Source organism: Methylobacterium sp. NEAU K (assembly GCF_030700285.1).
Classification (GTDB): domain Bacteria; phylum Pseudomonadota; class Alphaproteobacteria; order Rhizobiales; family Beijerinckiaceae; genus Methylobacterium.
On sequence record NZ_JAUYZJ010000020.1, the window covers coordinates 1 to 50373 of the forward strand.

A 50373-nucleotide genomic window follows, 5' to 3' on the forward strand; every position below is an offset into this window, starting at 1 on the left:
GTGATCCTCCCCCGATTTTGCGGACACGGGGGTTAGCTCGCGTTCCGCTCGGCCTGCTCGGGGGTGATGTAGCCGAGAGCCGAATGGATGCGCTGCCGATTGTAGGAGCCCTCGATGTAGGCGAACAGGTCGCGGCGAGCCTCGTCCCGGGTCGTCCATCGTCGCTGGTGAACGAGTTCGACCTTGAGGGTATGGAAGAAGCTTTCCATGGGAGCGTTGTCGTAACAGCAGCCCGTCCGGCTCATGGAAGGTGTCGCCTTCATGTCGGCGAGCTGTTTGCGATAGGCCTCGGCGGCGTATTGGCTGCCGCGATCCGAGTGACAGATGAGGCCGGCACCCGGTCTTTGTCGTTGGGCAGCCATCATCAGGGCGGCCGACGTCAGTTCGGTCCGCATGTGATCGCGCATGGACCAGCCGACGATCTTGCGGGTGGCGAGATCGAGCACGGCAGCCAGGTAGAGACAGCCCTCACCGGTGGGCAGGTAGGTGATATCGGCGAGCCAGACCGTGTTGGGAATCGCAGCCGAGAACTGCTGTTTGAGGAGGTTGGGCGCGATCGGCAGGTCGTGACGGCTGTCGGTCGTGCAGGGCCGGAACCGACGCCCAGCCAGAGCCCGGATGCCTTGACGGCGCATCAGGCGCTCCACCCGCCCGCGACTGGCCGTTCTGCCCTCCGCGCGCAAAGCCGCATGCACCCGGGGTGAGCCATAGCGCCTATGATGCCCGGTATGGATACGCCGGACGTCGTCGAGGAGCTGACGGTTCGACACCGACCGGGCGCTCTCGGGGCGTGACCGCCAGTCGTAATAGCCGCTGGGGGAGACTTCGAGCACGCGGCACATGAGACGCACCGGCCAGGTGCTCGCATGCTGCTCGATGAAGGCGAACGTCACTTGGGCATCTCCGCGAAGATGCCGATCGCTTTTTTTAGGACGTCGCGCTCCATGCGCGTCCGGTTGAGTTCACGCCGCAGACGAGCGATCTCGGCTGCTTGGTCGGAGGGGGAAGCCACCGGGCTCGCAGGCACGGCTCCCGGGGACCCTGCTGTCCGCGGTGGTGGGGAGCCTCCCATCAGTGCCGAGCGCCACTACCTCAGCATCGAGGGTTGGATCCCAAGTTCGGCCGCGATCTGCATCTGCGGCCGGCCGCTGCTTTCCAGCAGGGCCACCGCCTCGCGTTTGAACTCGGGCGTGAACTCGCGTCTCGTCTTGGCCATCAAACACCTTCCCCGCCCGTAACGAGCGTATCAGAGGCGTCCGTGAAACCGGGGGAGGATCAGGGGGGCTTGTCGCGGGCGATCGATCACAGAAAAGCCCGCCGCGGCTGGGCCGGGCGGGCTGATGTCCAATCTTGCGTCGCCGAGAGGATCACTCGTCGGCGGAAACTGGCGCCTCGTGGCAGAGACACGAGAATTCGACCAGACCGGCCAGAACCGCGACAGCAAAGACAGTTTCAACGTCCATGGATTGCTCCGGCCTTCAGGCTGAACCTAGAGGTGTAGACAGGTGGGGCGACAAGCCTGCTCCTCTCTCGATGTTCCAGCTCGGCCAGAGAAAAGCCCGCCGCGGCGAACCGGGCGGGCGAAGGCTACGGGCAACAGGACTGGCTGGCGGAGCTCCAGCAGCCGACACCGCCATGGTGTGAGCATGTGCCCTGGCGATGCTGGCTGAAGCTCCAGTCGCCATCACGACACCGGGCGGTCGCGTCCGGCGGCTTGGTGCAGCCGCCCCCTGGCTTGGGAGCCTCGCGCTCCGGAACGGGGATGATGCACCCGTCGCTGTTGCGATAATGAGGCCGGCCGCGGGCTTCATCATCGGTGAACACGGGACATGCGCCGCGAGCCGCAGCATCACCTAGCGGACCCAACAGCACCGCGCCAAACAGTGCGAGCTCGACCAGCCCGATCTTCATATCCATGCTCCGGACCGCATTCGCTCCGGCCAATACGCTACCGGTGTTTCCGGCCACCGGCCGATGTGCGGATTCCACAGCCTGAAACGAAAAAGCCCCGCGCGGCGGCTGCCGGCGGGGCTAAAGGTTCAGCGGTTGGATTGGATCGAAGCCGCCTTGAGCCCCCGATAGGCAGCGACCGCGGCAGAAATTGGCCCGCTGCGGGGCACGGCCGGGAAGGCTTGGGCTCGTGAGGCATGAGCGACGCTTTGAGGAAACAAAGTCCTCAGTGCCTAGCCATCAGTGATGCGGCCATGCATAGATCTCATGCATGTTGCCCCCAAAACGGAACCAATACACACCTGTGCCAGGTCTTTCGCCGTGCTCAGGGTAGGCCGCGGCAATGCCGGAGACGATAGACTGAGCTTCGCGGCAGTCACCGATGTCGTAGGCCAACAACTGCGGAGGCCGCCCCTCGCTATCGTCAATTTCTCGCACGAAGATGGAATAGGATGTCATTTCAGCTCCATCGCCGCTAGAATTATGTGTCCATACAAATTTCCCCCACGGCCTGTTGTTCAATGCTGTGAATATAAAGATTAATTGGCCCTAAATCGAGGAGGCAGCCCAATAACCATTACTCGATGCGGCGTCTGCAGTCGTGAACCGTTTGGATCCTGAAACGACGAAAGGCGCCTCGGCCGAAGCCAAAGCGTACAGAAAAGTTCGCGCCGGCTAACCGGACGGGCTCAAGGTTGGGTCTCGGGAGAAGGAGCCAGGATACTCCGCCGATCGTTCGTCGCTACAACATGAGGCAGATTCCGCCAGCGGGACACGAGAAGCCCCGCGCGGCGCGGGCCGTCGGGGCTGGGTATGTGTCCGCGGATGACGTCGATCGGTAGCTACTTGCCACCGCCACCGCCACCGCCTTGGGGCGCCGTGCGTTCTGGCTGGCTAGCGTTGCCCGCAGCCGAGGAACTGTTGGAGCGAGTGTCCGCCGGCTGCCCGGTTGGCGACCCAGTCACGGCGGCTGGAGCACCGGTTGATCCCGTTTGGGGCGTGACCACACCCGTCGAACTCGGCGGCGGTGCGGCAGGTGCAGTAGTCGGCGCCTGTGCGTAGGCTGTGCCGCCAAGAAGAGCGACGAGCGGCACGGCAGCCGCGAGAGTGCGATAGAGCATCAGAACCTCGGATCTCGATGACCGCCTCCAACGCGCGCGCTGGAATGAAAGTTCAGGTCGGACGATGCGTTCGGGCGGGTCCGGTCTGCCAGAAACGACGAAAGGCGCCCCGGCCGAAGCCAGGGCGCCCGGGACGTTGATCTTTAAGTCAACCGTGGCTGGTCAGTGCATCAGGCCGACCTTGGTGAGGACCACGACACCGAAGGCGCCGACGGCGCCGATGAGCGCTGTCCAGATCCGCTTGTCCATCGCCCCGATCCGCTCCGCCACAGCGTCGATCCGCTCGTGGATCGCCCGGTTGTCCTTGTCGATCTCGGAGCGCGGGACGAAGGTCGCGATCGCCTGCATGACGTTCGTGTGCCGCGCCTCTGCCGCCGTCTGCGCCGACTTGTTGGCCTCGACGAGCGAGGTCTGGCGCTCCTCGATGCGCGCCAGCGCGATCAGGATCCGCATCTCGGGGTTGGTGTCGGCGCCGTCGTGACCGGGAGGCATGGCAAAAGCGGTCCTTGGGTTTCGGGCGCGGGAGAGCAGGCCTTCACCCAGGCCGGGCGTGACGGGCGGCGGCACGCGCGCGGCGACACCCTCCGCGATCAGATCGAGACCCTTGCGCGACACCGCGGGCCGACGGACGCGGCGTGACTTCTCGTCGGACATCAGGCCTCGCAGGGAGACCCTCCCCAGCAGGGGGAGGGCGAGGTGCCGCTGCTACGCGGCGAGCTTCTCGGGCGCAGGGGCCTTCTTCGGAGCCGCCGCGGCGTTCGCGACCTTCTCCAGCGCCGGCACGAGGCTGTTCTCGCGCGTGGCGTCCTCGGGCAGGTGCAGTTCGGCCCAGATCCACCTCGCGACGCCCTCGGGGCCACCGGCAGCCTTCAGCGCGTAGGCTGCGAGCGCATTCACGTCGGCCTTCCGCATCAGATGATCGACGCCGGCCGCCACGACCTGGGGCACGCCATCGACGTGAACGACCTTGCCTTTCATGGCACCCGCGACGGCGTTCATGCCGGCGTTGCGCGCCTCGTCGAGTTCGCCCTTCACGAGCGAGTTGGTGACGACGAGGCCGGCGAGATCGCCCCAGCGCTTCTTGACGTAGAGCGGGATCGCCACGACCGCGATGGCCTCGACGATGTTGAGGGCGACCCCGACGCACTGGATGACCAGGTCGCCGTAAGGGATCGAGAACGAGCCGTCCGCCGCGAGCGCTGGCGTGGCGATGAGAGCGGCCAGCGCCGCGAGCAGGAAGCGGTTCACGATCGTCTCCGGAAAAGGAAGAGGTGCGCCGGAGGACCTGCCGGCGCGGCAGGGAAGGCGTCAGGCCTTCGGCGCAGCGGCCGGAGCGGCCGTCACGGTGGCGTGCGCCGCAATGGCGGTGAAGCCGGCCGAAGCCGCGCCCTCGAGGGCGGTCAGAGCGGCGGAGATCTCACGCTCGGCAGCGGGAGCCTCGACGGCGAGGACGGCGAGCAGGGTCTGTGCGCCCTTTGTGAGGGCGTTGAACTCGGTGAGCGCAGCCTCAGCGGCCGGGAGGGCCTTCGTGAGGGCGGCGAAGGTGATCGCGAGAGCGGACATCAGGATTCCTGTCGATGGGAGCCGGATCGCCCGCCGGCACGGGATTGAGGGCCGCCCCGATCTCAGCGGATGCGGCATGGAAGACGTCGGCGCACCCGTTCAGGGCAGCGAGGCAGGCGAGCGCCAGCGCTGCGCGGGTGTGCGCGTTCACGGGGTCAGTGATGGGCGGCGCGGATCGCGGCGAGCGCGCGCTGCCCGTAGGTCAGCCGGTCACCCATGCTGACGATGCCGGCGCCCTCGTACATCTTCTCGAAGGCGACCACGGCCGCGTTGAGGGTCAGGACCTGCTTCAGGCGACGCAGCGTGCTGGCGTAGGTCGTCGTCAGCTCGTGGACCATGAAGCCGTAGGAGGCCTCGTCCGAATACGGCTGGAGGTGCTTGGCACGGCACCAGGCCTCGAATGCGACGCGGCGGGCGCCGGTCCACATCGGGAGGCCTTCGCCACCGCGACCACCGCCGACGGGGTGGATCTCCTGGAAGAAGTGCCAGCCGCCGGACTCGTGCCCGAGGTTGCCGTAGATGCCCGCGGCCTGGAAATCCTTCAGGCCGAGGTCGTGCATCAGCCGCGGTCCGTAGACCGCGACCTTCGAGGTGAACAGATCCATGGTGGTCTCCGGAGGGTCAGCGGACGATGGCGACGCGCGCGCTCACGACACCGCGGTGCTCGATGCCGAGCTCACGGGCAGCGCCGAGCGAGAGGTCGATGAGGCGGTGCAGCCGGGGATGCGGTCCGCGGTCGTTGATCGGGACGACGACGCTGCGGCCGGTGGTGAGGTCGGTGACCCGCACGCGCACCGGCTGGCAGTGGCCGGACTCGCGGTTGCGGCGCCGACACAGCGGCAGCGTCCAATGCGCGGCCCCGAACTCGAGCGGATCGAAGGCGTATCCGTCGGCGCGCACCCGGCCCGACTCGTAGCCGTAGAAGCTCGCTTTGCCGGTCCAGTCGGCCAGGGCCGGGGCGCACGGGGCCGATCCCGCGAGCGCAACGCACGCGAGGGCGGCCCGCGCCGAGAGGCGCAGGGTCATCAGAACCTCTTGAGAGGGGAGCTTAGGAGGGGAGCTTGGCTCCCCGAGGATCAGGCAGCGGCCGCGACCTGGGCGGGCGGCGCGACGGCCGCGACGGCATCCGCGATCAGCTTGGCCACGTCCGCGTCGGACATGGCGATACCCTGCTGAGCGAGACCGGCGATGGCGACTTGGATCAGCGGATCGGACTTCTGAACCGAGACGGCCAGATCCCATTCCTCCTGCATGTCGGCGTTGGAAGCGATCATCTCCCGCACGGTCGGCCAAAGGTTGCGCTGATCAAATGCGCGCTTCAGCCCGAGCTTCGTGCATGAGGTCGGCGGCGGCGGGGTCGGGGCCACCGGTGCTGAGAAGGTGAGGCTCACCGGGTCGAAGGTCATCTCCTCGAACAGGCCGAGCGGATTGGCTTCGGTCGGATCGACGCCGCTGATCTCGATCAGCCGCTGCCCGGACGGAAACAGCATCGAGGGATCACGACCCACCGCCTTGACCGACTCAACGCCGGTGGCCGGGTTCTTCAGCGTCGTGGCGAGCACGGACCCGGCCGCGAACGATCGAGCGCCGCCGCGGTAGGTGTACCAATCCACGCCGGACGCATCGCTGCGCAGGAACTTGATACTGTTCCCGAGCGCAGCGGCCCATTGCGGCATGGGGTTCGGCGTGTAGGGCGACCATGTGCCGTGTTCTTTCAACGTGTAGGTCATCGTCTATCCCTCACGATGCCGCGCCCACGGTGACCCATCCCTGATTTGGGATGTACACCTGCAGGTTCCGGTAGCGATATGCGAACGGAGCGGCGCCGTATTGTCCGTCTGCAGTATAGAACGCCCAACTCCAGTAATCGCACGACATCGCTTGGCCGCCGAACGGACTTGTAAAGCCACCTTGGCCAGGCGCCTGAATACAACTTATCGAGCCGGCATAGACCCACCGCATCCCCTGAACGCAATTGTTGGCATAGGCTGCGGCGCGGCTTTCGATCCGGGCGTAGATGGCGCTGAGATCCACCTGCGGCAGATCGGACGAGACCAAGTCGAGCACGCGAACGCGCGTGACCTTCGTGTCCGTGCTCGCAGCCATGTCCGCGAGCACGAGGACCGGCGTTCCAGCGACCAGATCGCCATCAGCCAGAGCAGCCCCGCTTCGGCGCAAGATCGGCCCACAGTCGAAGCCGTCGACCTTGAGGTGCGGGACATTGGTGGCTGAGCCCGAGAGCGCCGTCCCGAATAAGAGCCGCAGCAGAAACGGCTTGGTGATCGCCGCCGGCACGCCGTTGATGCCGGTGGTGATGTCGATCAGCCCCTCGTTCGTCGAGACCGAGTAGACGTTGCTCGCCCCGAGTGTCGCGACGAGCTCGCCGAGGTCATCGTCGCGTGCGAGCGCCTCGGTCTCCATGAGACCGCGGATCGCGCCGAGCACCGTGTTGGCCGGGCGACCCGGGCGGAGATCCGCGTTCGGGTCCGATGAGCCGTTGTTGGCCGCAAACTCCGACCAATGGTGGGGTCCACTCATCGGGCGATCCTCGCGACAGGCGCACGGCTTCGGGGCGCGCAGGCATCGCCAGCGCGGCGCTGTTCTCGGCAGAGGGGCATGGAAGGCGTCCAGAAACGCGAAAGGCCCGCGCGATGGCGGGCCTCTCAGGGTCGGGCGCATAGCGCTCGCGACGGTGGCTGTTTCCGACGGTTCGCCCGTCGGGTCAAGAGTGTGGCTCTGGCGCAATCGACGGAAGCTTGGCCGCTCGCATAGGCTGAATCGATCTGGGAGGAAGCAAAGTGCAGAAGGCTTCGGCGCTCGTTTTTGATGACGAGGTTGTGAGTGCGGCGATGGTGGCGTGGCTGCCTCGCCTGGCGCCATTGGTCGAAGCGATGTCCAGGCGTATTGATGCTCGCACGATCGAGCTCACAGCCGCGGCTTTCATAGTAGCGCGCAGCTTTCCTCGCCGCAGCCTAGATAGTCGGGCTTCAGATTTCCTGCCCGTAGTAGCCCTCCTCAGCGATACAGTGGACGGCCTGACGGACACGAATTTGGTCGAGCGGGTGGATGCACTCGCCGACGCCATCTCGGCGACACCTGGCCTTGTACGGCAACGGGGGGAGCGCCCTGTCCGCCCGATCAGCGCCGCTTCGAAGCTCGTATGGACAGCGAGGCCATCAATCGGGATCATCTTTGACGCGCGCGCCCGGAACTGCCTCATGTTCGCCGGACTGCTGCAGCGGTCGGGGGGCTACGGTGCTTACGTCCAGGCGGTGCGCAGCGAGATGCCCAAGCACACTGAAACTATCGCTCGGCTCGCAAAACATGCCGGGCCGCAGCTCGCCGATGCACCTTGGCTACCGGGCAAAATCTTCGATTTCTGCCTTTATGCTCATGCGGGCGAGATCGCTGCGTAATGCCCCGCTGGGTTCAGATCGCGCTTATCGCGACTATTCCGATCAGCGCTCTCATCGTGGCCTCGGCCAACCGATGGGAGGCGCTCCATTTCGAGAAAAGCGAAAGCCTTAACTGGGATAGCTTCTACCTGCTGGACCGCTGGACCGGGCATCTTCAGGCGTGCACCGTGGTGCCGCGTCAGTCGGAGCAACAACCCGCACGTGCCTCCTGCCAGAGTCTGAACTGATGCCGACCCGCACACAGGTCATCCTCTGCTGGGCCCTCTTCGCGATCGCTATGGGGCTGATGTCGGCGCTCGCGCATGCCATCATCCCGCCTGCGATTGGCGCCCTGCAGAGCATGATCGGCGTCGGTTTCCTCGGCGCCTTAATGCTCGTCGCCTGGCTCTGTCTCGCAGCCTACGGCTACCGGCCGCTACTGCACCGCTGGCTCGCGCGCCGGCGCCATTCCCGCATTCGCCAGGGCCAGTAGCCGAGCAGTGAACAGCTCAGCATTCCGGCTGCCAGGCGCCGAGTGCGCGAGCGCCCGGAGGTCCGGAAGCGCCTTCGGATCGAACATGAGCCGGGCCACCGCTTCTCCGCTGCTCAACATGCGCGCCCGGGTCATCGCATCGCCGATACCGTGCTTGGCGCCGACGGCGAAACCGGCGAGGGCGGCCTTCGGGCCACCCGCCGCGGCACCGGCCGCCATGCCGGTCAGAGCGTCCGACACGACCTGGCCGACATGCGTCTTGCCAGATGCGAACTCCTTCTGGATCGCGTGATTGAACGCAGTGTCCGAGCCCTTCTGCGGCCGGTAGCCAGTCGCCTTCAGGGTCGTCAGCAGGCCGTCGAGGCCCTTCCACCTGGTCGCGCCATCGGGCAGCGCCTCGATCACGGCCTGGAGGTTTCGGTACCGCTGCGGATTTTCGCTGACAGCCGAGGCGAAGATCGATCCGCCATACTGCGAGGGAAGCCCGCGCCGCTCGGCAGTCGCGGCGTTGAACGTGCTCTCCAGATAGTGCCGGGCCAGCATCTGCGCCGAGCGCGGATCGTTGCGCACGAGCGCCTGCATCGCACTCGCCACCTCGCCATGGCTGCTGGGCTCGGCCGAGAACAGGACGTTGGTCGCGGCCTTCACGTCCGGTCGCTGGGCGATCTGGCCGAGCGGGGAGGCAGCGACGCGCTCCATGCCATCATGGGCGAGCACCAGGTTCGAGAGGCGGTCACGCACCTCCGGCAGCTGGTCGAGCACGTCGGCGTGCTCACGCATCGCGTTGCGCAGGCCATCGGCCGTCCGGACCCCATCCGAGCCCGTCACCCGATCCAGGATCTGTGTCTCGATATGCCGGCCGAGGGCACCTCGGGAAGCGGGCGCCGGCTGGCCCAGCAGCTCACGGGCGGCTGACGGCCGCGCCAAATTGCCGGGCACGTTCTCGGGCGGCATGATCATGCGCTCGCCGCGCGCGTCGCGCTGAACCGCGGCACCGAGCGGACGGCTCGCCTGGAACGGCTCCAACGGCAACGAATTGGCGGCGAAGTTCTGGTCTGCCGCCTCCACCTCCGGCACCGCCTTCAGGCCGCGGTCGATACCCTGGCGCACGATCGTGAGGTCGCGGACCTTCGTGCCATCGCCCAGCGCCTGTGCGCCCTGAATGTCGTTGTCGAGCCGCTCCCGGGCGCGCAGATTGCCCGCCACGCTCATATCGGCCGGCGCGTCCGGGGCTGCGCCTTCCAGCAGGTTGCGCCGCGTAGCCTGCAGGGCCGAGCGCACATCGCCCTTGGCCGTGCGCAGCAGCTCGTCGATCGCGTCAAGGCCGGGCTGCGGGTTCACCTGCCCGAACCGCACGTCCGGGATCTGCTCCTGGACGGTCGGCGTCTTCACGAACGGCGCCGGCGGATCGCGCATCGCCCCAACCACCGCTTCGTAGGCGTCGAGCGGATCCTGGTGCTGACCACGGGCCAGCGAACCGATCACGCGCGCCCGAACGTCCGGATGCAGGGAGGCTGGGTCGATGCCAGCCTTGCCGAGATCCTCCTGGAGCCGGCTATTCGCAAGCGAGGTGGCCTGGCTGTAATCGTCGGCGAGCTGACCCGCCGTCGGGGCGCCACCCGTGCCACGCGCCTCGCCGATCGGGTACGAGGGAAACCCGCGCTGTTCGTTCTGGAGCTTGCGCAGCAGTTCCGACGTGATGTCCCGCGCCGCCCCGCCATCCGGATCGGGGCGCAGGTAGCCGTGCTCGATCAGGTGCTCGCGCCAAAAGTCGTCAATGCCCTTGCCGGTCGGACGCGCCACGTTGCCGAGCCCGGGAATGTTGAAGCGGTGAAGATCGGTCGCCGCCGCCTCGCCATCGAGGCGCAGGCCACCGTTCCGGGCCACGAACCGCGCGAGGCTCTCCGGACCGGGCTGTGCAGCCTGTGCATCGGGCCGGGTGAAGGATTCGAGCGGTCGTGGGGCGTCGCCGGTGAATTGCGGGCGGCTGTAGGCCGCTTCCGTCACGATCGGATCTCCGGGCCGTTCAACCGTGATGTTACGCTCGATGCCGAACCGCTCGGGTGCTTGGCGTGCTGCATCGTAGAGAGGGGCGCTTTCAGCTGCTCGGCGCGCCTCCAGTCCGTCACGGATCCCGCCGAGTTCGCCCTGGATCGTCTGGCCGGCCTGCTCCGGCGTGATCCTGGGCCCGGTCGCGGCCCGGGCCTGTGCGAGCGCCATGCCCTGCGGCGTCTGCGCGACGCCGGCTCGCGCAGCCTGCTGCACGTCGAACCCGAGATCGGTGGGGGTCGTCGGCTCCGGCCCGATCCGGTCGAACAAGGCGCGACCCGCGTTGTCCACCTGCGACGGGCGCGCCGCGTAGAACTCGCTCGCGATCCGACCACCCTCGCCGCCGGAATTCGCCGCCACGCGCGCGAGTTGCGAGGCGCGCGTGGCCTTGCCCCCGGTCGCGGCGTTCAGGGCCTCATCCACCGAGATCCCGACCGGGCTACCCGGCGCATTCGCCGCCGCATCGCGGATCGCCTGGGCCGAGGCCAGTTCGGATTCCGTGAGCCCGTGCGTCGCCTCGCGTAGGAGGTGCATGCCGGGCTCGCCGCCCGTGATCGCGCGCACCGCTCGGCCGACGCCGGCACCAAGGGCCGGGCCGGCCGCGCCTAGCCCTCCCCCGAGCGCCGCCCCTGCCTCGATGGCCCCGAGGTCACCGCCGGAGCGTACCGCTGCATCCGCGCCGCCCAGACCCGCGCCTGAGGCGGCAGAAGCCGCCATGCGCACCGGAAGCGCCGCGCTCGATGCGCCGAACGCGGCAGGTGCCGCTGCCATCAGAGGGAGAGCGCCGACGACGCCACCCGCGACCTCGCCCGCACCGGACGCGATGGGGTGTTCCTCGGCCGTGCGCTTCCCGAAATCCTCAACAGCCTTTAGCTCGTCGGAATATCGCGTGTCGTTCTTGAGCGAGCGGATTCCCGCCGCCACCCGGTTCACGCCGCCGAGCAGGTATGGGCCCACCACCGGCACGCCCTCGATCAACCCGCGACCGACCGCGGCGGAGGAATCGCCGGGCTCAGCCGCGGCGGGGGCATCGGTCGGGCCAGCGTTGAGCTGCGCGATTAGGTCCGGATCAGTAACGCGCTGGAGACCGCCCGCAGGCGCGGGCGACGGATCGGGAGCGTTCAGGACCTTGAGCAGGTCCGGATCGGTCACGCGCTCCATCACTGCGCTCCCACGTACCAATGCCCGTCAGGGCCGCGCATGTAGGTCTTGCCGTTGACGGTCTTGGACACCGGCGCGGGCGCAGAACCGGGATCCGCGACGAGGTTCGGCTTGCCCTGGCCGTACTGGTACACCTCGGGCGTATCGACATGGTACCAGCCCATGCGTTCCTTCATGTCGGGTGCGTTCGCCGCATACTTGTCGACGCCCGCGTTGTGCCGGGCGATCGTGTCCTTCGCGAGAAGCTCCTGAGCGTCGATGATCTGGCGCAGCGCCTTTTCGGTCTTGTCGCGGTCGCCGCCCGCGATCGAGTTGCCGAGGTTGAGATCCATGTTGGTCGTGTGGCCAGACTGCGAGATGGCCTTGGCCAATGCGGCACCCTTCTGCTTGGACGCGGCCTCGAAGGTGTAGGTCGGATCGAGCTTCTCGTCCGGCGTAATGCCGAGCAGCTGCTCTGCCATGGCCTGGGCATTGGTCCGGAAGTTCGAGCCCCAGCCCGCGATGATGCCCTGATCGAGAGACTGCTTCTGGCGGCTGATCGCGCCGAGCGTGTCGATCGCGCCCTGCGCCTTGTCGTAGGATGTATCGATCTTCTTCAGGATCTGTGCGTCCGCCTCGCCGGCCGCCTTCTTCCCGAGGTCGACGTTGACGTTGGTGTTGCCGCCGCCAATCGCGACCGGTCCGTCCTTCGTTATCTTCACGGAGACGCCGGGCGTGATGCCATAGGCCTTCAACTCCTCCTCAGTCGCCGGGCGCGTGGGCTCGCCGGGCACGAGGACCTGGGTCTTAGTCGGGTCGGCCTTGTTGTAGAGGATCGTTCCTCCGCCGGGCATCGACGCCTGCGCCCAACCATCCTGGGTTGCGGCCTTGAGGACCTTCTTGTCGCCCGTGAGGGTGTTGGTCAGATACTTCGTTCCGTCCTCGTCGGCGCTCTCCTTCCAGGTCTCCGTCGCCGGCAGGCCGCGCTTCATCAGCTCGGTCATGATCGACGAGTTCAAGCCGCCCGCGAGCGCCTCCTCGGGCGTCGCGTTCGGAAAATACTTCTTGTAGATCGCCGCGTTGCCAGCCGCTGCGGCCTGCTCCCGGGCGATTTTCGCCCGCTCGGCATCGACCTTGCCGCCGGCTTTGCTGACCGCGAGCATCCGTTCGACGCCCTTGCCGAGGCCGTCGCCGAAGTTCTGCCCCTGGAGGATGCCGGACCCGAGCGCGAGCAGCTGGTCGCCGAAGCCACTGTCCGCGAGCGCCTTCCATCCGTTCAGGACGGAATGATCCGATGTCGGAGCGGCCGGGCGCATAGGCTTCGGCCCGCCCGACACGGGCTGGCCGGTGAGCGGGTCGAAGCTGTTAACCGGGGTGAGGCCGCCGCCAAGCGCGGATAGGTCCGATGGGCGTGCGGGCGGCAGCGGGACGGCGCGCGAGGCGGGCGCCGCCGCGGCTTGAGCTTCCTCCTCGCCGTCACCGGGGGGCTGGGGCGGGTTCGGCAGCAAGCCCGTGGTCTGCGGGGCCGGCGGCGCCATCGACGGCGGTTGCGCACCGACCATGGACGGGGCCGGCGCAAGCGCGGGAGCCGAGGCATCCTGCTGCGGGGCCGCTGGCATCTGCGGTGCAGGCATCTGGCCGCCGAGCATGGAAGGTGCACCGCCCAACGCCTGGACCAGCGGTGAGTCGATCGGCGCCTGCTGGGGCGGGACGCCGTAGCCCGCGAGGGCGACCGGCGTCGGCGCGCCGGTCGGTGCCGTCGGCGGTTGGTACGGGTTGGCTGTCCCGTCCGGCACCTCGGGCGAGCCAACGGCCGGGGTCTGGAGCAGCTGCAGAAGCTGCGCCTGCATCTCGGGCGACAGGTCGCCGAACGACGGCATCTGGAGGCCTGCGGACACGATCGCGCCTTTCGGGTCGGAGGATCTATCGGGCCGGCTGCTGCGTCCGCTGCCCGGCGAACTGCATCGGCTGAAGGAAGCTGAAGGGTCGCGGGCGAGCCGGCTGCATCAGGTTCATGCCGCCGCCCTTCGATTGCTGCTTCTGGCCGCTCTGGCCGCCCTTGCCATCGGCGCCGCCCATGCCGCCGAGGCTCTTCAGCGCGTCGGTGAAGCTGGGCGTCGTGTCGCCGTCTGACGCGGTCGCGTTAGGCGTCGCCATCGCGCCACCGCCCGCCGGCAGCACGGTGCCCGCGCCGGGCGTCTGCGTCACACCGCCGAGCCCGAAGGCAGCCGGCGCACTGGAGCCACCGGCCGAAGCCGGAAGCTGCATGCCACCGCCGAGGAACTTGTTCGCCCAGGCGTAGTGCGGGGCGAATTGGTTGTTGACCTTGTCGGCGACCGTGCCGGGCATGCCACGGTTGCCCGCGTCCGAGGCGTTGAAGTGCCCGGGAGAACCGGCATTGATGGTGCTGTAGGCGTTCATCACGCCCATCCCGGGCTTGTAGCCGCGGGACGACATGAAGGCCTCGGCCTTCAGAAGCTGATCCTGGAAGCTCTCGTTCCCGGTGACGCCGAACTGCTTCTGCTCGTTCGGGCCGAACTGGATCAGGCCAACGTGGCGACCGCCAGTGCCGCCCCAGCGCGAAGGGTCGGCTCCGCTCTCGTAGTGAATAATGCCGCCCCACTCGACGGGTGACAAGCCGAGACGCTGCGCCGAGGCGATGAGCGCCTGCTGGTCCGTCATCGCACCCGAGGAGGCCGGCGGTGGCGCGCTCGACTGCCCGGACCCGGCCTGCTGCCTGGGGGCATCGGCCGAGATCATCGGGAGCGTGACGGCGGCCGACGCCTGCCCGTCAGTGCCTGCCGGCTGCTGCTGCGCAGGCGTCGGCGCGAGGCCGAAGGGTGCGCCCGCAGCCTGAGGGGCCACAGCAGCAGCGTCTCCACTCTGCTGCGCCAGCACCGCCGAGCGCATCGCCGCGAGCATGTCGGGGCTGAGGCTGAAGCCGCCATCGTCCTGCCCGGAGACGGGCAGGCCACCGAAGCCGAACGCCATCGGATCCTCCCGCGATCAGAGGCCGAGCATCGACAGGAAGGGCGTTGCCTTCCCGAGGTTGGCCGCGAGGCCACCGATGCTGGTGAGGCCGCCGAGCAGCGTCGAGCCCATGCTCTGCTGCGTCTGGGTCGTGGAATGGCCGATGGAGGTGCCCTCGGAGCCCATCCCGCCAATGCCGCCCAAGAGCCCGGCGTATTGACCGAGATAGCTCCAGGGCTCCTGTTGCGTCTGGTTGTAGTAATCCATCGCGGCGTTGATGTTGTTCTGATCTTGGTTTTGCAGGACAGAGCCGACGTTGCTCTCGATCTGGCTTGGTGTGTACCGGAGCGCGTCGAGTGCCGGCAGCGCGGAGGCCGCGGACAGCGCCTGCGCCTGCCCGGTCTGGCCGGCGCCGATGAAGCCCTGCGCCTTCGTCACTCCGAGGTTCGAGTTGAACTCGTCGCCGCCGAGCACTTGGCCGAGCACCCCGGCTTCCGCCGCCTGCTGACCCTGGCCGAGCTGCGCACCCGCGAGCAGCTGGTTGTTGTTCGTGCTCTCCACCCCGCTCTTCGCGTTCGTGATGCCGAGCCCGAGCTGCGAAGCCGCCTGCCGCGCCGCATCGATCTGCGAGTTGGCCGAGAGCTGGTTGGCCACGTTCTGGTTGTACTGCCCCGCATACAAGGCGGTGTCGGTATCGTTGACCGCCTTGTTGGCCGCGCCCGCGAACGCGCCCGACCCGTACCGCCCCGAGGCCGCGAACGCCTCTTTCTGTGCCTGGAGCGCGTTGGCGGATGAGGTGTTGACCAGGTTCTGGAAGATCGCGTTCTTGGTCGGATCCAGATCCTGGCCGGCCGCCATGCCCGAGAGGTTGGTCTCGGCCTCCGAGGGCGCCTGCGATTTCGCGTAGAGCTGGTCGAGCTGCGGGATCGTGTCGAGGTTCTGCGCCCCGGACATGAAGCTTTTGGCGGTCTGGTTGATCGGGTTCGAGGCGCTGCCGATGCTGCTGGCAAGCCCTGAGAGCGCCGACGTGTCGACGTTCGGCACGGCCGAGAGCATCGAAAGACCCTGCGCGGTCGTGGGCGAGATCCCGCCCGACCCGAGGATGTTCTGCAGGTAGCTGGTGCCGAGCGCACCCGCATTGTCGGACGAGGCCTGGTCCTGGGCCATCTGGAGCCCGGTCAGGCTCTGGCCGTTCAGCTGTGCGACGCGCTGGCCCGAATAGACGCCGTCGCCGGTCCCGCTATCGTAGAGGCTCGTCGCGTCGCCGAGCACCTGCTGCAGACCCGGGATCGCCGGCGTCCACGGCTGCTGCGTCGTGTTCTGTTGCGAGTTGGTGGTCTGCGTGGACGCGCCCATCAGAGCCTCTTCGAGAAATGGGTGTGAGCGGCGTAATCGGGCAACAGCCCGACCCAGCCGGAGCGGCCCGCGAACTCAACGGAGGCGCAGCCGAGGCGGCGCGCGCCGGCCTCGATCAGGGCGAGGGTGTCCCGCCACGCCCGAGCCCCGGCGCCACCGACCGCGAGCACCCAGCAGGAGCGCGTCCGGTCCGCGTGCTCCCGCACCTGCGTGACGCCGGCCGCGACGGGCGCGCCATCGGCCGGGCCGATCAGGACGAGCTGTCCCTGGCCCGCGCAGCACATCGCGCGCAGGCCATCGAGCGTGAGGTCGGATTCCCGCCGGGCGCAGACGCGCGCCAGCCACGGGGCTGCGACCGCCCAGACCACCTCGACCTGGTCGGCAGGTACGGGCGTGAGGATCATCGGCGCCGGAGCTCGTAGTGGAAGGCGCGGTCGGTCGCGGCGGAGGCGTCGTGGCCGAGCGTGAAGGTGCCGTTGCCCGTCGAGCGCACGAAGACCGGCGCCGCGGCCGCGCTGGCGCTGCGAGGCGAAAGCACCACCATGGTGTCGGTCGTGCACAGCTTGTCGGTGACGGGCGTGCTGGTGGCGTTCGCCACGAGGGTGACATCGCCGCTTGCGTTCGTACCGCCAGTTGCGAGATCGCGGATCGCGTCCCCGTGCTTGTCGAGGTTCGCTTGGCTGAGGGCGTTGCCGCGCGGTGGGATGTTCATGCCCGGCCCTCCGGCACGGCGTCGGGCTCGACAGCGGTCGCGTAGGTCCAGGGATCGCCGGCCGGGATGGCTACCTGCACGCGGTGATACCGGCCCGAGGCGTGGCAGGGGGCGAAACGCTCGCGGTTCGGGCCGCTCGGTGACCGCCACCGGACCAGCGTCGATGCCCCAAGGCTCTCGCGGGTGCCGACCTGAGCCGTCCAGGTGTCCGCATCCGTGTCGACCCGCACGCCACGCGCGTAGGTCCGGTTCGGGCGCGATAGCTGCGCGTCGGGCGTGCAGATTGTGGCCGCCATGCTCGGCCCTTCGAGGAGCGCGAGCCGATTGTCCGTGCCCCAGATGCCGATCAGCGGGTTGCCGCCCGAGAACAGCGCGGAGTCGAGCGAGAGCCCGTCCGCGAAGTCGTAGGGCGCATTGCCGTTGTCGATGTCCTCGCTGATCGAGTCGATGCTCACCGGCGCCGTCTCGGCGCGCAGGAAGTAGCGCAGCGCGATATCAAGCTGTGTCCAGCGATCCTGCACGGAGTCGTAGACCAGCACGAGGTCGAGCAGCGTCGGGTCCGAAACCCGCGTGCTCTTCATCGCGAACAGCACGCGGCTGCCGGTCGGATCACCGACGGCGACGGCGGTGTGCGCATAGGTCGGATCCCGGAGCGACTGGATCCAGCCGTTCACGCGGTTCTTGCCGATCGGAACCGTGGTTCCGGCCGCGAAGGCGTAGGCGCCGTCCCGGTCGAGGAAGAAGATGGTCGGTCCGATCTTCTGGACCGCCCAAGGCGCCACCGCACCGCGGTCGTCCTCTAGCTTCGAGCGCTGGAAGATCTGGCTCGAACCCGGGCTGAAGACCATCTGCTGGATCGCGCGATCCTGAAAGACGATCAGGCTGTTATCCATTCCGACTAGGCCGGTGACGTGGCCGCCGTCAGGGAAGATCTGAATGTCCGAGTCCTGCACTCCGGACGTCCAGTAGGTCGGATCGCCGAGGGCAGACCAGTCGATCGCCGTAGGATCGGAGGCCAGAGAGCCGAGCACGAGGAACTCGTTCATGACCGCGGCGAAGCGGGCCCGGGGCGGCGGGTTGGTCGGATCGGCCGCCACTAGGTCGGCGAAAGCGGTGCCGACCGCGATGTCGATCACCTGTGGCGCCGCGCCGAGATGCACCGCGAACAGGCGCGTGCCGTAGAGCGCGAAGGACCAGTAATCGCCCTCCGGTAGCAGGTACGAGGACGGGCCGGAGACGTCGTCCCAGGCGTTCGTGGCCGCGTTCAGCCGGTAGAGCTTCGTCGCGGTGCCCGCGAACGCCACCCAGGAGCCGTTCGGCGCCTGAACCGAGATCGAGCCGCGGCAGGCCTCCGGCAGCGGTTGCGTGACTGGGTTCGGCGAGGGCACCGGGCCATAGCCGTCAGGCCGCGGGAACACGTTGCGCGCGACGGCCGAGACCGTGGCGTCGTTCGAGGCGACGTCGGGCGCCCAGGCGCCGAAAGGGATCTTCACAGGTCGTAGGCCTGGACGACGCCGGTACCGGCCATCGTGGTGGCCAGACCCTTGAGCGAGGTCGACGCCTCGGAGACCGCCGTGTCCATGGCCGCCTTCAGCGCCGGGTCCTTGAGGCGGTGAAGCGCGAGGTAGCGCTTCGCGTAGGACGCGATCAGGTCATAGGCCTCGTCGACCCAGGCGTTGGTGTCCGCATCGGTTGCAGGCGCACCGAGCCGCACATGGCCGGTGAAGCGGATCGTGTAGACGACATCCGGGATCGGGAAGAGACGGTAGCCCTCCGAGAACTTGGCGAAGTAGGCCGGCTGTCCGGACTGGTTCTGATCGCCCAGCGCCTCGAGGCTCGCGAGCGGCACGTTCCGGAGCATCCAGGTCGTGTCGCTGGCGTCGATCGCCACCGCGGTGTCGATGGCCAGCATGACGTTCTGCCCGGCGAGGTAAGCGCCGCCGTAGCCGGCCTGTCCCGGCACGGTCACGAAGGACAGCACGCCGTCGTTGAACGCGAACCGCTCTCGCTGCCAGAAGCCAATCGCGCTGCGGCAGGCGTTGCGGATCGCACCCTCCAGGTCAGGACGATCCAGTTCGTCCATGATGTTAGCGACCATGCGCCCGAGGGTCGGCGAGCCGTCGTCCTCGGAGGTCCCGTCCGCCAGGATGCGAGGGTTGTCGACGGCCGCGGCGAAAGCCGACTTCACCTGTGCGGTGGAGTCGGGAAAGAGGAAGCCGGCGCCTGATGCGCCAGCTCCCGCCACCGGCAGGAGCGTCAGGAGATAGTCCGCGCTGCCGTCGATCGCGCCGCCGGGCTTCAGGATCTGGACCTGGACCCAATACACGCCCGGCCGCTGACCTGCCGTGTCGGCCGCCTGGATCGTGAACAGCAGGCTCGATGCGCCGCTCACGACCACGATTTGCAGCGTGCCGAGCGCCGTCGACCACGTGGCGAAAACAGGCCCGCGCGTGCCGTCAGGATTGAAGGTGCCGAACTGGACGATCGCGGTGTAGCCGCCGCTGAGGTCGACGTCGACGACGTTCCCCTGGCCGTCGAAGCCCGTGTAGGGGATCTCGACAACCTGCGGATCCCCGACAGGGAAAGCGAGGCCGCTCGCAGGCGCCGAAGACGAGGCCATGGCGATCGCCCTACGGGTGGTTGATCACAGCCGAGTTCACCGTGAACGGCACGCCCGTCGCCACGGTGGTGGTGTTCACGACGATGTCGGCGCTGCTCGTTCCGACGGTCAGGCTGCCGATGGCGATCACACCCGCGTTGGTGATCACAGCGGCATTGGCCGCCGTGCAGCTCGCCACCGGGTTCGCGCTCTGGGCCGAGGATTCCAGCGAGAGCTGCGTGCCCGAGACCGAGATGCCCGCCACCGGGAGTGGGATGATCGCGCAAACACCGGTGGTGGACGAGGTGACGCCGGTCGTCCCCTGCGTCGTCACGAAGGACGAGGACCCGATCACGAGGGACGGCGCCGAGGCGGTGCCGGTGGAGGCCGCGTAGGTCAGGCCCTTAATCGTGTCGGCGATGACCTGAAGACGCTGGGTCTTCGCGGCGGTGATGTAGTTCGGTGCAGCACTGGCCAGGGGAGCCAGTCCGGCGATCAGGGCGAGCGCCAGCAGCCCGGCGGTGAGGCGCCGGTGGAGGAAGGTCAACATCGGGGGTCTCCGGTTAGGCGGCTCGGGAGGCAGTGAGCCGGGTGGGGGCGCTTCGGCGGGCAGCCAGCCGCGCGGGCATGATCTGGCTCGCGGAGAGCTGGATCGGGGTGTTGCGCTGTGCCCGCAGGACGACGTCCGGACGCGGGATCTGAAGGGCGACGATGGTGGCGCCGTCACCGGCCTCGGAAGCCGAGAGGACGGCCGTCGGCGGCAGACCGTTGACTGCGGCGAGGGCCGCCGTGTCGAGGCTTTCTGATGCCGAGAGGCTCGCCTGCGGGATGATCCCGCCGACCGCCGAAACCGTATCTGCCGGCTCCGTGGCGCCGAGCGATGCCGTCGTACGCGTGGCAGCGGCACCAGAAGCGGTATCCTGCCCCTCCGGCGCTGCGAGCACCGCTGTGACGGCAGAGGTCGCCGAGACCGCCGGCGCATCGGCTGCCTCGCTACCCGACAGGGCGCCGCTGGTCTGGGTCGACGCCGTCCCGGAGGCCGTATCCGGGCTTTCGATCGCTGCGAGGTAGTTTGAGCCCTGCTGTCCCGCGATTGCGGCTGTGTCGAGCGGCTCGCTCGCCGTCAACGCTCCGAACGTCCTCGTCGAGGCCGCCCCAACCGTCATGTCCGGCTGTTCGGCGGCCGCGAGGTTCGCAGACGTCACGCTCGACGCGGCCACGGCGGCCGTATCGGCCTGCTCTGCACTGGCCAGCGAGGCGAGCGTGGTCGTCGCGGCCGTAACGGACGCGGTATCCGGCACCTCGTTGCCGGCCAGGGCTCCCTTGGTGGCGCTCGTGGCCGAGCCGGAGGCGGTGTCGGCCGGCTCCGTCCCGGACAGAGCACTGGACGTCGCGGTCGAGCCCGCGCCTGAGGCCGTATCTGTCTGCTCGTTGCTCGCGAGCGCGGCAGTCGTCTGGGACGCCGCCGATGCTGCGGCCGCGTCGGCCACCTCAGCGCCAGCCAGAGCGCTGGAGGTTGCATCAGACGCCGCGATTGCAGCCGTGTCGGCGGCTTCATTCCCGGCCAGGGCGGCCGCCCCCTGGGTCGAGGTCGTGACAGCTGCCGTGTCCGGCTGTTCTGTCGCCGCGAGGGTCGCGCCACCGCCCTGAGAGGCTGCGATCGAGGCGGTGTCCGACTGCTCGGACCCGGAAAGGGTGCCAGTGGTCTGGGTGGAGGCCGAGACAACAGCCGTGTCGGCCTGCTCGGAGCCGGCGACGGCTCCGGAGGTTACGGTCGAGCCTGCGACGGCCGCGGTGTCGCTCGCCTCGTTTCCGGCCAGGGTTCCGGTAGTCTTGTCGGTCGCGGCGACCGCGGCTGTGTCGGCGGTTTCGTTCGCCGCCAGGGTTGCCGTCTGGCTGCCCCCCGTCGAGACGGTCGGGGCCGAGGCGTAATATGGGTGTCCGGTCGGCAGCGACGCCTGCGTGCCGCCATTCCAAGCCAGATAGCCTTCGAGCTTCTGGAGCTCCGACGTGGTGAGGATACCGGCGGTGACGACGACCTCAAACAGGGCTCCGATCGAGCCCTCGTTGTTACCGGAGTACGAGTTCGACAGCACGCCCATTCGGTCCATGGACAGACCAGCGAAGCTCGTCGTGATCGAGCCGCCATTGGACGTTGCTAGGGTGCCGTTAGTCGCCGCTACGCTCGACGTGCTGCTGAGCGCGTATCCCTCATACAACTGGACGACGTTGTCGGCGCGCGCCGCCGTGTTCGATATATTAAAATTTTGCCAATAATAACTGGCCGGAGCAGCATCGCCGTTACCGAAGATCGGTATGATGCCGCCCTGATTGTAATCAGGGTTGCCGACCGTATTGAACGAAACGAGGCGGTTATGGGTGCCCGAGCACTTGAAGATCGCGTGCGCGTTGATCGGCTTACCGGACGGGTAAGCCATGCCCGCGTTGGTGCGGAAGCCTTGGTAATTCGCCGTGTTGGTGATCGACGGGCGCGTGCCGTCGAGGCCAGTTGCGAGATAGGACGGCTGATTGCCAGCAGTCGCCTGCAGGAGGTGCCGGGCCTTGCCGGAGGCATCCGACCACTGGCTGACAATCCCGGCCGCCTGGGTGACCTGGGATCCGTTCGCCTGGACGCCGTTGACGTCCTTCAGATAGTACCAGCCTTCGAGCGTGACGCTGGTCAGGTCTGTCGGGACCCAAGGGCGCGTTGCCATTAGACGATCGCCTTAAGTGTCGGCGGCGCCGGCCACCACGAGGCGTCTTCGACCTCGACGGCCACGGTCGCGGCGATGTCCTGTGCGACGAAGTCTGCGACGGTCACGGGCGGCGTTTTGGTGGCGTCGACCACGAAGCTGTTGCCGGGCACCGCTTCGCAGTGGCGAACCACCCAATTCCCGTCCAGGCGCTGACGCGGCATGTCCCATGTCAGCGTCTTGGCCGCGTTCGGCAGCAACACGCCATCGCTGGCGCGCTTTCCGGTGATTGCGCCGGTGCTGTCGACCGCATAGCCCTGCGCGGCATAGACGGTCCGAGCCCGCGCATTGATGCCATCCACACACGCCTGCGCGTCGGCCTGCGTCGGGAAGACGTAGCATCGAGCCATGCTGCTCTCCGCGCTCGGATCAGAGGATGGGGGGAGAGAGGGGCGGAAACAGCTCAGAGCCGCGTCTTCACGGACTGCTGAACGTTGAAATACACCGTCCCATTGTTCGTCGAGCCCTCGACCACGAACGTATGCAGTCCCTCTGACAGGGTTCCGACGTATTCAGACGATGGAGAGCCCACAAACGAACTGGTGACACCGATCTGCGACTCGGACCCGCTCGCGGTGCCGTCCACGTAGTTCATGGTATACACGGTGCCGTTGCTGCTATTGTTCAAGTTTCCGGTAATGCGCGCCGTGACCGGCTCCAGCCCCCAGGTCAAAGCCCCGAGCGTCTGGCTCAGCGCGACGTAGGTGGATGACGTCGTGGAAGCCTTGTTCGTCAGAGTTGCGGCGACAAACTCGCGCTGATTGAACCACGAGGCGGTGTAGCGCTGGGTTGGGCTATCGGCGAACGTGCCCGGAGTCCCCGGCGCCGTGTAGGCCATGCCGACCAGTGTGCGGGTGCCATCGCCCGACTTGATCTCGATGCCCGTGGTCGCACTCGTGGCATGGCCGGTCGTGACCATCTCGCAGGTCAGCGAGCCACCACTGACGTAGAGGTATGCGTAATAGAGGGTCCCGGCGGTCAGGCCGCTGTTCGAGCAGGTGACCCCAGCCGAGGGCACCGTCTGATAGGTGCCGTTGATGTTGATCAGGTTGCCGTTGAGCGGCTTCACCAGTAGCGCCGACGCGCTGCTGAAGGACAGTCGGACCTGCCCCATCGCCGAACCAGACGCCACGCGATCGGCGTAGGCCGTGGTCGCGAGCTTCGTGCTGTTGTCGTTTGCGGCCTGGGTCGGCGCCGTCGGAGTGCCGGTCAGGGGCGGCGAGGCGAGGGGCGCGTAGGTCGACGAGACCGAGGACGTCGTGGGGTACGAGCCCAGTGCGCCGGTCACAAAGCCCGTGGTCGCGATCTGGGTCGTGTTCGTGCCGGCCGTTGCGGTCGGAGCCGTGGGCGTGCCGACGAGCGCGGGCGAGGCCAGCGCCGCCTTGGCGCCGAGCGCCGCCGCCACGCTGTAGGAGGTCAGCGCCTTGGCGTCGTCCGTACCCGTCGCGACGTCACTTTGCGCGGCTTTCGGGACCGTGACGGTACGATCTGCCGTGAGGTCACCGCCGCCGGTCGCGAGACCGCCCGTGAGGATCTGGCGCGAGGTCGGGACACCGCCGGTCCCACCTCCGCTACCACCGCCCGCGGCAACTGCCGTGGCGACGAACTGCGTGGTGGCGATCTGGTTGGTGCCGGTGCCCGCCGAAGCAGTGGGCGCCGTCGGGATGCCGGTGAAAGTCGGCGAGGCGATGGGAGCCTTCAGAACCTCCACGCCCTGCGCGCGGCTCGTCTCAGCCGAGATCGCGGTGGCATTCGTCGCGATGCTGGCGGTGTTCGCCTGCTCTGCCGCTTGGGCCCGGCTAGCCTCGGCCTGCTCGGCCGTCTGGGCCCGCAGGATCTCAGCCGCGAGCGCGCCGCCGTCGGCGACCGTACCCGTGATCGTGCCGACGTTCAGCAGAGCGGCGGCACCGAGCGCGCTGAAGCGACCGGTGACCAGGTTCTGGAGGAAGAGGTCGTTCTGGTAGAGCTTGGTGACGGCCGCCGAGATCGGTTCAGCAGGGGTCCCGCCGCCGCCGACATTCGGCTGCTGGAGCGCGGATTGCGCGAGCACCAGCGACGGCGCGAGCGCGAGAATGGCGGCGCTAACCAGGCGCCGGAACCGGTGCTGGATCATCGACGGCCTTTCGAGCGGCGCGTGGGCTTCCGAGGCGCAGCAGGCGCGAGCTCGGGCTTGCGGTCGGGTGGAGGAGAAGCCGGCTCCGGCGCGGGGGCCGGAGCCGGTGCAGGTGCTTCGACGAGCGCCGCAGCGCCCGCATGCAGCACCCAGTACGCGGCCAGCATCAGCCGTCGTTGTTGGGGCAGTAGTGGAACACGATCGTGGCCACGCCTGCGACCGGACCGCCCGCGATCGTGCCGTAGATCGGCGTGTCGGCGGGGAGCCGGCCCTTCAGCGTCGCGGTGTCGATGCGCTTCACGCCCGCCGCGGTGACGGCGGTGTCACCGGCGGCGGCGAGATCGCTACCGCCGAGAGTCGTGCCGAGCACCAGCGAGGCGCCAGCCGTGAAGGCGGCTTCGACGAGGACCAGGAGCGAGGAGATCAGCGCACCGGCCGGCAGCGAGGCCGGCAGGATGAAGGCGCCGTTGGCGAAGGTGACCGTCATGCGGACGTAGTGCGAGTCCTGCTCGCGATACTCGCGAACCGGCGGGAACACGGGGGGGACGTTGGTGGTCACGAGGACCTCCTGTTCAGGCAGATCAGGGAAAGGGCGAGGACGGGCCGGAGCACGGGGCTCCGGCCCGGGTCAGCCATCAGGCTGGATCAGCGATGAGGGATCAGCCGACCGGCGCGGCGTAGGTCGGGACGGTGATCACCCCGAAGTCGTCGCCGTTGAAGGTCGTCTTCTTCAGACCCCAGATCGCCCAGGCGGAGACCTCGAGGTTCCGCTTGTGGTCCAGGAGTTCCTCGTTCCAGCGGTAGCGGTTCTCGCCGCCCGCCTTGCCGTAGGCCAGGGTCGCGGCCTGGGCGCCGAGCAGCACCGCGCGGCGGGTGTTCGGGACCGCCGTGGTGCCGTCGGCCGAGACGCCCTGCGTGACGTCCTGGGCCTCGCGCAGCACGACGCCGTTGTACTTGCCGAGCGCGCCCGAATAGATCGGGTTCTTGGTGACCTCGCCGCCCATCATCGCGGCCTTCTGGATGTCAAGCCACTGGCCGGCGTTGGTGTTGGTCCGCAGCGACGTGACCTGCGTGGAATGCAGGTACATCACGTAGACCTTCTCGCCGTTCACGACGACGGGGCGGATCATCACCTTGCCCGCAGCGCCGCCGGTCTTGGCGAGTTCCACCGCGGCGTCGATGACGCTGAGGGTGAAGATATCGCCGGTGCCGAGCGAGGCGTCGCTGGTCTTGCCATTCGGGCGGTAGATGCGTCCGACGGACGGGGCGGTGACGGTGTTGTTGCCGCTGTACTTCCGGGCGGCCTTGCCCGACAGCTGCATCACCGGGGTGTAGCCGCACATGTGGTTGAAGAAGATCTTCGCGCGCCGGGTCTGGAACCAGTCGGCGATGCCGGAGCGGGCCTGCTCGCGCAGGTCGAACGGCACGCGCTGCGCGTCGATCGAGTTGTCCGACTTCACGCCGACCACGTGGCCGAGCTCGTCGATCGTCACCTTGTCGGAGTTGGTGCCGAGCTGCTCGCCGTTGCCCTCGGCGACGTCGTCGGAGGTGAAGCCATCGCCGTGCAGCTGCATGCGCAGGCCGAAGGTGACGGTGTCGCCGTTGCCCTTCTTGAGCTCGGTCTTCTCCTGGATGATGGAACCATCGGTCTTGCCGACGAGCGGGTCGATGTCGATGGACTTGTTGGCCTCGACCGCGAGCTTCTTGCTCCAGGTCTTGACGGCCATGGGATCGCCGATCCCGAAACCGGTGAAGGACATGGTGTGCCTCTAAGGGCTGGATTCCGTGGGGAGGGGTGCGTGCGGGCCGTGTCGTCGCCGCGCGGACGGAAGCCGGGCCCCAGGTGACCGTTGGGGACGGTGGTCGGACGGGCGCCGTGACGTGGCGCGAGCGAAGGCTGTGACGCGGCCGGGCGGATCGGGTGACGTCCGATCAGGCGTACGACCGGACACGCGAAAGCGCCCCGCCCGGAGGTAGGGTGCGGCGCGAGGCCGGTCGGAAACTGGGGGATGTGCGAGACGGGGCTATCGGGCCCGCACGTCACGCGACATTGGCGATATCCGGCCTTTCGGCCGTCGGGTCAACTGGAAAGGCGCGGCGCGCGAGCGGACCCGCGCGCCGCGTCGGATCAGCCCTCGGCGCCCATCAGCTTGTCGAGCTTGCGCGGATTCTTCAGCGCGAAGGCCTCGAACTCCGCCTCGCTCATGTTCATCAGCGTCTCGAAGGTCACCTCGCCGGCCGGCGCACCACCAGCGGCTGAGAGCGACTTGCCCGGGCCCGCCTGGCCAGCGGCGACGCGCTCGGCCTTCTGCGCCGCGCTCTCGACGGGTGCAGCCGGCGCAGCGGGCGGCTCCGGAGCCTTCGGGGCGAACCCGCGGGCCTTGGCGATCGCGAAGATGCGCTCGGCCGGGGAGACGCCCTGCTGGCGGGCCTGGATCGCGATCTGAAGCTCGTCGTTGCCGAGCGCCTGCCGGATCTGAGCCTCGGGCACGCCCATCGCGGCATACTCGGCCCGGCGGGTCTCGATCACGTACTTGAACGCGTCCGCGAAGGTCGGCTCGGCCTGGGCGAAGCGGTTCACGTCGGCGTGGTAGTCACGGACGACCTCGGCCACCTCACGCTCCTGGCGCTGGCGGGTGGTCTCCTGCGTGACCGTGCCCTCCAGCTTGGCGAGCTTCTCCTCCAGGTGCTTCGCGTAGCCGAAGATGTCCTCCTCGGGGTTCGGCACCTTCGGCGGCTCTGCTGCCGGCTGTGCGGCCGCGGGAGCCTGCGCGCGCGCGGCCTCAGTCAGGAGGCGCAGGCGCTCGTCGCCACGAGCGTACTTCTCGCGGAGGTCGGTCAGCTCCTTCTCGACGGCCTTCCGGCGCTCGCGCTCCTCGTGGAAGGCACCGTGCGGGACGAACTTGCCCTTCTCGTCGCGGGCCTGGAGGCTCGGGTCGATCTCGGCGCCTGCACCTTCACCAGCAGCCTCACCGGCCTCGCCAGCGGGCGCAGCAGCCTCACCACCGGCCGGAGCACCGTCGGGCGCCTCTACGGCGGCCGCAGCCGTGGACGGACCATCCTCGCCCCGCTCATACGCCTCGAAGGCGGCCTGCTCTTCGGGAGTGAAGGATTCACCGCCCTCGCTGGTGGCGAGATCGTTGTCGGTCATGCTGTCCTCGTGACGTGATGGAGACGGAAGCCGACGTGCGCCATCGGCGGGCGGAAGGGGTCAGAAGCCGGGCCGGGCCGGGTACTGCTCGGGGCCGGCCGCAGGGGCCGGGAGCGCAGGCATCGCGCCCGGGGGCGGTGTCATCCCGAGCGGCGTCGGCTGCGGTTGAGGCTGTTGCGGCTGCGGCGCCGGCGCGAGGCCCTGCGCCTGCAGCTCGCGATGGTGACCGTGCGCAATCTCCAGACCGCGGCCGATCGTGTCGACCTGGTCGTAGGTGCCAAGCGCCTGCTGGTGGCCAGCCTGCGCCCGCTTCAGGGCCGCACCCGCGCTCATCTCCTCTATCTTGGTGATCGCCGTCTGCACGGCGATCTGCTTCTGCTGCTGCACCTGCGGATCCTGGCTCTGCTGGGCGAGCAGCTCGCGCATCTTGGCGACGAAGGAATCCGGGAACGGCGAGTAGGGTAGCACCTCGAGCAGGACCTGCGGGGTGATCATGTCCTTGATGATCGGCAGCACCGACACGAAGGTCGCCCAGACGACCTGCTGCTGGTTCGGCGAGGAAGGCGCCTCGTCGATCACCACGTCGAAGTCGCCCGCGGTTTGGTCGCGGATGAGCGGGATCATCTGCTGGCCTGCCTGCCCCGTCACACGCACCAAGCGGCCGTCCGAGAGGTAGGTCTGGATGAAGTAGAGCCGCACCCGCCCGATGTGCTTGCGGGCCCGGCGCAGCGCGTTGAACACCGTGGCGAGGATGTTCATGGCCGCCTGCTTGCGCTGGTGCTCCAGCACGCCGGCTTGGTCGTTCTGCTGCTGGCCGAGCAGCTCCATGTTGACGCCCGAGGAGTCACGGATGGAGGTGATCGCGAACTCCATCAGCTGCCAGTGCCCGGTCGGCAGCTGCGGCAGCGGCTTCTCCTTCATGCCGCCCTGGGTCAGCGCGCCCGGGTTCAGCCACGTCACGGCGCCGGGCTTGGCGTAGGTCGCCTCGAACTGGCGCGTGTCCTTGACCGCGCTCGTCTCCATGAACACACCGCCCTTGGCTTGGCGGTTGAGCATGTCGAGCGTCTGGGAGAGCCACTTGTTGGCGAAGCGCTGCGGATCGCGCATCGGGCGCACGATCCCGAACCACGCGCCCTTGTTCTGGTCGCGGTCGCCCGTGAGCACCGCGTACGAGATCCGATCGCCAGCCGGGGCCGGGCCCTCCTCCAGCACGGCCGCGCCCAGGAACGCGCGCCGGTAGACACGCTTGATCTGGTGGAACACCCGCACCGGCGGCATGCCAAGTGCCGCAGCGCGCTCGACCGCGACCTTCGCCTTGGCCGGATCCATCTCGACCGGCTCACCCTTCTGCGGGTCGATCACCATCGCGACCCGGGCGCGCTCCCACCACTGGCACTCGACGATGGTCACGCGCTGCGTGCCGCCGTCCGAGGCCTCCGGGCGGTCCATCCGGTGCTCGCCGGGCAGGATCTCGCGGTGCGGCTCCTCGCCGTCGCGATCCTCCGCCCAGGCGGCATCGAGGTCGGCCGGGTCGGCATCCGGGAACAGACCCTCGGCCTCGGCCCGGTCCATCGACTTCGCCCGGAACACACGCCGCGCGTCCGACAGCCCGCGCTTGGTCGCGGTGTGGTCCCAGAAGAACTCCAGCGGGTTCACCCGGTCCTCGACATAGTCGCCGTCCGGGTTGGTCTCGTAGTCCAGCCGCTGCTCGATCACGCCGACGCCGCAGATCACGGCATCCACGAACGCGTCCGACTCCTCGTCCTCCGCGTCAGCCTCGTCGGCGAGGTAGCGGGAGGCCTCCGTGAGTACCTCGTTCAGTGCGGCGTCACCGATCTGACGCGGCAGGTACTGGATGTCCTGGCGGGTGTTCACCTCGGAGCCGGCGACCGCCTTGATGACCGGCAGGATGCGGTTGAAGGTGATCGGCGGCCGGCCCTGCTCCTTCAGCACGGCCTCGTCGGCGGGCGACCACTGGTGGCCTGCCACGAAGTCGAAGTCCTCACGCGCCTCGCGCCGCCACGTCGCCGAGGCGTCCCGGTCCGCGCGGTACCAGGTCTTCAGCTTACGCAGCAGCGCCTCGCGGTCGAGCTGCGCCTCCTCGTCTGGCGAGAGCGCACCCTCGTCCGACGCATCGGTGTCGGTCATTGCGCCCATCCGGTGCCTTCAGAATTCTCGTCGCGCTCGCGGCGGCGACGGCGCGCGTAGCGGTCGTTCGGTGCGTCGACCGGCCGATCGTCAGCCCGGGGCTCGGCGATTGCGACGGCGAAGTAGCGGAAGGCGTCGGCCGCGTGGCTCGCCCAGTCGTGCAGTGGGTTCTTCGAGAAGGCCTGCGTGTTCGGGTCGACGTCATAGCGGTAGTTCCGCAGCGCCTGCAGGCCGTCCGCGCAGGCATCCGCGTCGAACCAGCACCGCGCGAACAGCTGGCGCGCCGCGTCGATGCCCGCCGCCACGGTCAGCTTCGGCGTAATCCGGACGTGATGCCCGGCCGCCCACATCTGCTGCTCGATCGTCCGCTCGGAGGCGAGCAGCTCGTTCCGCGCGTCGTGCGGCAACCAGTGCTCGCCGTACGCGAAGCCGCGCTCGGCCTTCCGGGCCGTCAGCACGTCGAGGTAGTGCTGAAGCGCGAAACCGCGGTTCTCGTAGAAGTCGATCAGCCGGAACTCGAAGCCGACGAGCTGGGCGAACCAGATGCTGGTTTTGTCGGCCCGGCCCAGATCCCAAAACGTGTGCACCGACTTAACCGGGTCGTGAGGCACCTTGCCGAAGCGACCGGCCCGCGTCGCGGCCAGGATCTCGTGAGTGTAGATCGCGCCGTCGAGGACCTGCTTGCAGTGGCCGCCCCAGACCGTCTCGTAGGCCACGGGGTCGCGCGCCTTCAGGTCGAGCGCCTCCTGCCGGAGCACCTCCGGGAACCAGGGGTTGTCCTCCCAGCCGATTTTCACGACCCGCGCGCCGGTCGGCGGGTGCTTCACGAACCGCTGGTAGGTCTCGTCCTCCTCCAGCTCCGTGTTGAAGCTGATCCAGATCTCCGAGCATTCCTTGCGGATGGTCGGCACCAGCACGTCCCAGCTGGTCTTCGAGACGGTGCGGGCTTCTTCCACCCAGCAGATGTCGACGCCTTCGGTCGACTTCACCGAGGCGACGTTGTGCCGGAGACCCTTGAAGATGAACTCGGTGCCGTTCGCGCCGAGGATCCGCTTCTCCTGGACGTCGTAGAAGCCGTGCAGGCCGAGGAGATCGATCTGCTGCGCGAACAGCGCGTGCGCCGACTCCGCGATGCTGTTCTGGAACTCGCGCGCGGCGAGCACCCGGAGCGGACGCTGTGCCCCCTGGATCAGGAGCGCACGGCCGAAGCCCCAGGACTTGGCGCCGCCGCGGCCGCCATAGGCGATCTTGTAGCGCGCCGGCTCGAACAGGAAGGCGAGCTTCTCCGGAAACTCAACCTGCATCGGGCGTCTGCCCGGGCCGGATGAAGGTCACTGTCATGCCGGTCGGGATCGGCCCGCCCTCGCCGTCGCCGTCGATGGGCTGGGTCGGCTTGCCGTAACCGCGGTCGAGGATGGCGTTCGCCGCTGCGACGCGGGCCGCCTCGCTCTCGCCGGCTGTCGCGATTTGAACGAGAACCTCCAGGGCAGCCTCGGTGTGTGCGCGGGCGAGATCGCGCACCTTCGCGGAGGCCTTTGGCCGGCCGCTCGGATTGCCGGACTGGCCGGGCTGAAAAGGGGTGCCGATCATGCTGTTTGGATGCTGTTAGCAGCGTGCGATCAGGCGCCCGCCAGGCCCACGACAGCGACGCACCGCGCCGACAGCGTGCGGCCGCGCGGGGCATCACCGAAGCGTTCGATCAGGCCGGCGTGACCCTGACAGGCGAACTGCCCGACCCAACGGCGCTTCGAGACCGGCAGCAGGCGGCAGTCGGCGCCACGGCAGGCGCGCACCTCGATGCGGTAGCCGACGGTCTCGGCATGCGCCGGACGGTCGAACACCCAGACCCAGGCCCAGCCGGCGACCAGCACCAGAAGGATGCCGGCGACGTGCCGGATGCCGACGAGGCCGCCCATCAGTGCACCGTGCGCGACAGTGGGAAGACGTAGGCGACCGGCCGACGGCGCGGGCGCAGGGCTGCCGCGGCGATGCCGGCGAGCAGGATGGCGGCGCAGACGCGGGCCATCAGTGCTTGAACCCCTCGGCGTAGATGTACGCGAGGAAGAAGGCGCCACCGGCTAGCGCGGCGAGCACGAAGAGCGTGCCGAGGACGACCCCGACGACGGCGAGAACACCCATAGTCACTTCCCTTGGTGGACGCCGAAGCACCGCAGCGCCTCGTCGTAGGAGAGCTTCGCGACTGGCGTGGACGGCGCGCCGAGGAAGGCAGTGCCGGCACAGAGCTCGCGCTCACCGCGATGGACGACGAGCGGCTCCAGCTCGGCCGGCTTGGCGCCGAGCAGCCACCGGAGCAGGAGGCGCTTCATCATGGCCGCGCGTTCCACATCGCCATGGAGCGGCGGACCTCGAACTCGCCGGCCCGGGCCTCGTCGTACGGAGTTTCGACGGGCAGGCGGGCCGGGCCACCCAGCTGGCCCTTGCGGCGCAGGTGATCGCCGTAGGCCTGGGCCGCCGGGTCGCGCTGCGCATGGCGAAGCGCCCGCTCAGCGTCGGCCGCGGTGAAGTCGGGGCGTGCTGTCAAAGGAACCGCTTTCCAGCGTGGTCGTCGAACGCCCGGGCGCGCCGGTCGTATTTCTGGAGCGTCGTCACCGCGGTGTGCCGGGTGACGTGCATGACCTTCAGGACGTCGGCCCCGGCGGCGAGCGCCGAGGTGACGAAGCCAGCCCGCAGCGAGTGGCCCGAGAACAGCGAGGCATCGAGGCCCGCCGCCGCGGCGTGCCGCTTCACGATGTCCGCCACGGATCGATCGGTGAGGCGCTCGGCCGAGACCGCGCCGCCTTTGCAGACGGACCGGAACACCGGGCCCGACGTGATGGCCGCCGCCTTCAGCCAAGCGTCCAGCGCCTCGCACGGCTTGAGCCTGGCGCCGCGCGGGACGGCGATCTCCTGGCCCGCGCCCTCCTGGTCCGTCTTCGAGCGGCGGACGTGGACGATGATGCCGTCCGGCACGCGCTCCAGGTCGGCGACGTCGAGTGCCACCAGCTCGGAGCGGCGCAGCGCGGCGGCGAAGCCGAGCAGGATCAGCGCGCGGTCCCGCAGGCCTGCCGGCCCGTCCGGAATTTTGCGCAGCATCTTCCGGAGGGTCTCGGCCGTGACCGGCGCCTTCCGGGTCTGACGGGTTCCGAGCGCCCGGCGGGCGCCGCGGATCGTGGCCTTCACCGCCTCCGATGCGGCCGGGTTGTCAAAGCCGCCGGCCCGATGCGCCGCGGCGATCGCCGCCACGTGCAGGTCGATGGTAGCAGGCTTCCGGCCATTGTCCGCGAGGTGGGCGACGTAGATCGCCACCGTGGTAGGGCTCGCCGGCAGCGTGTCGACTTGCCCTGCGGCCCAGCTCACGAACACGCGGAACGCCGAGATGTAGGCCGCCTGGGTCCGGTCCGACCGGGACGCGCTGGCGTAGGCCTTCGCCCGGTCGAGCGAGAGCGACAGGTCTGCCGGCGCGACCGGCACCGGCAGAGAATCCATGATCCAACCTAAGTTGAACGGAAGACCGCAGATCCAACTAAATGGCGGTCAGCGTTGAATAAGCGGCCCGACAGAGAGGCCGCGGATCACTTCCGACAAGAAAAGTTAGCGGAAGCGGTCTTGCGCCGTTGGTCGCTCGATCACAGACTGAAGAGGCGGGCGCTTTTGGACTCGAACGGAGATCAACATGACCCTGAAGCAGGCTCTTGCGGCGCCCATCGGCACCGTCATCACCCACACGGGCCGGAACGACCGATTGTTCACTGACCTTTGCGCTGCCGGCTACTTCCAGATTAGTGGCGTCGCCGACCGACAGTTCACCTTCCAGCGGATGAGCGGACCGCTCGCTCCGATGCCCGGTTGCCGTACCTTCTGATCCCTTAAGCCGCGCGGGCTTGTTTGGCCCGCGCGCGCCGGGCGACGGTGAACGACACACCCTTCGTGCTCTCGCCGCGGATGCCGAACGAGCGCTTCTCGACGATGCCGATCAGCGGCCGCAGCTGGCGGATCAGCGACCGGATGCGCCGGCAGTGATGATCGCGCGCGGCAAGGTCGACGTCCTGGCGCCCGGTCGCGCGGAGGCGGCAGAGCGCGAGGCTCTCCTCTTCGATCGCGGTGACGATAGCGTGGGCGCTCATTGGGGACCGATCATGACATGGAACACCACCCCCGTTTCGAAGGGCAACGCCTAAGCTGTTGAGCGGGTTCGTTGAAGTGGATGGCGGCGCTGTCCCGGGATCGAACCAGACTGCGGACGCGACCGGACTCGAACCAGCCATTACCGCACCTGCCCAGCGCCTCACCAGACATGCAAACGCCCGGCGGCCTCTCAGCCCCGGGCGTGCGTCTCGCGACTTGAACGAAATGCCGGGTTTTGCCCGTCGGGTCAAGGCAATCAATCTGCAGGCAGCGTCGACATGAGCCGCCCCAACTCCCGGGAATCAATTTGGAGGTGGTCTTCCGAAGCCTCAACGTTCTCGCAGCCATATCTATAATCAAAACCCATGTACCAAGCTTGACTTTCGACGGTACAAATCTTCGGATTGGCTGTATTTGGCCATTCAAACTTAAGTTCGACGCGCATGACGGCTCGCCTCTGACCGGGGTGGATATCCGACAACACCGAACCAGAATAGACAGTCCATGTACCTTCATAGATCGGTTTTCCGGAAAATGCTTGATGTACTCCCATCACGCCGGATTGGCGCCCGATCATCAGATACGGGCTCTTTGCAGTTATACTAGCAATGTTCCGCAAAAACAGAACAATAATACCTACAAGAGGCCTGCCATTGCCGTCCATCATGGAGCCTTGATACTCAATCTCAAGACTTAGCTTCGGGGCGGAAACCCGCTTGAAAGCATCCTCAATATCGTAATGCTCCATCTCGAAAAAGCTGTCGCCGGCACGTTTAAAGTATTGTTTTTGCCCGCTCGCTTCGGAGCGATGAGGCCGTCGTTCTGAGCGTTCGATGTACATCAGCAGGTAGCCTGATCCAGCCGCTGTCGCCGAAGGCACCGCATGCAAATGGATGCCATCGTGACGCGGTTGGAGCAGCTGGCCGACCAGAGTGGTGGCCTCCGACAAGAACAGCTCGATTTGAGCTATTGGAGCGGCGGGCGCTTGAGCGCAATCAACTCCGTCGTGGCCCTTCTCCGCGTTCACGCCCCAGACCAGCAAGCCTCCGGCTGAGTTCGCGAACCCAGATACCGCCTTGGCAAGGATCTTCTTATCGTTGCCGTCGAACGAACCCCGGCGTGGATCGCCTTTCTGCTTGAAGTCGAGCTGGACGCCCTCCTGCATCCGCGCATCAATGAGGCGAAGAATGCCAGCTTCGCCCTCGTGAATCAGCCGATCGTAAAGTTCGCGCATGGGCGTCTCCCTGCGTCCATGCTCGTCCATCCCTCCGCCCCTGTCACGGGTCCGGCCGGTACGGTCGTCGCCAGGCCGCGTAGAACGCCTCGTCCCGCACCCACGTCTCCTGGACCGTCACCGTCGAGTCGAGCACCTGCTTCCAGAACCGGTGCGCCGAGGCCGTGCGTGCAGACAGCATCCGGTCCGCAGCGAAGCGGTTCAGCCGCTCGTACCGGATGCGAGGACGCTTAACGCGCCGATACCCAATCGGGGTCAGATCGCGAGATGGCCGGAACACACGCTGTCAGCTCTCCCCACCCACCCGGTATCGCGCTGCCACGATGTCCCTCACCCGACCGCGCCCGGCAACCGCCCGCTGCACGTCCGCCCTGGCCTGCGGAGCGTAGCGGGCCTCCTCGGCGCCCCAGTATTGCCCCTGGCCGCCCGGGACGACCCGCCCGCGCTCGTCTGTCTCCTCGCCGGTCTTCTCGCCCTGGAAGAACCGCTCCTGGACGTTCTCGACGCCCTCGGCCGCGAAGTCCTCGTCGAGGTTCTCCATCAGGATCCGGAAGTGCTCCGCGATGTAGGCCGTGCCGCGGTCGCCGCCCTTGCCGCGGGCCTCGGCGAACTGCGCGAAGGTCTGCCGGCCAGTGAGCACCTCGTGGAGGAATCGGGCGCCGGGGGCGCCGACGGCGCGGATCACCTTGTCCTTCAGCTTCGCCACCAGCCGGGCGTCGTCGATCGCGTAGATGACCGACAACTCGTGCGCGATGGTCATGTCCTTCGAGCCTCGGACCCCGAAGTCCATCGAGCCGAGCCGGGCACCAGACGCCCGCTCGAAGATCGCCTGGACCTGGCGTCCGACCTCGTACTGCGAGACCGTGAGCCGCCCGTGCGAGCGCTCCATCTCGAGCACGTCGACCCGGCGGTTGACCGAGGCCATCGTGCGCTTGCCGGCCGACCAGGGATCGTCGACCGCCACGGCAGCTGTCTCGACCGGGCCGCGCTTACCGCGCGCAGGCTTCGACAGGGTGCTTCTCGGATCGAAGGCGAGGCTGTGGTCGTATCGGTCGCCTCGGGGATCCCGGCGCCGTTCCGGCTTCGCGATGCGCTGGTGGGTGTGGATGGCCGGCGAACCGGCGAGGGTAACGGCCTTGGTCCGGTTCGCTGTCACAGACTGCCCCTTAAGCTGGCCGGCGTGCGGCGCCGATCCGCGACACCTTATCTGCGTCCCGTTTTTGGACACACGCAAGCCCGTTCTCTGCGGCTCCGTGATGAAGTTCCGATAGGCACACCGTCTCCGAACGAAGCGAGTTCTTGTACTGCTTTCGTTGCTCCATACCAGCCAAATGTGTCATCCAGGCAATATATCGCGCATTGCAGCTGTTCGTATATTATCATTCGGATCCTGTTGATTCTTTGTATTGATTTAAAACGGAGAATACGAATGGATGGCCAAGCGACCGATAAGTTGCACTTGTGGCCAGCCGAATTTACGTGGCCTATCGGTTTGGCTTTGGATATCGGCAATGTATTAATGATCGCCGTGACGTCTGTTGCTGTTTATGTAGCATGGAGAACGTGGTCTCACGAGAAGGAAAAGGACAGAAATGAATTTATAAAACTTCGTCAGCAAGAACTAAATGCAAGAAAATTAGAACAAGAATCTTCATCCAAGCGCTTATACATGGATTATATGCTGCTTTCGTTTAATAACCCAAAATTTTCAGTCGGAAGATATGACGATAAAGATGAGGTTGAAGTAGCAAGATACGATACTTATCTTTCGATCGTTTTCTGGAGTCTGGATGAATATTTACAAACAGAAAACGATAAATTCTGCGAGTACGTTCTCGAGGGCGAAGCGACGACTCATTACGAATATGTTCGAAAGTGGCTTCACAAGGAAATGGCCGCCGAAGGTTACAGAGACGGGTACAGCGCGAAATTTCTTAATATCCTCGATCGAACGATCAAGAAAATTGAAGACGATAAACAGCGAGACGAGGCCCAGTCTCCCGAGCAGTGATCATAAAAGCATGGTCGCTGCTATCGGGAATTTCGTTCGTTCCAGGCGTTCGCGAGCCGCTCGCAGGCGCGCTTCCGGCGCCGGTCGAAGGTGCGCCGCCAGATCCCGACCTCGTTGCAGTAATCCGTTACGGTGCCCCCGGGAACGTCCCGCAGCAGCCGGAGCCGCCGGTGGCGCTTTATCCGCCGCCGCGCCGTGGCCCGGGCCCAGGTGAGCAGCGCGATCCGCTCCTCGCTGCCGCGCCCAAGGACCTCGCCCGAGAACACGACCCAATCAAACGTCGCCCGCATCTCCTCCGGATCGTTCGGCTGCAGCCTGTTCGGCCGGACGCTGAAGATGCCCGAGCTGGTGAAGGCCATGAACGCAGCCACCAGCCACCGCTCGACGTCGTGGCAGGTCATCGCCGGCGCAGGCAGGTCTCGTCCAGGGATACGCTGCACCATCACGCGTGCCGGTGATCCCGGCGGTTCTCCTGCCTCGCTCTAACGCGCCTGAGGCGCTCCCAGACCGTCCCCGAACTTCGGCGAGCAGGACCAGCGCACGGTCGTGTACCAGCCGCCCAGGCGCTTCTCGGCCTGCCTGCCGGCTTCCTCGCACGCCGCGGACGTGCCGTACTCCGCGGTTGCCATCGTCATGCCGGTCGAGGTCGAGGCCGTCGCGAGGTAGATGATCAGGATCGTCGCCATGGGCTCCTCTCGGCTGGTGGATTCACGCGGCCTGCCCGACCGCCGAATTCGGCGCCGCGACCATCGCCTCGACAGCCGCCCGGCACTCCAGATCGCCGCACGACCACAGGCCGTCCGAGCGCCCGCGGAGCACGCCGAAGCCGAACGAGGCGCCGAACACCCCGCAGGCGGCGCAGCTGCGCTCAGCCGGGCGGTTGGCCTTCTCCTCAGCCGCCTTCCGCGCCGCCTCGCGCTGGCGCAGCTCGGCCTTCCAGAGGTCCGGCCTCACGGCGCGCCTCCCGTGTGTCCATGCCGAGAGTCGATGCGCGCGATCAGGCGGCCGATCTCCGGCCCGCGGCCAGCCTCCCGGAGGCGCGCAAGGTCCTCGTGCAGCTTCGCCTCGTGCGCCCTGGCGATCTCGGCTGGCGTCTCGGGCCGGTGCCGCCTGGGCTCGGCCTGCCGCATGCGCTGGAGATGCGCCTCCGCGGCCCGGGCGACCTCATCGCGCTGGGCCGCCGTCGGCACGTCGTAGACCTCGGCATCGAGCACGCGGCGGAGGTGCAGCAGTCGCGTCCTGAGCGGGATGAGACCCTCGCGGACCTCGGCCGCGAACTCGGCCGGCGACGGGCGGAATCGCTTCGACCAGGGCCGCAGCGTCTGGCCGGACCGGAACCGCTCGGCCGCGGCGTGAATCGCCGCCAGCGGCAGGGCCTTCAGCGCCGACACATATTCCCCGACTAGCACCTCGTTCTCGTCGTCGCCGCGCCCGCGCCCCTGCTCGAATCCCAGGAGCACCCGGGTCACGACCGTGTCGACATGGGCGGGATTCGAGGAGGCGGACAGCTCAGCGTTAAGCCGCTCGGCGACTGCGGAGAGCTGCTGCCGCTCGGTGGTCGAGACCGCCCTGTCCCGCCGCACGCAGTAGCGGGTCGGAAGGACGGGATGGACCTCCAGCCTGCCATGCAGTGCCGAGATCCTCGCCTCGACTTGGGCCGGCGTCAGGGTCGTTCGCGTCGATGGAAGGCGGTTCGACATCGTAGGCTCCCGTCAGGGATTCGGCACGTTGGCGGATGAGGCGAGCGGCGAGGCCGGTCGGTGTGGGCTGGAAGGGGCGGCCGCGGTCAGGGCGACGGCCCAACGCCTCGCGACGGGCCTGGAGGCGCCGGTCGACCCAGCTCGAGAAATCTGCCAGCTCGCGTCCGTCCGCCTCCTCGATGAGGCCGAGCACCACCATCGCCTCGTCGTGGGCGATCGCCAGCCAGTGGCCGATCAGGGCGCGCGCTGAGTGCTGGGACCGGCCGGTGTTGGCGCAGATCAGCGCGATGCCCCGGGTCATCAGCACCCGGCGGACGCTCAGGCCCTCGACACCCTCGACCGCGCCAGCGCCGCCAGCCTGCCCGACGTCGTCGGCCGACCCGTCAGGGTCGGAACCGGGGGTTGGGGAGGGGTTAAGGGGTGGGGGTGGAGGTGCAGGAGGAGGGGGCGGACCATCCGGGGAGGGGACGGGGGGTAACGTGCCGTCCGCGGTGTCACGTGACTTCACGTGACGCGTGCGTCCCTGGCGGACCCGGTCGGAGATCCGGCGCTTCTCGATCGCCTCGACGGCGACCTGCGCGCGGGCAAGCTCCATAGCGACGCGCTGGAGCAGCTCGGGATCAAGGCCGGCGCGGGCCAGATCGGCGATGAGGGTTGGATCGCTCATCGGCCTACTCCGCCGCCATAGGCATGGGACCGGGCGCGTGATCGGCCTCGGTGAAGTCCTCCCAGGACATGCGGCTGAGCTGCGTCGGGCCGCGGTGGGAGACGTCCCAGACGAACCACGCGAAGGCCATGTTCGAGGAGGCCTTCGGTCCCTCCCAGCCGTCCCGGTGCATCATCGGCAGGCGCTTGCGGAAGCAATACACCCGGGCCAGCGTGCCGGTGTCGAGGATAGAGCCGCGTGAGATGCTCTCGTAGAACGAGAACCGCAGCAGCATCATGACCCGCGGGCAAAGCCGCACCGCCTGCTCCACGAAGGCGCGCGCGTCCTTGTAGGGCGGGTTCGTGAGGATGCAGTCGATGCCCTCAGGCACCTCCTCGAACTTCAGGAAGTCGAGGCCCGAGACCTGCCCCTTCCAGCCATAGTCGACGAGGTCGGTGGCCAGGACCTCATGGCCGGCCGCGCAGAGCTCGCGCACGATGGCGCCGGGCCCGCAGGCCGGCTCCCAGATCCGCTGCGGCAGCCACTCGATCGCCATCAGCGCGCGCACGGCCACGGCCGGCGTCTCGTAGAGGTCGTTCCCACGCTCCGAGAGCGCGTGCGCCTTGTTCTCGCGGTGGCTCACGCGGCAGCCCTCCGCCGAACCGAGGGGAGCATCTGCGCCGGCACCAGCATCACGCCGCGATCCAGGCGCGGCGTCAGCTCCGAGCCGTCCGGGTGGAAGGCCCGCTCGCAGACGCGCATGGATTCGGCCGCGTCGAGCGCGTCGCCATAGGTGCCGCGGAACAGGGCGCGGCCAGACTGGAGGAGTAGCCATGTCATGCCGCCGCCCTCACGGCTTGCAGCTCTAGGGCCGTGACCTGGATCACCAGCTCCGGCGTCTCGCCGTAGAATTTGCGGACGACGCCATCGACCACGGAGGCGTCATCCGCCCAGACGACGTGGTTCAGCGCGTCGATGACCTTGGCGATGTTGTCCCAGTCGGGCTTCGTCGTGGGCCGCAGGCGGCGCTCTATGGCGTCCTGCCGCTTGCGCTTCGACCAGCTTGCCGGGATCGGCATGGTGGCGAAGATCCGGACCTCCAGCGGTCCGGCGAGGAGGGGGCGCCCGCGCATGACGGCGCCGGCTGCGAGGCGCAGGGCGCTCTCGTAGGCCTCGGTCTTCTGATCGGGATGAGAGTGGATGCGCGCCAGTCCTCCCCGATGGACGAGCTGCGCACGGTGCCGGCCCTTCCCGCGAGGGGCTCCGGGCAGGCGGATGATGACGGTATCGGACACCGCGCGCCTCCAGGCTCAAGCGTCTGCGGGTTCGCGCGAGCGGCGAGTCCGGGTGACGCGGGCGGGCGGCTCCGGCAGCGGTGACCGGTCGGCCTCGTCCTCGCCCTCCTCGGCTTCCGGAACCTCGCCGTCCTCATCATCTCCGTCCTGCGCGATCACGCCGTCTTCGTCGGCGATCGGCAGCTCGGGCTGATCCTTGTCGGCGAGCGCGTCGGCACGCTGGCCGAAGAAGACGCCCGGCTCGGCGAGCACGAGCACCGCAGGCTTCGTGATATCGTCGACCGACCCGGAGGCACCGACCTCAAGCTTGAGGCCGTCCTTGACCGTCCATTTGCCGGTCGAGACCACCAATTGGTCGAAGCCTTGATGGGCCACGACCCTGATGGCTTCGCGCACGGTTCGGCCAGCCACGTCGTCGGCGCGGCCGATCATGGTCCGCTGTTCGTGCTCGGACATCTTGGTCCAGCACGGCATTTGGCGGCAGATGTTGTCGAGGATCCGGTCGCGGATATCGCCGCGCAAAGTCTCTATGCCGAGTTCAACGGCCGCTTCGGCTTGCGCAACTGCGTCTGTTGTGGCTTCCATTGCTATCTCCATGGATGGGCACCACGCCCATTCTCTTCAGACCGCCCGGCACCCGCTCCCACAGCAGGCCGGGCGGTTTTCGTTTCGGGGTCACACCGCCGACTGCTGCTCGGCTGGCGCCTGCTGGATGCCGCTGGCCTGCGCTGCGGCCTCGGCGGTGGCGGCGGTGCTCACTGCAGCAGCAGCGACGGCCGGAGCCGCGCCCTCGATCGTCGAGAGGATGTCCGCGATGGACGTCGTGTCGGCCTGGACGTTCGTGCCGTGCACGGCCTCAAGGGCGGCGACCCGCGCGGCGAGCGCCGGGACCGTGTCGGTGATCGCCTTCAGCCCGTATGCGATCTGGGCCATGTCGCCGGCCATGCGCTTGATGAGGGTGGCGTCGTTCTCGGTCATGCTCGGATCCTTCAGCAGGGTATCGAGGGCGGCTCTCAGGCGACGGACGGCGCCTAAGAGCCGGGTTGCAAAGGGGCAGCGGCCCCCGTGCTGGTGGACGCTGGCTCGGGGATCCCGAGCGCAGCGCGAAGGGTGGCTATCTCGGCGCTGATCGCGTCGCGCTCGGACCGCGCGGTGAGCAGCTCCTCGCGGATCGGCTGCACGGCAGTTTCGATCTCGACGTCGACGTGCGCCTCGATGGCGTTGACAGCGCTGCTCGCGCCGGCGAGCGACGAGCCGCGGATCGAGGACAAGAAGTGCAGGACGGGCGTGAGCAGACGCATGGTCTCTCCTGGGTCTGGAGGTCAGAGGTGAGGGCGGTTGCCCGGCAGGCGCGGGTCGCGGCCGTCGCGGCGGGGCACGAGCGGCGCCTCGACGACGGGCGAACGTTCGCCGAGCGGAGCGTGGAACTGCTGCTGCGCGGGCGCCGAGGTGGCCGTCTTCTCGGCGAGCATCTCTGCCATCCGCTCGGCCCACACGAGCAGCGTGATCAGCCCGTTCCGAACCAGCACGTTCGCCGTGGTCGTCGGAACGTGCTTCTCGACGCCCTGGCGCAGGACGCTGAGATGCTGGGGTAGGGAGATGACGAAGGCGCCGTCGGACATGGTCACGCCGCCGCCAGCCGCTCGCGGAGCAGGTAGCCTTCCAGCTCCCAAATTCGCTCGCGGGCATTTCGGTGCGCGATCTGCTCGCCGATGCTCGGATCGAAGTTCTCGGGCGAGGCAGCCGCGCTGGTGCCGGTGACGATGAAGCCGTTGCGCAGCGTGAGCGCGCAGACGGTCAGGGTCGTGCCCGGGAACACGTGGTAGGCCGCGCTCACGATGCGGCTGTCGATGTGATCGGGCGTCAGGCGGGGCGCGTTGAGCCCCTTTGCCTGCAGCTCGTCTTCCAGCTTGGTCTCGTCGCTCGACATGTTCACTCCCCCTCGCTCGCGGCCCGCCACAGCGGCAGGTCCGTCAGGTCCGCCGAAGCCCGCAGGCTCGGCACACACGGTGCAGCATCCGGCCCGACCAGTGCGGGTGCGGGCGACCGTCCTGCACGGCGCGCAGCCGTTCCTTCAGGCGTGCGGCCTGCCGCGCGAAGAACAGCCTCACCCGCAACCACCGCAGGGTGAGCAGTCCCGGCGACGGCGGAGGTGAGCTGGACTTCATGAGCGAGCCTCCTGAGTTGCCGCTCTCGTTCGGCGGCGTGGGCGGCCTCGATCCGAGCCAGGATGTGCGAGGCGATTTCCTTGGGCGGCCGGTACCGGAGCGCCCACAGCTTCCCGAATGGGACTGCCGCGCGCGTCGCGATCCGGCGCATGGCGTTGGCCGTGTCGCCGGGACCGCGCGTCTCGAAGCGCAGCAGATCGTCGAAGGCGGTGCGCGCCCTCATCACGTCAGCGTTCGACATTTGCGATTTCCGCAAAGACCTTTTGCACATGGGCAAATCCGTCCGTGGTTACTTTCGACCACGGACGGAGGGAGCCGACATGCAGAGGGAGTGCTTGAGGGTACGCACGGCACACAGCGCGACCGCCAGCTTGCAGGCAGGGACGGGCGCGCAGGGAGAGGGACGACCCGGCCGAGGGTCCGAGATTGCGATGGTCTCGGCCGGATCGCTCGCTGGCGGGAGGCGTGAGCCTGCGACCGCTGCGATGGGGAATGAGGGACGCCTGCCCGCCGTTGTCGAAACGGAGGAAAAGGTGCGGGCAGGCGATCGGCCGGTGAAGCCCGACACGATGGGAGAAAGCTGTGCGCAAGTCAGCAATCGTTGGTAACGACGAAGCCTTGCCGAGCGCGATACTGTCCTCCGGGACGAGAACTGCGGGGCGAGCCATGTGCACGCACATCGACATTTCAGGCACGCCTCTTCAGACGCGCCAAGCCACGGCCAACGCGCTCGCGAAGCGAGGCGGCGTTGTCCTGGCCGACAACGACAACCACCGCAGGATTGGGCAGACGGTCGGCCGCCACCGCCTCGACCGGCACGAAGCTGAGACCACGATCCATGGCCTCCGCCATGCGGATGAGGTCGGCGAACCGCGAGCGGTGGCGCAGGATCGCCATCAATTCGGCGTCCTGGGCTTCGGCCTGGAGGTGCTGCGCGGCGTATTCCAGGTCGAGTGCCTGCTGCGCCGTCTCGGCAGCCGCGCCGGTGTCCGGGTGTTCGCCGCGCTCAACCTCGACGGCGAGACGCGCCGCTAGGATCGCGAACGCAGCCGCCGCGCGGCGGCAGGAACAACCGAGGGCGAGCAAGTTCTTGGCGTCGGTCACGGTGGGCTCCAGGCAGGAGACCGCCACCGAGGCCATTGCCTCGACGCTGGCAGCGGCATGGGCACGCGGCGAAAGGCGAGGGGCGGCGCTCACTGGAGCGCTCCGCAGACGATCAGCCCGGCGCCGACAGCGAGGCCGACGTGGCTTGCGCGGCGGATCAGGGCTTCACCAGCACCACCAGAGATCAGGGCGCGCCCGAAGGTGCAGCTCACGACGATCCATGCGCCGAGGAGGAGGGATGCGAGACCCATCAGTGCCGGCCCTCCACATCGGGGAGCAGCCGCGCGTCCTCGGTCGCCTCGTCGACGCTGCACATCGTGCCGGCGACCGGCGTCCCATCCTCGCGCGTGGCCCGGAACTGCACCGCGAAGGGCTCGCCCCAGCCACAGGGCCGGCCGAATACCGGCGCTCGCTCGACGGCGATGCCGTGAAAGCCAAGGTCCTTCAGCGTCGAGCGGGCGGCGACCTCGTCGGCCTCGCAGGAGGCCAGAGCGAGTGTGACGAGAAGGGTGAGGGCGCAGCGCATCAGGCCATGCCCTGTTCGGCCGGCCGGATGAGCGTGAGCCGGGAAGCGAGCACAGCGAAAAGCGCGTCGCGCTTGTCGTCCGGCGTGCTCCAATACACGCTCATCAGCGCGTTCAGACGCTCTGTCGGCGACCCGCTCGCCAGCGCTTCCCGCACTCGAAGTTCAGCAGCGGCCATGTCGGCCGCAGATTGAGGCTGCTCAGACATGGCTACCTTCGCAAGTGTTTGCCCCCACTGCGAGACGAAGATCGCAATGGAAATTCTTGGGATCAGCCGAACACGACACGGACCGGAAGCCTTGTTCGTGTTCTGCACGGCATGCGGGATGCCAAGCGTAGCGCTCGTAATGTCGATGACGGACAACTTGTCTACTTTCGCGCTGCACGGCGGCTCGCAGGCGATCAACAACAAGTGCCAGAACCTCGGAATGACCTATCCACCGAGCGCGGTCAGCTCGGCCCCCGATCACGTTCCGGAGAAAGTTGCGCGGGTCTACGTCCAGGCCGAGGAGGCCGAGAAACGAAATCACCTCGACACGGCTGCAATGGGTTATCGCAAAACCATCGACATCGGGCTGAAGGCTTTCGCGCCGGACGTGAGGGGCGATTTCGGCCCGCGTATCAACAAGCTTGCCGAAGATGGTAAGCTTCCGCCGGCTCTCAAGGATTGGTGCCACCAAGTACGGCTTCTGGGAAATGAGGGAACGCACGAGCTGGACGAGCCAGCAGCCGAGGACGTGGCAGATCTTGCCGGGTTCACGCAGTCCGTTCTCGAATACCTCTTTACGATGCCGAAACGCGTCGAGGACCGGAAAGCTGCCGCCGCCGCCGCCGCCGCCAAGGCCAAGCGCTAAGCTGTGATCGGCGCCCATCACGCGGCCGCTCCCTCGACGGGAACACCGTTCTCGCCGGGGATCCGGAAGAACTCGGGGCAGAGAAGGCGTCGGCTGATGCCGCACGCCTTCTCGATCCGCACGGCGAGGTTGGGTGAACATCGCCCGACCTGCTTCGCCTTGTTGATGGCCGCTTGAGAGACCCCGCAGGCCTTCGCCAGCTTGGCTTCCGATCCGCGGTCTCGGATCGCGGCTTCGATGAGGGGGCGAACGTCCGACATGGCGCGGAATATGATCGGTTTGGTTGTTGGTTGTCAACAACCAGAAAAACCGAGCGGTTCCACAACCAAAGTTGTAGCTTGCAATGATGACGTGGCACGATCGGATCCGAGAGGCGCGCGAGGCCAAGGGCCTAGGGCAGAAGGCCCTCGGCAACCTTGTCGGCGTGTCTCAGGCCGCCATCGGCAAAATCGAGAACCACAAGGTTCAGACAACCGAGATCCTGGGCAAGCTGTGCGAGGCCCTCGGCATTGATCCGGCTACGATGCCGGAAGAGGCTTTCGGGAACGCGAGGCCGCCGCAAAGGCGAGCGCCACAGCCAGCAATCGCGCTGCCGGAATACGCGCGCGATCCGGCTTACTGGGCTGCTGCCGCTGGTCTTGTCGGAGACGTGCCGCTCTATGCGTCGGCCGAAGGCGGGGAGGGCTCTCTAATCATTGAGCGCGAGCCGATCGGCAGCGTACCTCGCCCACCTTCGCTGCAAGGTGTTCGCGACGGTTACGCGCTTTATCTGACTGGCGAGTCGATGGTGCCTGAGTTCGAGCCGGGAGATACCCTGTTCGTGAACCCGCGATTGCCAGTTTTATCCGACACATCGTGCGCGTTCTTCAGCTCCAAAGCAGAGGAACCGCTTGCTCTGGTCAAGCGGTTCCTCGGGGCTACTGATACGACCTGGCGAGTGCGGCAGTTTAATCCTGCGGAGGAATTCTTGCTAGACCGCCAGGAGTGGTCGGTGCGCCACCGGATCGTGTCCAAAAATTTCCGCAAGGGCTAGAACGGCAAATCGTCGTCTGGCATCTCGCCGTAGCTGCACACGACCTCAGGCTCTTCAAATTCGCCGGTCTCCGGATTCCCGGTGCGCGCCAAGACAACCACGGCTGATTTCCGCTCCGACATACGCTCGGCCATTCGAAGCGCTAGGCCCTTCGTTCCCGCCTCCAGGGGCAGATCCATTCGGATGCCCCGACGATCGCGCGTAAAACCCTGCACCACATAGTACGTTTTCTGGCCGGCTGGCTCAGGCTTCATCGCTTCCTCCGGTTGTCCCGGGATCAGATGTTCTGTTTATGTTCTAGTCGGAGTCAACGTCGGTTTTCGGCCTGGCCCTGTGGACAACAACCAAACACCGCGCTTGGTAGCGTGGTAGTTGACAACCAACAACCACGGTTATACCGTCCCTCCATCGCCTCCCGACGAGCCGATGGAGCCCCAGATGCTCACCGCCTACCTCGACAATCTCCAGGACGCTTCGGCCACGGTGGTGGTCGCACACTGCCTGCTTGCCTCTCTCACCATCGGCGTCGCCCCGTTCGTGCTGGCGTTCATCGTCCAGCACGTGGCCGCCGTCTGCGCCTCTCAGCAGGGAGGCCGCTGACATGGCCGGCAAGCCCGCGACTGCCGTGGACGTCCGTATCGGCGAGCGCATCAGCGCCGCCCGGATCCGCGCTCGCCTCACCCAGCGCACGGTCGCGGCAGCGATCGGCATCTCGACCGCCCAGCTCCAGAAGTACGAGAAGGGCACGAACCGCATCATCGCCATCGCGCTGAGCATCGTCGCCCAGCAGACCGGAACGCCAATCGAATACTTCTTCGACGGCGCGCACGAAGCGAAGGCCGCCTGACCATGGCCTCGCAGCACCTCTGCTGGGTCCCGGACCCGCGCGATCCCGACGCTGACGAGTGCCTATGCGCTCGATTCACGGTCTCGCGCTTCGGTACGCACCCGCATGGCTACGCCGAGCACTTCGACCCGGGCTCCGGCCCGGAGTTCGAGATCACCTCCGTCGTCACCGAGCGCCACGAGCTCGTCGAGCTGACCGATGAGCAGCACGAGGCTGTCGAGGTCGCGATCCTGGACCGCTTCAGCTTCCTTGAAGCGAAGCGTGAGGAGCGCGAGCGAGTCGCATATTACTGGCGCGACGAGGAGGCAGCCTGATCATGGCGACCCTCGCTCTCCCCGCCGGCTACACGATCAGCGGCACCCGCGCCGGCTATGCCCTGCGCAGCCCCTACGGCCCCCTCGGCGACGACTTCGATTGCTGGGCCGAAGCCTGTTTCGCCGCCCAGGACCACGCCGAATCCCTCGCGCTGGAGGCCGCCGACGAGCTGGCCGCCATCGCGGATTTCGAAGCCGACCAGTTTCGCGAGGCCGCGTGATGAACGCCTTCCGTGAAGCGCACCGGCATGTCCTGCCGGGTGCAAAAACCATCGCCTCCGCGCAGGTGCCCGACGTCATCGCCTCCCACGCCGAGCGTGAGGCCGACCTCGCAGTGGTGACCGACCATCACGGCATCAACGCCTTCACCGACGAGCTTCTGATGGCCCGCGTCTTCCGCCGCTTCGGCTTGGAGATGCTGACCGAGGACGCCTTGGCGATGCTCGCCCGGGAATACGAGGCGAACGCCGCGCTCCGCGAGCGCATGGACGCCGAGAACCGGGCTCTGACCAAGCTGGCGGGTGCTCGATGAGCTGCGCCGTCCGCTCCGCCCCGGACCATCAGGCGTTCATCGCCCTGGTCGACCGCTACGCCGCCGCGTTCGGCGTCCCGAGCTACAGCGAACTGGTCAGCGCCATCCACGCGCAGGATCAGCGCGCGTCCGAGTTCTACGGCGGCCTGCGCGCCGCCGCCGAGAACGTCCGCGCGGCGCAGATCCTCATCGCCCAGGCCGCCCTCGAGCAGCCGCGCGACGACATGCTCCGGAGCCTCGCCGAGGCGCTGAAGCACGCGACCGCGGCCAGCATGGCGGCCAATATCGCTCTGTTCACCGCCGAGACCCGCGTCGACCTCGACGGGCGCGACGACGTCACAGTGCTCGCCGACGCGCGCACGCGGCTCCGGGCTGCGGGGAGGCGCCGGTGAGGACCGGCCCCGTCACCAACCGCGAGCGCGAGGAGATGCGCTGCCTGCGGGCGCAGCTCGTCTCCGTCGAGGAGATCGGCGCCCAGGTCGGCCGATCCGGTCGCTGTGTCTGGGAGCACGTGAAGGACATGGGCGTCGAGGCGCCCCGTCCAGGCCGGGCCGGCCGCGGCTGCAAACGCACCGACGCCGAGAACGCCCGGCTCCTCGCAGCCGCCCGCGCCGGCCTCTCCCGCGAGGAGATCGGTGCCCGCTTTCGCCTCGCGCCGATCAGCGTCGGCCCGACCCTGTCCCGCCTGCGCAAGGCGCAGCGCACCGCCGGGGAGTCCCGCGCGTGACCCTCGAATCCTTCTCTCCAGCCGAGGCCGTGATGACCCACGCAGTCCTGCCCGCCGAGATGCGCGAGCCCCGCGCCGTCACCCTCGCCCAGCGCGCGACCTTCCTCGGGATCCGGGCGTCCGTGCGTCTCTGCGAGGGCGTCCTGCGTGGGCTCCGCGACGCCGACGGCGCCGTGTTCGCGCTCCTGCTGCCGGCTGGGTCCGCGAGCCTGGATCTGGAGCGGGCCGAGATGCTCGCTGCGGCGATCAACGCCGGGCTCGGCGTCACCGTGCAAGCGGAGGCTTGAGCGCCATGGCCCTGCTCGCCCCCGATACCATCGAGCGCCAGTCCACCGTGCGCATCCACGCCGACCTCTACCAGGGCACCGAGGAGTGGATCGCGGCCCGGTGCGGCATGCTCACCGCCAGCGAGATATCGCTGATCCTCACGCCGACCTTCAAGGCGGCCAAGAACGAGAAGGAGCGCTCGCACCTCTACGAACTGCTCGCCCAGCGGATCACTGGCTTCGTCGAGCCGAGGTACGTCAGCGACGACATGCTGCGCGGCCGCGATGACGAGGTCGAGGCGCTCACGCTCTACGCGAAGCACTACGCCGAGACCGAGACCGTCGGCTTCATCACCAACGACCGGTGGGGCTTCACGCTCGGCTACTCGCCGGACGCGCTGGTCGGCACCGACGGTCTCGTCGAGTGCAAGTCGCGCCGGCAAAAGTACCAGGTCGAGACGTTCCTGGTGGACGTCGCCGAGGGTACGATTCCGAGCGATTACCTGCTCCAGATCCAGACCGGGCTCCTCGTCTCCGAGCGGTCCTGGTGCGACCTGGTCTCGTATTCCGGCGGGCTGCCGCTGGCCGTGATCCGCGCCTACCCGGACGAGACCATCCAGGCCGCAATCCTCTCAGCCGCCGGCGACTTCGAGCAGCGCATCCGGGACGCGATGGGCCGCTACCGCGACGCCATCGCCGGCGCGATCCCGACGAAGCGGATCAACCGGGAGATCCAGCTATGACGGACCTTTCGCAGACGATCGCGCCCAAGAGCGACCAGCTCAACGCTGATGACCTGATCAGCGGCCCACGCACCATCAAGGTGACCCGCGTCTCCGCCATGAAGGAGCCGGACCAGCCTATCGCGATCTACTTCGAGGGCGACAACGGCAAGCCCTACAAGCCGGGCAAGTCGATGCGGCGCGTCCTCGTGCGGGTCTGGGGCAACGACGGCAACGCCTACGCCGGACGGCGGATGACGCTCTACCGCGATGACGCCGTGCAGTTCGGCGGCGTCGCGGTCGGCGGCATCCGGATCAGCCACATGTCGGGGATCACCTCGGCGGTGACGATGGCGCTCACCGAGAAACGCGCGAGCCGCAAGCCCTTCACGGTGAAGCCGCTCGCGGAGGAGCGGGAGGCGGCGCAGCAGACCATCGAGCAGCCCCGGCAGCAGACCGGCCGTGAGCGGCTGATGACGGCCGCGCGGGAGCGAGCCGCAGAGGGTAGCGAGTCCCTGCGCGCGTTCCGGGCCAGCCTCACCGAGCAGCAGGATCGCGCCCTGACTCCGATCCTGGACGAGCTGGACCGGACCGCCTCCTACGCGGACGCGGCCGACGACAGGCCGCCCCTCGACGACGATTTCCCCGGCTTCGCGCCGGCTGATGAGCAGGCTGCGTGATGGCCGCCCCCATCTGCCCGGCGTGTGAGACCACCGCCCGTCTCACCGATGGCCGCGAGATCTACCCGCACCGGCCCG

Annotated in this window: 73 protein-coding genes and 1 pseudogene (1 of these 74 only partly in view); 18 read left to right on the forward strand and 56 right to left on the reverse strand. The window is 67.8% G+C overall.

Annotated features, from left to right (window positions below; translation table 11 throughout):
- Positions 1-32: 32 nt before the first annotated feature.
- The 10 genes and pseudogenes from Q8W67_RS16445 to Q8W67_RS16490 all read right to left on the reverse strand — a co-directional run bounded on the left by Q8W67_RS16445 (position 33) and on the right by Q8W67_RS16490 (position 7055).
- Positions 33-1216 (reverse strand): annotated as a pseudogene (locus Q8W67_RS16445) (IS3 family transposase).
- A 371-nt stretch (positions 1217-1587) separates the two neighbouring features.
- Complete coding sequence (locus Q8W67_RS16450; protein WP_370693893.1) at positions 1588-1917, reverse strand: DUF3761 domain-containing protein; 330 nt, start codon at positions 1915-1917, stop codon at positions 1588-1590.
- Between the two features lie 273 nt (positions 1918-2190).
- Entirely contained in the window at positions 2191-2409 is a 219-nt protein-coding gene (locus Q8W67_RS16455) for a hypothetical protein (RefSeq protein ID WP_305547415.1), read from the reverse strand.
- An 824-nt stretch (positions 2410-3233) separates the two neighbouring features.
- Entirely contained in the window at positions 3234-3725 is a 492-nt protein-coding gene (locus tag Q8W67_RS16460) for a hypothetical protein (protein ID WP_305547417.1), read from the reverse strand.
- A 51-nt stretch (positions 3726-3776) separates the two neighbouring features.
- The gene (locus tag Q8W67_RS16465; protein ID WP_305547419.1) at positions 3777-4319 is read right to left on the reverse strand and encodes a hypothetical protein; all 543 of its coding nucleotides are present in this window, start codon (positions 4317-4319) and stop codon (positions 3777-3779) included.
- Positions 4320-4379: 60 nt separating this feature from the next.
- Positions 4380-4634, reverse strand: coding sequence for a hypothetical protein (locus Q8W67_RS16470; RefSeq protein WP_305547421.1), 255 nt, complete (start codon positions 4632-4634; stop codon positions 4380-4382).
- Positions 4635-4789: 155 nt separating this feature from the next.
- Positions 4790-5239: a phage tail tip lysozyme gene (locus tag Q8W67_RS16475; RefSeq protein WP_305547423.1), complete on the reverse strand. Its 450-nt coding sequence runs from the start codon at positions 5237-5239 to the stop codon at positions 4790-4792.
- Positions 5240-5255: 16 nt separating this feature from the next.
- Entirely contained in the window at positions 5256-5660 is a 405-nt protein-coding gene (locus tag Q8W67_RS16480; protein ID WP_305547426.1) for a septal ring lytic transglycosylase RlpA family protein, read from the reverse strand.
- Between the two features lie 50 nt (positions 5661-5710).
- Complete coding sequence (locus tag Q8W67_RS16485; RefSeq protein WP_305547428.1) at positions 5711-6364, reverse strand: hypothetical protein; 654 nt, start codon at positions 6362-6364, stop codon at positions 5711-5713.
- Positions 6365-6374: 10 nt separating this feature from the next.
- Positions 6375-7055 carry a hypothetical protein gene (locus Q8W67_RS16490; RefSeq protein WP_305547430.1) on the reverse strand — a complete coding sequence of 227 codons (681 nt, stop codon included), beginning with the start codon at positions 7053-7055 and terminating at the stop codon, positions 6375-6377.
- A 377-nt stretch (positions 7056-7432) separates the two neighbouring features.
- Here Q8W67_RS16490 and Q8W67_RS16495 point away from each other — a divergent pair, with 377 nt between their 5' ends.
- Genes Q8W67_RS16495 through Q8W67_RS16505 form a run of 3 tightly spaced genes read left to right on the forward strand, consistent with a single transcriptional unit; the run spans position 7433 to position 8522 of the window.
- Positions 7433-8050 (forward strand): hypothetical protein, encoded by a 618-nt coding sequence (locus tag Q8W67_RS16495; RefSeq protein WP_305547432.1) that lies wholly within the window; start codon positions 7433-7435, stop codon positions 8048-8050.
- Positions 8050-8277 carry a hypothetical protein gene (locus Q8W67_RS16500; protein WP_305547434.1) on the forward strand — a complete coding sequence of 76 codons (228 nt, stop codon included), beginning with the start codon at positions 8050-8052 and terminating at the stop codon, positions 8275-8277. The genes Q8W67_RS16495 and Q8W67_RS16500 overlap by 1 nt, the downstream gene beginning before the upstream one ends.
- Complete coding sequence (locus tag Q8W67_RS16505) at positions 8277-8522, forward strand: hypothetical protein (protein ID WP_305547436.1); 246 nt, start codon at positions 8277-8279, stop codon at positions 8520-8522. The genes Q8W67_RS16500 and Q8W67_RS16505 overlap by 1 nt, the downstream gene beginning before the upstream one ends.
- On the opposite strand, the gene Q8W67_RS16510 is transcribed toward Q8W67_RS16505, so the two are convergent.
- The 22 genes from Q8W67_RS16510 to Q8W67_RS16615 all read right to left on the reverse strand — a co-directional run bounded on the left by Q8W67_RS16510 (position 8466) and on the right by Q8W67_RS16615 (position 32999).
- Positions 8466-11732: a hypothetical protein gene (locus tag Q8W67_RS16510; protein ID WP_305547438.1), complete on the reverse strand. Its 3267-nt coding sequence runs from the start codon at positions 11730-11732 to the stop codon at positions 8466-8468. The two genes, Q8W67_RS16505 and Q8W67_RS16510, sit on opposite strands and share 57 nt — an antisense overlap.
- Positions 11732-13609: a hypothetical protein gene (locus tag Q8W67_RS16515; protein ID WP_305547440.1), complete on the reverse strand. Its 1878-nt coding sequence runs from the start codon at positions 13607-13609 to the stop codon at positions 11732-11734. Before Q8W67_RS16515 ends, Q8W67_RS16510 begins: the two co-directional genes overlap by 1 nt.
- Positions 13610-13634: 25 nt before the next feature.
- A complete protein-coding gene (locus Q8W67_RS16520) occupies positions 13635-14702 on the reverse strand; it encodes a hypothetical protein (RefSeq protein WP_305547442.1) in 1068 nt (355 codons plus the stop codon).
- 15 nt (positions 14703-14717) lie between these two features.
- Positions 14718-16037 carry a hypothetical protein gene (locus tag Q8W67_RS16525; RefSeq protein WP_305547444.1) on the reverse strand — a complete coding sequence of 440 codons (1320 nt, stop codon included), beginning with the start codon at positions 16035-16037 and terminating at the stop codon, positions 14718-14720.
- On the reverse strand, positions 16037-16441 hold the full coding sequence (locus tag Q8W67_RS16530) for a hypothetical protein (protein WP_305547446.1): 405 nt from the start codon (positions 16439-16441) through the stop codon (positions 16037-16039). Before Q8W67_RS16530 ends, Q8W67_RS16525 begins: the two co-directional genes overlap by 1 nt.
- Positions 16438-16749, reverse strand: a complete 312-nt coding sequence (locus Q8W67_RS16535) for a hypothetical protein (protein ID WP_305547448.1) — start codon at positions 16747-16749, stop codon at positions 16438-16440. The genes Q8W67_RS16530 and Q8W67_RS16535 overlap by 4 nt, the downstream gene beginning before the upstream one ends.
- Complete coding sequence (locus Q8W67_RS16540; RefSeq protein ID WP_305547450.1) at positions 16746-18242, reverse strand: hypothetical protein; 1497 nt, start codon at positions 18240-18242, stop codon at positions 16746-16748. The genes Q8W67_RS16535 and Q8W67_RS16540 overlap by 4 nt, the downstream gene beginning before the upstream one ends.
- Positions 18239-19369: a hypothetical protein gene (locus Q8W67_RS16545; RefSeq protein WP_305547452.1), complete on the reverse strand. Its 1131-nt coding sequence runs from the start codon at positions 19367-19369 to the stop codon at positions 18239-18241. The genes Q8W67_RS16540 and Q8W67_RS16545 overlap by 4 nt, the downstream gene beginning before the upstream one ends.
- 10 nt (positions 19370-19379) lie before the next feature.
- Positions 19380-19898, reverse strand: coding sequence for a hypothetical protein (locus Q8W67_RS16550; RefSeq protein ID WP_305547454.1), 519 nt, complete (start codon positions 19896-19898; stop codon positions 19380-19382).
- Positions 19899-19911: 13 nt separating this feature from the next.
- On the reverse strand, positions 19912-22062 hold the full coding sequence (locus Q8W67_RS16555; protein ID WP_305547462.1) for a hypothetical protein: 2151 nt from the start codon (positions 22060-22062) through the stop codon (positions 19912-19914).
- Positions 22062-22451, reverse strand: a complete 390-nt coding sequence (locus Q8W67_RS16560) for a hypothetical protein (RefSeq protein WP_305547464.1) — start codon at positions 22449-22451, stop codon at positions 22062-22064. The genes Q8W67_RS16555 and Q8W67_RS16560 overlap by 1 nt, the downstream gene beginning before the upstream one ends.
- Positions 22452-22504: 53 nt before the next feature.
- Positions 22505-24214, reverse strand: coding sequence for a hypothetical protein (locus tag Q8W67_RS16565; protein ID WP_305547466.1), 1710 nt, complete (start codon positions 24212-24214; stop codon positions 22505-22507).
- 166 nt (positions 24215-24380) lie between these two features.
- Complete coding sequence (locus tag Q8W67_RS16570) at positions 24381-24773, reverse strand: hypothetical protein (protein ID WP_305547468.1); 393 nt, start codon at positions 24771-24773, stop codon at positions 24381-24383.
- 100 nt (positions 24774-24873) lie between these two features.
- A complete protein-coding gene (locus Q8W67_RS16575; protein WP_305547470.1) occupies positions 24874-25974 on the reverse strand; it encodes a N4-gp56 family major capsid protein in 1101 nt (366 codons plus the stop codon).
- 368 nt (positions 25975-26342) lie between these two features.
- Complete coding sequence (locus Q8W67_RS16580) at positions 26343-27365, reverse strand: hypothetical protein (RefSeq protein ID WP_305547472.1); 1023 nt, start codon at positions 27363-27365, stop codon at positions 26343-26345.
- Between the two features lie 60 nt (positions 27366-27425).
- Positions 27426-29513, reverse strand: coding sequence for a portal protein (locus tag Q8W67_RS16585; RefSeq protein WP_305547474.1), 2088 nt, complete (start codon positions 29511-29513; stop codon positions 27426-27428).
- Positions 29510-30817 carry a PBSX family phage terminase large subunit gene (locus Q8W67_RS16590; protein ID WP_305547476.1) on the reverse strand — a complete coding sequence of 436 codons (1308 nt, stop codon included), beginning with the start codon at positions 30815-30817 and terminating at the stop codon, positions 29510-29512. The genes Q8W67_RS16585 and Q8W67_RS16590 overlap by 4 nt, the downstream gene beginning before the upstream one ends.
- Positions 30807-31103, reverse strand: a complete 297-nt coding sequence (locus Q8W67_RS16595) for a DUF5681 domain-containing protein (protein ID WP_305547478.1) — start codon at positions 31101-31103, stop codon at positions 30807-30809. Before Q8W67_RS16595 ends, Q8W67_RS16590 begins: the two co-directional genes overlap by 11 nt.
- Before the next feature lie 29 nt (positions 31104-31132).
- On the reverse strand, positions 31133-31429 hold the full coding sequence (locus Q8W67_RS16600; protein WP_305547480.1) for a hypothetical protein: 297 nt from the start codon (positions 31427-31429) through the stop codon (positions 31133-31135).
- A 225-nt stretch (positions 31430-31654) separates the two neighbouring features.
- On the reverse strand, positions 31655-31843 hold the full coding sequence (locus tag Q8W67_RS16605) for a hypothetical protein (RefSeq protein ID WP_305547482.1): 189 nt from the start codon (positions 31841-31843) through the stop codon (positions 31655-31657).
- Positions 31840-32055 (reverse strand): hypothetical protein, encoded by a 216-nt coding sequence (locus Q8W67_RS16610; RefSeq protein ID WP_305547484.1) that lies wholly within the window; start codon positions 32053-32055, stop codon positions 31840-31842. Before Q8W67_RS16610 ends, Q8W67_RS16605 begins: the two co-directional genes overlap by 4 nt.
- Positions 32052-32999 carry a site-specific integrase gene (locus Q8W67_RS16615; RefSeq protein WP_305547486.1) on the reverse strand — a complete coding sequence of 316 codons (948 nt, stop codon included), beginning with the start codon at positions 32997-32999 and terminating at the stop codon, positions 32052-32054. Before Q8W67_RS16615 ends, Q8W67_RS16610 begins: the two co-directional genes overlap by 4 nt.
- A gap of 187 nt (positions 33000-33186) precedes the next feature.
- Between Q8W67_RS16615 and Q8W67_RS16620 the strand changes: the two genes are divergently transcribed.
- A complete protein-coding gene (locus Q8W67_RS16620; RefSeq protein ID WP_305547488.1) occupies positions 33187-33375 on the forward strand; it encodes a hypothetical protein in 189 nt (62 codons plus the stop codon).
- Positions 33376-33379: 4 nt separating this feature from the next.
- Here the strand turns inward: Q8W67_RS16620 and Q8W67_RS16625 are convergent, their stop codons facing one another.
- The 4 genes from Q8W67_RS16625 to Q8W67_RS16640 all read right to left on the reverse strand — a co-directional run bounded on the left by Q8W67_RS16625 (position 33380) and on the right by Q8W67_RS16640 (position 36028).
- Positions 33380-33637 (reverse strand): hypothetical protein, encoded by a 258-nt coding sequence (locus Q8W67_RS16625; RefSeq protein ID WP_305547490.1) that lies wholly within the window; start codon positions 33635-33637, stop codon positions 33380-33382.
- Between the two features lie 257 nt (positions 33638-33894).
- On the reverse strand, positions 33895-34872 hold the full coding sequence (locus Q8W67_RS16630) for a helix-turn-helix domain-containing protein (RefSeq protein WP_305547492.1): 978 nt from the start codon (positions 34870-34872) through the stop codon (positions 33895-33897).
- Positions 34873-34915: 43 nt separating this feature from the next.
- Complete coding sequence (locus Q8W67_RS16635; RefSeq protein ID WP_305547494.1) at positions 34916-35053, reverse strand: hypothetical protein; 138 nt, start codon at positions 35051-35053, stop codon at positions 34916-34918.
- 105 nt (positions 35054-35158) lie between these two features.
- Positions 35159-36028, reverse strand: coding sequence for a hypothetical protein (locus Q8W67_RS16640; protein WP_305547496.1), 870 nt, complete (start codon positions 36026-36028; stop codon positions 35159-35161).
- A 273-nt stretch (positions 36029-36301) separates the two neighbouring features.
- Here Q8W67_RS16640 and Q8W67_RS16645 point away from each other — a divergent pair, with 273 nt between their 5' ends.
- Positions 36302-36883 (forward strand): hypothetical protein, encoded by a 582-nt coding sequence (locus Q8W67_RS16645; protein WP_305547498.1) that lies wholly within the window; start codon positions 36302-36304, stop codon positions 36881-36883.
- A gap of 20 nt (positions 36884-36903) precedes the next feature.
- Here the strand turns inward: Q8W67_RS16645 and Q8W67_RS16650 are convergent, their stop codons facing one another.
- From Q8W67_RS16650 to Q8W67_RS16735, 18 genes are all read right to left on the reverse strand, one after another.
- Complete coding sequence (locus Q8W67_RS16650; RefSeq protein WP_305547636.1) at positions 36904-37326, reverse strand: hypothetical protein; 423 nt, start codon at positions 37324-37326, stop codon at positions 36904-36906.
- 39 nt (positions 37327-37365) lie between these two features.
- Positions 37366-37569 (reverse strand): hypothetical protein, encoded by a 204-nt coding sequence (locus Q8W67_RS16655; protein ID WP_305547500.1) that lies wholly within the window; start codon positions 37567-37569, stop codon positions 37366-37368.
- 22 nt (positions 37570-37591) lie between these two features.
- Entirely contained in the window at positions 37592-37837 is a 246-nt protein-coding gene (locus Q8W67_RS16660) for a hypothetical protein (RefSeq protein WP_305547502.1), read from the reverse strand.
- Entirely contained in the window at positions 37834-38466 is a 633-nt protein-coding gene (locus tag Q8W67_RS16665) for a hypothetical protein (protein WP_305547504.1), read from the reverse strand. Before Q8W67_RS16665 ends, Q8W67_RS16660 begins: the two co-directional genes overlap by 4 nt.
- Positions 38399-39250 (reverse strand): hypothetical protein, encoded by an 852-nt coding sequence (locus tag Q8W67_RS16670; protein WP_305547506.1) that lies wholly within the window; start codon positions 39248-39250, stop codon positions 38399-38401. The genes Q8W67_RS16665 and Q8W67_RS16670 overlap by 68 nt, the downstream gene beginning before the upstream one ends.
- Positions 39251-39254: 4 nt before the next feature.
- Complete coding sequence (locus Q8W67_RS16675; RefSeq protein ID WP_305547508.1) at positions 39255-39872, reverse strand: class I SAM-dependent methyltransferase; 618 nt, start codon at positions 39870-39872, stop codon at positions 39255-39257.
- A complete protein-coding gene (locus Q8W67_RS16680) occupies positions 39869-40069 on the reverse strand; it encodes a hypothetical protein (RefSeq protein WP_305547510.1) in 201 nt (66 codons plus the stop codon). Before Q8W67_RS16680 ends, Q8W67_RS16675 begins: the two co-directional genes overlap by 4 nt.
- On the reverse strand, positions 40066-40524 hold the full coding sequence (locus tag Q8W67_RS16685) for a RusA family crossover junction endodeoxyribonuclease (protein ID WP_305547512.1): 459 nt from the start codon (positions 40522-40524) through the stop codon (positions 40066-40068). Before Q8W67_RS16685 ends, Q8W67_RS16680 begins: the two co-directional genes overlap by 4 nt.
- A 15-nt stretch (positions 40525-40539) precedes the next feature.
- Complete coding sequence (locus Q8W67_RS16690) at positions 40540-41109, reverse strand: hypothetical protein (RefSeq protein WP_305547514.1); 570 nt, start codon at positions 41107-41109, stop codon at positions 40540-40542.
- Positions 41110-41199: 90 nt separating this feature from the next.
- Positions 41200-41502, reverse strand: coding sequence for a hypothetical protein (locus Q8W67_RS16695; RefSeq protein WP_305547516.1), 303 nt, complete (start codon positions 41500-41502; stop codon positions 41200-41202).
- A 53-nt stretch (positions 41503-41555) separates the two neighbouring features.
- On the reverse strand, positions 41556-41825 hold the full coding sequence (locus Q8W67_RS16700) for a hypothetical protein (protein WP_305547518.1): 270 nt from the start codon (positions 41823-41825) through the stop codon (positions 41556-41558).
- Positions 41826-41846: 21 nt separating this feature from the next.
- Positions 41847-42146: a hypothetical protein gene (locus Q8W67_RS16705; RefSeq protein ID WP_305547638.1), complete on the reverse strand. Its 300-nt coding sequence runs from the start codon at positions 42144-42146 to the stop codon at positions 41847-41849.
- Positions 42147-42148: 2 nt separating this feature from the next.
- The gene (locus Q8W67_RS16710; RefSeq protein ID WP_305547520.1) at positions 42149-42454 is read right to left on the reverse strand and encodes a Gp49 family protein; all 306 of its coding nucleotides are present in this window, start codon (positions 42452-42454) and stop codon (positions 42149-42151) included.
- 2 nt (positions 42455-42456) lie between these two features.
- Positions 42457-42933, reverse strand: a complete 477-nt coding sequence (locus Q8W67_RS16715) for a hypothetical protein (protein WP_305547522.1) — start codon at positions 42931-42933, stop codon at positions 42457-42459.
- 446 nt (positions 42934-43379) lie between these two features.
- Positions 43380-43889, reverse strand: a complete 510-nt coding sequence (locus tag Q8W67_RS16720) for a hypothetical protein (protein ID WP_305547524.1) — start codon at positions 43887-43889, stop codon at positions 43380-43382.
- Complete coding sequence (locus Q8W67_RS16725; protein WP_305547526.1) at positions 43886-44047, reverse strand: hypothetical protein; 162 nt, start codon at positions 44045-44047, stop codon at positions 43886-43888. The genes Q8W67_RS16720 and Q8W67_RS16725 overlap by 4 nt, the downstream gene beginning before the upstream one ends.
- Entirely contained in the window at positions 44047-44322 is a 276-nt protein-coding gene (locus Q8W67_RS16730) for a hypothetical protein (protein WP_305547528.1), read from the reverse strand. Before Q8W67_RS16730 ends, Q8W67_RS16725 begins: the two co-directional genes overlap by 1 nt.
- Positions 44322-44684 carry a hypothetical protein gene (locus tag Q8W67_RS16735; RefSeq protein WP_305547530.1) on the reverse strand — a complete coding sequence of 121 codons (363 nt, stop codon included), beginning with the start codon at positions 44682-44684 and terminating at the stop codon, positions 44322-44324. The genes Q8W67_RS16730 and Q8W67_RS16735 overlap by 1 nt, the downstream gene beginning before the upstream one ends.
- Between Q8W67_RS16735 and Q8W67_RS16740 the strand changes: the two genes are divergently transcribed.
- Positions 44674-45174, forward strand: a complete 501-nt coding sequence (locus Q8W67_RS16740; protein WP_305547532.1) for a DUF4145 domain-containing protein — start codon at positions 44674-44676, stop codon at positions 45172-45174. The two genes, Q8W67_RS16735 and Q8W67_RS16740, sit on opposite strands and share 11 nt — an antisense overlap.
- 17 nt (positions 45175-45191) lie before the next feature.
- On the opposite strand, the gene Q8W67_RS16745 is transcribed toward Q8W67_RS16740, so the two are convergent.
- Entirely contained in the window at positions 45192-45434 is a 243-nt protein-coding gene (locus tag Q8W67_RS16745; protein ID WP_305547534.1) for a YdaS family helix-turn-helix protein, read from the reverse strand.
- 83 nt (positions 45435-45517) lie between these two features.
- On the opposite strand from Q8W67_RS16745, the gene Q8W67_RS16750 reads away from it, so the two are divergent.
- Positions 45518-46207, forward strand: coding sequence for a helix-turn-helix domain-containing protein (locus Q8W67_RS16750; protein ID WP_305547536.1), 690 nt, complete (start codon positions 45518-45520; stop codon positions 46205-46207).
- Here the strand turns inward: Q8W67_RS16750 and Q8W67_RS16755 are convergent.
- Entirely contained in the window at positions 46204-46461 is a 258-nt protein-coding gene (locus Q8W67_RS16755; RefSeq protein WP_305547538.1) for a hypothetical protein, read from the reverse strand. The genes Q8W67_RS16750 and Q8W67_RS16755 overlap by 4 nt on opposite strands.
- Positions 46462-46645: 184 nt before the next feature.
- Between Q8W67_RS16755 and Q8W67_RS16760 the strand changes: the two genes are divergently transcribed.
- The 11 genes in view from Q8W67_RS16760 to Q8W67_RS16810 are tightly spaced (at most 5 nt apart) and all read left to right on the forward strand, a layout consistent with a single transcriptional unit that may run on beyond the window.
- Complete coding sequence (locus tag Q8W67_RS16760) at positions 46646-46807, forward strand: hypothetical protein (RefSeq protein ID WP_305547540.1); 162 nt, start codon at positions 46646-46648, stop codon at positions 46805-46807.
- Between the two features lies 1 nt (position 46808).
- Positions 46809-47054 (forward strand): helix-turn-helix domain-containing protein, encoded by a 246-nt coding sequence (locus Q8W67_RS16765; protein ID WP_305547542.1) that lies wholly within the window; start codon positions 46809-46811, stop codon positions 47052-47054.
- A gap of 2 nt (positions 47055-47056) precedes the next feature.
- Positions 47057-47368, forward strand: a complete 312-nt coding sequence (locus Q8W67_RS16770) for a hypothetical protein (RefSeq protein WP_305547544.1) — start codon at positions 47057-47059, stop codon at positions 47366-47368.
- Positions 47369-47370: 2 nt separating this feature from the next.
- Positions 47371-47589: a hypothetical protein gene (locus Q8W67_RS16775; protein WP_305547546.1), complete on the forward strand. Its 219-nt coding sequence runs from the start codon at positions 47371-47373 to the stop codon at positions 47587-47589.
- Positions 47589-47900, forward strand: coding sequence for a hypothetical protein (locus Q8W67_RS16780; RefSeq protein WP_305547548.1), 312 nt, complete (start codon positions 47589-47591; stop codon positions 47898-47900). Before Q8W67_RS16775 ends, Q8W67_RS16780 begins: the two co-directional genes overlap by 1 nt.
- Positions 47897-48292 (forward strand): hypothetical protein, encoded by a 396-nt coding sequence (locus Q8W67_RS16785; protein ID WP_305547550.1) that lies wholly within the window; start codon positions 47897-47899, stop codon positions 48290-48292. The genes Q8W67_RS16780 and Q8W67_RS16785 overlap by 4 nt, the downstream gene beginning before the upstream one ends.
- Positions 48289-48627 carry a hypothetical protein gene (locus Q8W67_RS16790; protein WP_305547552.1) on the forward strand — a complete coding sequence of 113 codons (339 nt, stop codon included), beginning with the start codon at positions 48289-48291 and terminating at the stop codon, positions 48625-48627. Before Q8W67_RS16785 ends, Q8W67_RS16790 begins: the two co-directional genes overlap by 4 nt.
- The gene (locus Q8W67_RS16795; protein WP_305547554.1) at positions 48624-48914 is read left to right on the forward strand and encodes a hypothetical protein; all 291 of its coding nucleotides are present in this window, start codon (positions 48624-48626) and stop codon (positions 48912-48914) included. Before Q8W67_RS16790 ends, Q8W67_RS16795 begins: the two co-directional genes overlap by 4 nt.
- A gap of 5 nt (positions 48915-48919) precedes the next feature.
- Complete coding sequence (locus tag Q8W67_RS16800; protein ID WP_305547556.1) at positions 48920-49636, forward strand: lambda exonuclease family protein; 717 nt, start codon at positions 48920-48922, stop codon at positions 49634-49636.
- Positions 49633-50295 carry a hypothetical protein gene (locus Q8W67_RS16805; protein ID WP_305547558.1) on the forward strand — a complete coding sequence of 221 codons (663 nt, stop codon included), beginning with the start codon at positions 49633-49635 and terminating at the stop codon, positions 50293-50295. Before Q8W67_RS16800 ends, Q8W67_RS16805 begins: the two co-directional genes overlap by 4 nt.
- Positions 50295-50373, forward strand: the 5' end (the start) of a protein-coding gene (locus tag Q8W67_RS16810; RefSeq protein ID WP_305547560.1) for a zinc-finger-containing protein. Its footprint extends 431 nt past the window's final position; only the first 79 of its 510 coding nucleotides appear in the window; the start codon lies at positions 50295-50297; its stop codon lies off the right edge, out of view. The genes Q8W67_RS16805 and Q8W67_RS16810 overlap by 1 nt, the downstream gene beginning before the upstream one ends.

Excerpts from the sequence above, each read along its gene's own strand:
- Q8W67_RS16450 (WP_370693893.1), bottom strand. The coding sequence starts at position 1,917 with ATGGATATGAAGATCGGGCTGGTCGAGCTCGCACTGTTTGGCGCGGTG.
- Q8W67_RS16455 (WP_305547415.1), bottom strand. The coding sequence starts at position 2,409 with ATGACATCCTATTCCATCTTCGTGCGAGAAATTGACGATAGCGAGGGG.
- Q8W67_RS16460 (WP_305547417.1), bottom strand. The coding sequence starts at position 3,725 with ATGTCCGACGAGAAGTCACGCCGCGTCCGTCGGCCCGCGGTGTCGCGC.
- Q8W67_RS16470 (WP_305547421.1), bottom strand. The coding sequence starts at position 4,634 with ATGTCCGCTCTCGCGATCACCTTCGCCGCCCTCACGAAGGCCCTCCCG.
- Q8W67_RS16475 (WP_305547423.1), bottom strand. The coding sequence starts at position 5,239 with ATGGATCTGTTCACCTCGAAGGTCGCGGTCTACGGACCGCGGCTGATG.
- Q8W67_RS16480 (WP_305547426.1), bottom strand. The coding sequence starts at position 5,660 with ATGACCCTGCGCCTCTCGGCGCGGGCCGCCCTCGCGTGCGTTGCGCTC.
- Q8W67_RS16485 (WP_305547428.1), bottom strand. The coding sequence starts at position 6,364 with ATGACCTACACGTTGAAAGAACACGGCACATGGTCGCCCTACACGCCG.
- Q8W67_RS16490 (WP_305547430.1), bottom strand. The coding sequence starts at position 7,055 with ATGGAGACCGAGGCGCTCGCACGCGACGATGACCTCGGCGAGCTCGTC.
- Q8W67_RS16500 (WP_305547434.1), top strand. The coding sequence starts at position 8,050 with ATGCCCCGCTGGGTTCAGATCGCGCTTATCGCGACTATTCCGATCAGC.
- Q8W67_RS16505 (WP_305547436.1), top strand. The coding sequence starts at position 8,277 with ATGCCGACCCGCACACAGGTCATCCTCTGCTGGGCCCTCTTCGCGATC.
- Q8W67_RS16510 (WP_305547438.1), bottom strand. The coding sequence starts at position 11,732 with ATGGAGCGCGTGACCGATCCGGACCTGCTCAAGGTCCTGAACGCTCCC.
- Q8W67_RS16520 (WP_305547442.1), bottom strand. The coding sequence starts at position 14,702 with ATGGCGTTCGGCTTCGGTGGCCTGCCCGTCTCCGGGCAGGACGATGGC.
- Q8W67_RS16525 (WP_305547444.1), bottom strand. The coding sequence starts at position 16,037 with ATGGGCGCGTCCACGCAGACCACCAACTCGCAACAGAACACGACGCAG.
- Q8W67_RS16530 (WP_305547446.1), bottom strand. The coding sequence starts at position 16,441 with ATGATCCTCACGCCCGTACCTGCCGACCAGGTCGAGGTGGTCTGGGCG.
- Q8W67_RS16535 (WP_305547448.1), bottom strand. The coding sequence starts at position 16,749 with ATGAACATCCCACCGCGCGGCAACGCCCTCAGCCAAGCGAACCTCGAC.
- Q8W67_RS16545 (WP_305547452.1), bottom strand. The coding sequence starts at position 19,369 with ATGGCCTCGTCTTCGGCGCCTGCGAGCGGCCTCGCTTTCCCTGTCGGG.
- Q8W67_RS16550 (WP_305547454.1), bottom strand. The coding sequence starts at position 19,898 with ATGTTGACCTTCCTCCACCGGCGCCTCACCGCCGGGCTGCTGGCGCTC.
- Q8W67_RS16555 (WP_305547462.1), bottom strand. The coding sequence starts at position 22,062 with ATGGCAACGCGCCCTTGGGTCCCGACAGACCTGACCAGCGTCACGCTC.
- Q8W67_RS16560 (WP_305547464.1), bottom strand. The coding sequence starts at position 22,451 with ATGGCTCGATGCTACGTCTTCCCGACGCAGGCCGACGCGCAGGCGTGT.
- Q8W67_RS16565 (WP_305547466.1), bottom strand. The coding sequence starts at position 24,214 with ATGATCCAGCACCGGTTCCGGCGCCTGGTTAGCGCCGCCATTCTCGCG.
- Q8W67_RS16575 (WP_305547470.1), bottom strand. The coding sequence starts at position 25,974 with ATGTCCTTCACCGGTTTCGGGATCGGCGATCCCATGGCCGTCAAGACC.
- Q8W67_RS16580 (WP_305547472.1), bottom strand. The coding sequence starts at position 27,365 with ATGACCGACAACGATCTCGCCACCAGCGAGGGCGGTGAATCCTTCACT.
- Q8W67_RS16585 (WP_305547474.1), bottom strand. The coding sequence starts at position 29,513 with ATGACCGACACCGATGCGTCGGACGAGGGTGCGCTCTCGCCAGACGAG.
- Q8W67_RS16590 (WP_305547476.1), bottom strand. The coding sequence starts at position 30,817 with ATGCAGGTTGAGTTTCCGGAGAAGCTCGCCTTCCTGTTCGAGCCGGCG.
- Q8W67_RS16595 (WP_305547478.1), bottom strand. The coding sequence starts at position 31,103 with ATGATCGGCACCCCTTTTCAGCCCGGCCAGTCCGGCAATCCGAGCGGC.
- Q8W67_RS16600 (WP_305547480.1), bottom strand. The coding sequence starts at position 31,429 with ATGGGCGGCCTCGTCGGCATCCGGCACGTCGCCGGCATCCTTCTGGTG.
- Q8W67_RS16605 (WP_305547482.1), bottom strand. The coding sequence starts at position 31,843 with ATGATGAAGCGCCTCCTGCTCCGGTGGCTGCTCGGCGCCAAGCCGGCC.
- Q8W67_RS16615 (WP_305547486.1), bottom strand. The coding sequence starts at position 32,999 with ATGGATTCTCTGCCGGTGCCGGTCGCGCCGGCAGACCTGTCGCTCTCG.
- Q8W67_RS16620 (WP_305547488.1), top strand. The coding sequence starts at position 33,187 with ATGACCCTGAAGCAGGCTCTTGCGGCGCCCATCGGCACCGTCATCACC.
- Q8W67_RS16625 (WP_305547490.1), bottom strand. The coding sequence starts at position 33,637 with ATGAGCGCCCACGCTATCGTCACCGCGATCGAAGAGGAGAGCCTCGCG.
- Q8W67_RS16630 (WP_305547492.1), bottom strand. The coding sequence starts at position 34,872 with ATGCGCGAACTTTACGATCGGCTGATTCACGAGGGCGAAGCTGGCATT.
- Q8W67_RS16635 (WP_305547494.1), bottom strand. The coding sequence starts at position 35,053 with ATGCTGTCTGCACGCACGGCCTCGGCGCACCGGTTCTGGAAGCAGGTG.
- Q8W67_RS16645 (WP_305547498.1), top strand. The coding sequence starts at position 36,302 with ATGGATGGCCAAGCGACCGATAAGTTGCACTTGTGGCCAGCCGAATTT.
- Q8W67_RS16650 (WP_305547636.1), bottom strand. The coding sequence starts at position 37,326 with ATGGTGCAGCGTATCCCTGGACGAGACCTGCCTGCGCCGGCGATGACC.
- Q8W67_RS16655 (WP_305547500.1), bottom strand. The coding sequence starts at position 37,569 with ATGGCGACGATCCTGATCATCTACCTCGCGACGGCCTCGACCTCGACC.
- Q8W67_RS16670 (WP_305547506.1), bottom strand. The coding sequence starts at position 39,250 with ATGAGCGATCCAACCCTCATCGCCGATCTGGCCCGCGCCGGCCTTGAT.
- Q8W67_RS16680 (WP_305547510.1), bottom strand. The coding sequence starts at position 40,069 with ATGACATGGCTACTCCTCCAGTCTGGCCGCGCCCTGTTCCGCGGCACC.
- Q8W67_RS16690 (WP_305547514.1), bottom strand. The coding sequence starts at position 41,109 with ATGGAAGCCACAACAGACGCAGTTGCGCAAGCCGAAGCGGCCGTTGAA.
- Q8W67_RS16695 (WP_305547516.1), bottom strand. The coding sequence starts at position 41,502 with ATGACCGAGAACGACGCCACCCTCATCAAGCGCATGGCCGGCGACATG.
- Q8W67_RS16700 (WP_305547518.1), bottom strand. The coding sequence starts at position 41,825 with ATGCGTCTGCTCACGCCCGTCCTGCACTTCTTGTCCTCGATCCGCGGC.
- Q8W67_RS16705 (WP_305547638.1), bottom strand. The coding sequence starts at position 42,146 with ATGTCCGACGGCGCCTTCGTCATCTCCCTACCCCAGCATCTCAGCGTC.
- Q8W67_RS16710 (WP_305547520.1), bottom strand. The coding sequence starts at position 42,454 with ATGTCGAGCGACGAGACCAAGCTGGAAGACGAGCTGCAGGCAAAGGGG.
- Q8W67_RS16715 (WP_305547522.1), bottom strand. The coding sequence starts at position 42,933 with ATGTCGAACGCTGACGTGATGAGGGCGCGCACCGCCTTCGACGATCTG.
- Q8W67_RS16725 (WP_305547526.1), bottom strand. The coding sequence starts at position 44,047 with ATGGGTCTCGCATCCCTCCTCCTCGGCGCATGGATCGTCGTGAGCTGC.
- Q8W67_RS16730 (WP_305547528.1), bottom strand. The coding sequence starts at position 44,322 with ATGCGCTGCGCCCTCACCCTTCTCGTCACACTCGCTCTGGCCTCCTGC.
- Q8W67_RS16740 (WP_305547532.1), top strand. The coding sequence starts at position 44,674 with ATGACGGACAACTTGTCTACTTTCGCGCTGCACGGCGGCTCGCAGGCG.
- Q8W67_RS16745 (WP_305547534.1), bottom strand. The coding sequence starts at position 45,434 with ATGTCGGACGTTCGCCCCCTCATCGAAGCCGCGATCCGAGACCGCGGA.
- Q8W67_RS16750 (WP_305547536.1), top strand. The coding sequence starts at position 45,518 with ATGATGACGTGGCACGATCGGATCCGAGAGGCGCGCGAGGCCAAGGGC.
- Q8W67_RS16755 (WP_305547538.1), bottom strand. The coding sequence starts at position 46,461 with ATGAAGCCTGAGCCAGCCGGCCAGAAAACGTACTATGTGGTGCAGGGT.
- Q8W67_RS16760 (WP_305547540.1), top strand. The coding sequence starts at position 46,646 with ATGCTCACCGCCTACCTCGACAATCTCCAGGACGCTTCGGCCACGGTG.
- Q8W67_RS16765 (WP_305547542.1), top strand. The coding sequence starts at position 46,809 with ATGGCCGGCAAGCCCGCGACTGCCGTGGACGTCCGTATCGGCGAGCGC.
- Q8W67_RS16770 (WP_305547544.1), top strand. The coding sequence starts at position 47,057 with ATGGCCTCGCAGCACCTCTGCTGGGTCCCGGACCCGCGCGATCCCGAC.
- Q8W67_RS16775 (WP_305547546.1), top strand. The coding sequence starts at position 47,371 with ATGGCGACCCTCGCTCTCCCCGCCGGCTACACGATCAGCGGCACCCGC.
- Q8W67_RS16780 (WP_305547548.1), top strand. The coding sequence starts at position 47,589 with ATGAACGCCTTCCGTGAAGCGCACCGGCATGTCCTGCCGGGTGCAAAA.
- Q8W67_RS16785 (WP_305547550.1), top strand. The coding sequence starts at position 47,897 with ATGAGCTGCGCCGTCCGCTCCGCCCCGGACCATCAGGCGTTCATCGCC.
- Q8W67_RS16800 (WP_305547556.1), top strand. The coding sequence starts at position 48,920 with ATGGCCCTGCTCGCCCCCGATACCATCGAGCGCCAGTCCACCGTGCGC.
- Q8W67_RS16805 (WP_305547558.1), top strand. The coding sequence starts at position 49,633 with ATGACGGACCTTTCGCAGACGATCGCGCCCAAGAGCGACCAGCTCAAC.